The following is a 57,671-nucleotide window of genomic DNA, read 5'->3' as shown; positions in this document are numbered from 1 at the left end:
TTCGGCGATCCTCCGCGGTGAACACACCATACGCGTGAACTTCTTCGACGGCACCGAGCAGGACGCGTTCGTGCTCGGTGTACGGCTCAACGTCGGCCATGGGCTGCCGCTCACCCTGGCGGAGCGCCGGAGCGCCGCCGCGCGCATCGTGGTCTCCCACCCGCAGTGGTCGGACCGTGCGATCGCCTCCGCCACCGGGCTCTCCCCCAAGACCGTCGGCGAGGTGCGCAAGCGCACGGTGGACGCGGCGCACCAGCCGCTCGTCCGGGTCGGCAGGGACGGCCGCGCCAGGCCGCTCAACAGCGAACGCGGCCGCCGGCTGGCCGCCGAATATCTGAGCGCCAATCCGGAGGGCTCCCTCCGCGAGGTGGCCAAGTTCGCCGGGATCTCACCCGAGACCGTCCGCGACGTACGGGAGAAACTGAGACGCGGCCAGGACCCCGTTCTCGTACGGCACAAATTCCCCGCCGCCGGGAAATCCGCGCCGCGGGAGACGCGCCAGGAGGCCGGGGAGGCGACCGGCAGGAAGGTCAGGAAAACCAGGAACGGCCCGCCCGGCACCCTGCATCACCTGCCTCCCAAAGCGGGCCGGCAGGCATTGGCCATTCTGCGCAAGGACCCCTCCCTCCGCTTCACCGAAGCGGGCCGGTTCATGCTGCGTCTGCTCGACGCCCAGTCCCTCTACGCGAATCGGCACGAGCAGTTGATCGACACGCTTCCGGAACACGCGCTGACCGCTCTGTCCGAGGCCGCTCGTGAATGTGCCGCCACCTGGAGCGAACTGGCGGGAAGACTTGAGGAGAGATCCCGGCGCGTCTCCCCGGCCCCCAGGTGAGCGAAGAAATCCGCATCAGTTGACAAGGAGTCACCGTGTCGCGAGTGGTCAACCCGGTTCTGGATCTTCCGTTCGACGCGCAGCCCGACCCCGACGAGTTCATCCGTGCCGCGATGGAATGGCATTTCAGCCCGGACACGGGGTCGCCGTACTGGCTGGAGCGCGCCACAACCCTGGAGTTCGATCCCCGGAGCGACATCAAGAGCCACGACGATCTCAAGCTCTTCCCGAACATCGTCAACGAGTTGCGTGAGGTACGGGCCCAGGATCTCGTCCCGCGCGGCTACGGCGACGACCCCGGGATCGTGGGCGTCTTCGAGAGCGGCGGCACCACCGGCGCACCCAAACGCGTCGTGTGCCTGCGCGACTGGCTGGACCGGATGGTCGCCTGGAGCAACGCCAACCTCGACGCGCACGGATTCCCCCGGGGCGCGCACTGGCTCGGGATCACCCCCACCGGACCGCATATCGTCGGCCGGCTGGTCGCCCGCTCGGCGGCCACGCACGGATCCATGGCCCACACCGTCGATCTCGACCCACGCTGGGTGAAGCGGCTCATCGCCGAGGGCAGACCGGAGCAGGCGGACGCGTACGCCGAACACATCGTCGACCAGGCGGCGTTCGTGCTGCGGACGCAGGACATCGGGGTCATGGCGATCACGCCCCCGCTGCTGGAGCGGCTGGCGCGCCGGGACGAACTCGTCGATCTGGTCAACCGGAAGGTACGGGCGATCAGATGGGGCGGCACCCAGATGGACGCCGACACCCGCCACCTCTACCGCACCGAGGTCTTCCCCGACATCACCCTCTACGGTCACTACGGGAGCACCACGATCCTCGGCATAGCCGGCCAGCGGCTCGGGCTGACCGACGACGACCCGTGCGTCTTCGACACGTTCTCCCCGTACGTCACCTTCTCGGTCGTCAACCCGGAGACCAAGCGGGTCGTCCGGTACGGCGAGCGCGGCCAGGTCGTGATGAACCATGTCAGCAAGGCGCTGCTGCTGCCCAACAACCTGGAGCGCGATCTCGCCACCCGCGTCGCCCCGCTGCCGGGCTCCATCGGTGACGCGGTCGCCGACATCGCCCCCGTCACGCACTTCGAGGACGAGGCCGTCATCGAGGGGGTCTACTGATGACCGGACCGCGTACCGACACGGCCGTCGATCCGGTACGGCTGGACGCGCTGGGCCCGGCCGGCGTCTACCGCTCCCGCAAGCACCAGGACATCAAGGACGTGGCCGGCCGGCCCATCGCCGAACTCGGCCTGGTCCCCACGCTGTTCGTCACCCGGACCATGAACGCGCTGCACAGGGCGGTGCCCCTGGCCCCGGACGCCCGGATCGCCGCGATCGCCCGGGCCGGCGCCCTGTTCGCGACGGCCACCCTCGACGGCCTGTCCGTGACGGAGTACGAGTACCGGGTGAGCCGGGTCTCCGGGCTGCCGATCTCGGTGATCCGGGCCGCCACCCGCAACGCCGCGCACCGGGCCGCGCACGTGTACGACAGCGTGCAGTACGCCCGGCCCGCCGGGGCGGTCGGCGGCTGGCGCGATCCGCTCACCCGCACCGGCCGGGCCGTGTGGGCGCGGCGCGGCGATGTCCTCGCCGTCCATGTCTCCGGGGTCCATCCGGGTGCGCACAGCCTGTGGCTGGAAGCGCTCGCGCTGGGCTTCCGGGTCGCCGTGCGCCCCTCGCGCCGGGAACCCTTCACCCCGCACCGGCTCATCACGGCGCTGCGGGAGGCCGGGTTCGGTCCTGACCAGGTCGTCCTGCTCCCCACCGAGCAGGAGGCCGGCGAGGCCGTGCTGCGCGGCGCCGATCTCGCGTACGGGGGCGACGACATCGTCCGCAGGTTCGACGACGACCCCACGATCCTGCGCCAGCAGCCGGGCCGCTCGAAGATCCTGCTGACCGCCGAGGCCGACTGGCGCCGGCACCTGGACATGATCGTCGACTCGGTGAGCCACCACGGCGGCACGGGGTGCGTGAACGCCACGGCGGTGCTGGTGGAGGGGGACCCCGCGCCCGTGGCCGAGGCTCTGGCGGAACGGCTCGCCACCCTCCCCAGCCTGCCGCCGGAGGACGACAAGGCCGTTCTCCCCGTCCAGGCGGTCGCCCCCGCCCGCGCCCTGGAGCGGTACGTGCTCTCCAACGCGTCGGGGACCCGGGCCTGGCTGGGGGGCTCCGGTTTCGTGGACGAGCTGGGCGACGGCGGTGCGGTGCTCCGCCCCACCGTCCATCAGGTCGACCGGTCCGACGCGCCGCAGGTCGCCATCGAACTCCCCTACCCGTGCGTGTGGGTGGCGCCCTGGACGCGCGCGGAGGGCATCGCCCCGCTGGCCGACACGCTGGTCCTCACCGCGGTCACCGAGGACGAACAGCTCATCGACGAGCTGGTGGACGAGCCGACGGTCGGCAATCTCTACCTCGGCGGCCACCCGACCCACTGGACGGACATCGGGATGCCCCACGACGGATACCTCTCCGACTTCCTCATGCGGACGAAGACCGTCATCCGGGACTGACGCCGACGCGGCCCCGGAACAAGGAAGGGGCGCCCGGCCACCTGGTGGCCGGGCGCCCCTTCCTTGTTCAGCCGTTCCGTCGGTCGTGGCCGGTACGGTGCCTCACGGCTGGAGCCGGGAGGTCTCCCAGCCGTCGGCGACGCGCAGATAGAGCAGCCGCCCGTGCAGACGGTCCCCGCTGCCCTGCCAGAACTCCACCTGGTCCGGCGCGAGATGGTATCCGGCGAACGTCCCGGGCCGGGGCAGCGGCCCGCCGAGGCCGGCCAGCCGGCCGACCTCCGCGCGCAGGTCCCCGACATCGCCCAGCGGCTCGCTCTGGCGCGAGGCGGAGGTCATCACCTGTGCCTCGACCGGGCGGGCGCTCCACAGCGCGTCGGACTCGGCGTCGGGCAGCCGGGTGACCGGCCCGCTGAGCACGATCTGCTGGTTCAGCTCGCGCCAGTACAGCACGGCCGATCCCCAGCCGGTCGCCGCCAGTTCGCGCCCCTTCCGGCTGCCGGTGTGCGTGGTGAACACGAAGCCGTCGGAGGTCACCCGCCCCAGTTGGACGATCCGGTTCGAGGCGCGGCCCCGGGCGTCGGCCGTGGCCAGCGCCAGCGCGCCCGGCTCCCGTACACCGCTGTCGGCAGCGGCCGACAGCCAGGCGCGGAAGAGCGGGATCGGGTCGGCCGGCGGCGCCTCGAACTCCGGCGGCAGCGGATCGGTGGTCTGCGGAAGGGTCTCCTGCTGGGTGCCGCTCATACGCCTCTCCAGGTGCCGTTCGCTTCGGTTCTCACGTCAGTTCTCCAGGGCCAGGCCCAGCCCGGCCAGGGCGGGCAGGGAGTGAACGCCCTCGACCACGGCCTCGATGTCGAACCAGGTCCGGTGGGTGGGGGGATAGCCGATCAGCTCGGCGGCGCTGCGGGGGTGGGGCGGGGCCGCGGCCTCCGCCGACTCCCACAGGAGCACCGCTCCCCAGCGGTCGTTCTCCCGGTCCGCGATCCACAGCTTGAGCGGCAGCCCGTGCACTCCGGCCCAGGCCTCAACGGCCTCGTCACGGAGGAAATCCCGCATCGAATCGATGGTCTGGTCGGACTGTTTGAGATCCCACCAGGCGATCATGGCTTTCACAGCGCGCAAACCTCCTTCAGGAACCGCGACGACGGACCGCGGAACAACGGAACGGCGGAGCAACGGAGAAACGGACGGCGGAGCGAGGGGCCGGCGGGACGCCCTCAGGTGGGGATCCCTTCCCGCTTGATCTCCGGTACGGGAATGCCCAGCGCCCGCAACTGCTCGAACGGGTTCATGAACTCGCGGTTCTGCTTGATCTTCCCGTTCTCCAGCACGAACGAGTGGAGGAAGTGGTTCTTGTAGTGCCCATCGGGATAGCCGGGGAAAAGGATCTTTCCCTCCCCGTCGCACTCGACCCAGAACCGGTTCGGGTCCTGGGTCTCGAAGATCTCGATGTTGAACCACACCCAGTCGGGAAAGCACTTCAGCGACCACACCGCGTGTTCACCCAGCCGGTCCCGGCCCCTGATGACGATGGGCTCCCCGGTGTCGGTGGTCCACAGGCCGCCGCTGCCGTCCTCGGTGAAGAGCAGGTGCCTGCGCAGGCGGTCCTCTCCCGTGGTGTGCATGTACGTCTCGACCGTTTTCCGGTTGAGCCGTCGAAGTTCGCCATCGCGGTCGAATCCCTGGTCGTTCCTGACGTCAGCCATGGATCAATTCCCTTCGGATAGCCACCGCCCGCCATCATGGCGTCGTCGGCTATACCCGCCGGGGCCCGGCCCATATTTTCTCTATATTCCAGGCCGGTGACCGCACCGCCGGCCGATGGCCGGGCGTCGTGCCCCGGGCACGACGAAGGCCCCACCGCCGGGGCGGTGGGGCCTTCGTCTCACATGGGAATTGTGGAGATGGCGGGAATCGAACCCGCGTCCAACGGTGCGGAACCAGGGCTTCTCCGAGTGCAGTCCGCTGTGCTTTTCTCGGCCCCGGAGATCACACGGACAAGTCTCCGACGGGCTCAGTCACTGTTTGATTTCCTTCTCGACCCCGTGACCGGGCCGAGAAGTTTAGTCCCCTAGCTGATGCCAGGATCCGGGTCGGGAACAGCCCCGGGCTGACACTCCGCAGAGTCTTCGCTAGCTGCTAATTAGGCAGCAAGGGCGAAGGCGGAGGAATCGCGCTTAGAAGTGGCGATTATTGTTTGCGACATATGGTTTACGAGATCATTGCCGCTTCCTCGACTCGCTTCCCCTGCTTCGACATCCGCTGTCGAAACCGATCATCCCCATGTTTATTTTTCAAACGTGCGCCCTCTGTGGGGTGCACGGCCCATCGTACGTGACCAACGCGGCCGGGGGCCAGTCCATTCCCCGGCGAGGCACCGCCCGCCGGGCCCCGCGCGCCTGCCGCCCGGTCAGGCGCGCTCGCGCCGCTTGACCGCCGAGATCGCCCGGTCCGTCTCGCGCCGGTCCTGCTTCTCGCGGAGCGTCTGACGCTTGTCGTACTCCTTCTTGCCCTTCGCCAGCGCGATCTCGATCTTGGCCCGGCCGTCCTTGAAGTACAGGGCGAGCGGCACGATCGTGTGCCCCGTCTCCTGCGACTTCGACTCCAGCTTGTCGATCTCGGCCCGGTGCATCAGCAGCTTCCGCTTGCGCCGGGCGCTGTGATTGGTCCAGGTCCCCTGGGTGTACTCGGGGACGTGCACATGGTGCAGCCAGGCCTCGTGCCCGTCGATCTGCACAAAGCCGTCCACCAGGGAGGCACGCCCCTGGCGCAGGGACTTCACCTCGGTGCCGGTGAGCACGAGACCGCACTCATAGGTGTCGAGAATGAGGTAGTCGTGCCGCGCCTTCTTGTTCTGCGCAATGATTTTGCGCCCTTTTTCCTTAGCCATGGTCTCCCCATTTTCGCACCCCCGCGCAACTCCTTTACGCGGCGGAGACTCCGTGGCCGACGAAGCCCCTGGACGACGGAGCCGTGGACGACGGGCCCGAGGGCGGCGGAGCCCCCGCTCCCGGGTCGCGCGGCTCCTACTCCGTACCGCCGAGTCCGCTCAGCACCGTCCTGGCCCGGTCCTGGGCGCCCTCGCTGACCTGGAGGTCGGGGGTGACGCCGTGGCCGTCCACGCCGTGGCCGGCCGGGGTGCGGTAGTGGCCCACGGTCAGCTCGGCCACGGAGCCGTCGGGGAGCTTGCTCGGCATCTGGACGGAGCCCTTGCCGAAGGTCCTGGTGCCGACCGTGACGGACCGGCCTCGGTCCTGAAGGGCGCCGGTGACCAGCTCGGCCGCGCTCATCGTGCCGCCGTCGACCATCACGACCACGGGCCGCTCGGTGTCGCCGCCGGGCTCCGCGTACAGCGCGCGCTGCTCGCCCCGTATGTCGTACGTGGCGACCAGGCCGCCGTCGAGGAAGGCGGAGGTGGCCAGGACGGCCTCGCTGACCAGCCCGCCCGCGTTGCCCCGGAGGTCGAGGAGGACACCGGCGCCCTTCGGCGCGTCCAGGACCGCGTCCCGTACCCGCTCGCCCGTGCCCTTCGTGAACGCGCCGACCTTGATCCGCAGCGCGCCGCCCTCGATCGTGTCGACCGTGACGGATTCGGTGGTGAGCCGGGCGCGCCGCAGGTGCTCGGTCCAGCGGCGCCCGTCACGGTCCAGGCCGAGCGCCACCGGAGTGCCCACGGCGCTCTCGCCGAAGGCGCCGGCCTCGCCCGTCCGGTCACCGCGGAGCAGCGCCATGACCTCCGTGACCGGGCGTTTCGCGACACCGCGGCCGTCGATCTCCCGGATGATGTCACCGGCGCCGATCCCGGCGGTCCCGGCGGGTCCGCCGGGCTGGACACGGGTGACCTCGACCAGGCCGCCCGCCGTCCTTCGCGCCCAGAGCCCCACACCCGTGTACGTACCGTCGAGGGACTGCCGGAACTCCTCGTACTCCCGCTTGTCGTAGACGGCGCCCCAGCGGTCGCCGCTGCGGCTGACGACCTCCTCGGCGGCCTCGGTGGCCGAGGTGCCGTTGGCCATGGCGTCGGCGGCGGCCCGTGCGACCTCGTCCCGGTCGGCCGTCGAGGAGACGGGCCGGGCCCGGTCGGTCGGGGCCTCAGCGCCGGTGCCCGGCAGGGAGTTCGTGGCGGCGGCCGTGGCGAGCACGGTCGCGAAAACCAATGTCAGGGCCGCCCCGCGGCGTAAACCGCGGGCGCTCTGAGGCGACTCGGAACCCGACATGGCGTTGAGTCTAGGACAACGCGACCCGGCCGGACGGTGCTTGTCGCCACCACGCCAAGGGCGCTTGTCACACCCTGAGGTACTTGCGCAGCGCGATGAAAGCGGCCACGGCGGGCATCAGCAGACCGATCGCGACGACCAGCGGAAGCTTGGCGAGCACCGCGTCCCAGCCGATGAAGTTGACCAACTGCATCTTGTCGGCGAGGGCGAGACCGTGGTCGATCAGGAAGTACCGGCCGAGGAGCAGCATCACGCAGGCGACCCCGCCACCGATCAGCCCGGCGAACGCGGCCTCCATGATGAACGGCATCTGGATGTAGAAACTGGAGGCGCCGACGAGCCGCATGATCCCGGTCTCCCGGCGCCGGCTGAACGCCGATACACGCACGGTGTTGACGATCAGCATCAACGCGATGACCAGCATCAACGCCATCACACAGAGCGCGGCGATATTCATGCCGTTCATCAGGTCGAAGAGATTCTGCAGGATGTTCCGCTGGTCCTGGACGGACTCCACCCCGTCCCGCCCGGCGAACGCGGTCGCGACCACCTGGTACTTCTCCGGGTCCTTCAGCTTCACCCGGAAGGATTCCGGCATCTGGTCCGGTGTGATCGTCGCGGCGATGGGGGTGTCGCCGTACCGCTCCTTGTAGTGCTTGTACGCCTCGTCCGACGTCTCGTAGTGGACGGTCTCGACGATGTTGTCCATCTTGGCCAGGTCGGCCTTGATCTGGTCCTTCTGCTGACCCGTGGCCGCGCCCTTGGCGCACTTGGGCGCGGTCGCCGCGTCGTTCTTGTTGCAGAGGAAGATGGAGACGTTGACCTTGTCGTACCAGTAGTCCTTCATCACGCTGACCTGCTCGCGCATGAGCAGCGCGCCGCCGAACAGGGCGAGCGAGAGGGCTACGGAGACGATGACCGCGAAGGTCATCGTGAGATTGCGACGGAGACCGACGCCGATCTCCGACAGGACGAACTGGGCGCGCATGGCGTCCTTTCAGCTTTCGGTACTCAATGCTCGGTGAGGCGGTGACTCAGGGCTCGACGGCGGGCTCGACGGCTCGGTTCCCGCGAGTGAGCGGAACGCCGGTGGTCAGTGCTGGTATCCGTAGACGCCACGTGCCTGGTCACGCACGAGACGGCCCTTCTCCAGCTCGATCACGCGCTTGCGCATCTGGTCGACGATGTTCTGGTCGTGGGTCGCCATCACGACCGTCGTGCCGGTGCGGTTGATACGGTCCAGCAGCTTCATGATGCCGACGGACGTCTGCGGGTCGAGGTTGCCGGTGGGCTCGTCCGCGATCAGCAGCATGGGGCGGTTGACGAAGGCCCGCGCGATCGCCACGCGCTGCTGCTCACCACCGGACAGCTCGCCGGGCATCCGGTCCTCCTTGCCGCCGAGACCGACGAGGTCGAGGACCTGGGGGACGGCCTTGCGGATCTCACCGCGCGGCTTGCCGATGACCTCCTGCGCGAACGCCACGTTCTGGGCGACGGTCTTGTTCGGCAGCAGCCGGAAGTCCTGGAAGACCGTGCCGAGTTGACGGCGCATCTGCGGCACTTTCCAGTTGGAGAGGCGCGCGAGGTCCTTGCCGAGGACATGCACCATGCCGTGGCTGGTGCGCTCCTCGCGCAGGAGCAGTCGGAGAAAGGTCGACTTTCCGGAGCCGGAGGAGCCGACGAGGAAGACGAACTCGCCCTTCTCGATTTCGAGGGAGACATCGCGAAGGGCAGGGCGGTTCTGCTTCGGATAGGTCTTGGAGACGTTGTCGAATCGGATCACGGGTGCACACCACGGTCGGCCGGGAGTAGGTGAGCGAGACCTTACGCGAACCCGACTGGCACGCGCAGTCCGCATCCGAACTCGGACCGCTCCCGGGGTCCGCGCTCGGCCGGTCCGGGGGGCCGGCAGGGACCGGCTTGGGCGATTTATCACGGATACGGGACCACCGCCACCGGTAAGGGCCCGACCGGAAACCGTCCGGCCGCGCCGAACCGGCCGGAAACTGGCACAGTGGGGGTGGGGAACGGTCGTGTTCCCCCGAGCGTTGAGCGGACAGACGCTGTATGCGGCTCCGCCGCGCGGTGAGGAGGAATGCGCATGACCTACGACCGATTGGTGTGCGCCAACTGCGCGGGACCGGTCACCGAGGGCAGATGCCGGGTGTGCCGTGCACACCGGGAGCGCCTGGAGCAGCAGGGCCCCCTGGGGGGACTCAGCCCCGTGGCGCTGCTGACACTGGTGGTGCTGCTGCTCGCGGCGATGGCGTTCGTCGTGACGTATCAGCCGGCGTGACATCGCGCACACGCGTACGGGACGAGCGGAACAAGCGAGACCAGTAGGACGAGCAGGACGAAGGGCCCGGGCATCGCGCCCGGGCCCTTCTGCCGTGATCCGCGCTCCGGTCTCCGCCGTGGCGGGACGCTCACGCCGTCAGGCGGTCACGCTCCGCCACGGCCGTACGACCGTGGAGTGATCAGACGGCGGTGCGGCCACCGCCGACCAGACGCGGCAGCATCCGGAAGCCGATGCCGCCCGCGATCATGGTCGCGGCGCCGATCAGCAGGAACGAGGTCTCGGCGGCGCCGGTCTCCGCCAGCTCCTCCTTGGCCTCACCCTGCTGCACCGGCTTGGAGCCGGCGTTGTCGGTGTCGGTGTTGTCGGTGCACGCGGCGCCGTCGAGGTCGACGGTGCAGGTGCCGGCGCCGTTGTCGCCGCCGGTGGCTGAGCCGCCCGTGGCGGTCGAACCGCCGGTGGTGGAGCCGCCCGTGGTGCCCTCGGTCGAACCGCCCGTGGTGGAACCGGTGGTGGAGCCGCCGTCCGTCGAACCACCATCGGTGGTGCCGCCGTCGGTCGTGCCACCGTCCGTGGTGCCACCATCGGTGGTGCCACCGTCCGTCGTACCACCATCGGTGGTCCCGCCGTCCGTGGTGCCACCATCGGTGGTCCCGCCATCGGTGGTGCCACCGTCCGTCGTACCACCGTCCGTGGTCCCGCCGTCCGTGGTGCCACCATCGGTGGTGCCGCCGTCCGTCGTACCACCGTCCGTGGTCCCGCCGTCCGTGGTGCCACCATCAGTGGTCCCGCCGTCCGTCGTACCACCGTCCGTCGTACCACCATCGGTGGTCCCGCCGTCCGTGGTCCCGCCGTCCGTCGTGCCACCGTCCGTGGTGCCACCGTCCGTGGTGCCGCCACTGTCGACGCCACCCGGGTCGCCGCCACCGTCGGTCGTGCCGGCCGATGTGTCGTTGATGCCGAGGCCGACATCGACCACGCCCGTCTCGACGGACACGCCGATACCGGCGGCCTGAGCGGCGCCCGCGATGGTCAGCGAGGCGCCCGCGGCGATTACCGCGCCGGCCGCCACACGCGCCACGCGGATCCGCGTCTTTTTGGTCATCTGCTTGCTACCCCCAGTAGCTCATTCGTCAGTGGTGCAGCGTCCGGGGCCGCGGCCGCTGGGGGTCCGTGATCGCCGCCCCCGGTCTCACGCGCCCCGGATATACGCGTGCCACGCGTCAGAGTTCCCGTTTTTCATATACGCGTCAAGGTCGTTGCGCGTGCGATGCCCGAAATCACGGGAGTTGTCCGGCGTGCGGGGATGCAACTGTGACGTAAAAGGGAACTGCCGCCCATCGGACGGCAGTTCCCTTGTCGACAAAGCGTGAATTTACTTGTCCTGCTGCTTGCGCCAGCGAATTCCCGCCTCCAGGAATCCGTCGATCTCCCCGTCCAGCACACCCTGCGGATTACCGACCTCGAACTCCGTCCGCAGGTCCTTGACCATCTGGTACGGGTGAAGGACGTACGAACGCATCTGGTTGCCCCAGGAGTTGCCGCCGTCGCCCTTGAGCGCGTCCATCCTCGCCTGCTCCTCCTGGCGGCGGCGTTCGAGCAGCTTCGCCTGGAGGACATTCATCGCACTCGCCTTGTTCTGGATCTGCGAGCGCTCGTTCTGGCAGGAGACCACGATGCCGGTCGGGAGGTGCGTGATACGGACCGCGGAGTCCGTGGTGTTGACGCCCTGGCCACCCGGGCCCGAAGCGCGGTACACGTCCACGCGCAGCTCGGACTCGTCGATCTCGACATGGTCGCTGGACTCCACGACCGGCAGCACCTCGACGCCCGCGAAGGACGTCTGGCGGCGGCCCTGGTTGTCGAACGGCGAGATACGGACCAGCCGGTGCGTGCCCTGCTCCACGGAGAGCGTCCCGTACGCGTACGGCGTCTTCACGACAAAGGTGGTCGACTTGATGCCGGCCTCCTCCGCGTACGACGTCTCGTAGACCTCGGTGCCGTAGCCGTGCCGCTCGGCCCAGCGCAGATACATGCGCTGCAACTGCTCGGCGAAGTCGGCGGCGTCCACGCCACCCGCCTCGGCGCGGATGTTGACCAGCGCCTCGCGCTCGTCGTACTCGCCGGACAGGAGCGTACGGACCTCCATCTCGTCCAGCGCCTTGCGCACCGACTCCAGCTCGGCCTCGGCCTCGGCGCGCGCCTCCGCGTCGTCCTCGGACTCGGCCAGCTCGAACATCACTTCCAGGTCGTCGATGCGCCCGCGCAGCGCCTCCGCCTTACGGACCTCGGCCTGGAGGTGCGACAGCTTGCTGGTGATCTTCTGCGCGGCCTCGGGGTCGTCCCAGAGGGACGGGACCGCGGCCTGCTCCTCAAGCACGGCGATGTCGGCCCTCAGCCTGTCCAGGTCCAGGACGGCCTCGATCGACCCCATGGTCGAGGAGAGGGACTTCAGCTCTTCGGATACATCGACGACTGCCACGGCACCAGCCTAACGCCTATTTTTTCGGGGCTCGGTTCGCCTCCGGGGCGCCGGCCGTACCCGTCAGCGGCCGCCGGTCGCGGGCGGCGCCGGCAGTGGACCGTACGGGGAGCGGGTGGGTCAGATCACTCCGTACCCCGTCGCGTCAGGGCGTGGAGGTCGTCTGTTTCGAGTCCTGCGGGGTGCCGTCCGCGCCGTCGCCGCTGATCGCGAGCCAGCCGCCGATGCCCAGCGCGGCGACCAGCAGGACCGCCGCCGCGCCCAGCGTGATGCGGCGCTTGCGGACCGCCTCCGCCTTGTGCCGGGCGCTTCCCGGGCGGCGCTGGCCCGGGGAGCGGGGTGCGCGGGCCGTGCCGCGGGCGCCGCCCGCCAGCTCGTCGGGCGCCGGGACGCGCATGCTCGTATGGGTGTCCCGGTTGGAGTCCGGGGCCGCGCCCGGCACCAGCGGGACCGCGCCCCTGCGGCGCGGCTCCTCGGCGGCGGTGCCCGGTTCCTCGTACGGCTGCTCCGTGGGCTCCGCGTCCGGTTCGTCCACGTCCAGCGGCGGGATGCCCGCGAGGAGCGGAAGCTGCTCGCGCAGCCGCGCGGCCAGTTCCGAGGCGCGCAGCCGGGACGCCGGGGCCTTCGCCAGGCACTGGACCAGGAGCTGCCACAGCTCCTCGGGGATGCCGGGCAGGGGGACGACGCTCTCGGTGACATGGCGGCGCAGTACGGCGCCGGGGTGGCCGCCGCCGAACGGGGTGAACCCGGCGAGCAGCTCGTACAGGACCGTGGCCAAGGCGTAGATGTCGACGGCCGCGCGGGGCGGCAGGCCCTCGACGATCTCGGGCGCCAGATAGTCGGGCGTACCGATGATCTTGCTGGCCTTGGTGCGCCGGGGGGTGTCGATCAGTTTGGCGACGCCGAAGTCGGTGAGCAGCGCGGGGTGCGCGCCGCCCGGACCGAGCGGGCCCTCCATGTCGAGCAGGATGTTCTCCGGCTTGACGTCACGGTGGACCACGCCGGCGGCGTGCGCGGCGGCGAGTCCGTCCGCCACGTCCGCGACGATCGCGACCGCCGCCTCCGGTGCGAGCCTGCGCTCGCGGTCGAGGCGGGTGCGCAGATCCGTACCCCGGATCAGATCCATCACGAGCGCCAGGTCGTTGCCGTCCACGACGAGATCGTGCACGCCGACCACCCGGGGATGGTCGAGCCCGAGCAGGGCGGTGCGCTCCTGGACGAAGCGTCCGACCAGCTCCTGGTCCGACGCGAGGTCCTCGCGCAGCAGCTTGATGGCGACCGGGCCGTCGGGCCCCTCGCCGAGCCACACCGTGCCGGCGCTGCCCCGCCCCAGGATCTGATGGGCGGTGTACCGGCTGCCGATATTCCGTGCCAAGACTGCTCCCTCAGCGGCTGGCGTTGCCCATCAAAGTACGCGGAAGTCGGGTCGTTCCGTGCGTCGGTCGGCATCAACTCCCGCGCCAAGGGGGGAAATGCGGCGATCCGAGGGGATACGTCCCCTCGGATTCACCCTCCTCCGGTGCCGGGCGGGGCACGGGTGTCCCTCCCGGCACTAACCGCTGAACTGGGAGAACCAGTCCGTCACCGTGGAGATCCCGTCACCGATCGCCGTCCAGTAGCTCTTGCCCTCGGCGATCCAGCTCTGGAGCGGGGTCAGCTCCCAGACGAGCCAGCCGGCGATGACGAACAGGATGATCGTGAAGAGGCAGCCCTTGAGGCAGCCGAGGCCGGGGATGCGCATGGGGTTCGCGCTGCGCTGCCGGGGCGGGCGCGGCTCGCGTGGCTGACGTGGCTCGGGCCGCCGGGGCTCCTGCTGGGGCGGCGGCTGCGGAGGTGCGTACCGCTGCTGGGGCTGGTGCTGCTGCGGAGGCGGGGGCGGGGGCGGGGCGTACCGCTGCTGCTGGTGCTGCGGCTGCGGCGGGCGCTGCTGTTGGGACGGCGGGGGCTGCTGCTGCCGGGGGCCCTGCGGGCGCTGGGGGCGGCGGCGCAGCGGGTCCTGACTGGGGTCGAGGTACTGGACCTGGGTCTGCTCGTTGCGGTCGCGCGCGGCCTGCAACTGGCCCTGCCAGGGGTGCGGGCCCTCGGGCTCCTGCGGTACAGGCGGCATCATCGCGGTCGGGTCCGCGCCGCCGGGTCCGTGCCCCGCGCCGGGGCCGCCGGACGGCATGACACTGGTGGCCGCGTTCGGGTCGAACCCGGGGCCGCCGGGGCCGCCGGGGCCGGTGGACGGCAGGACGCTGGTGGGCGCCGCCGGGTCGTACGAGGCGGCGTTGTTCGGCAGGACCTGGGTCGGGTCCGCGGCGCCGCCCGGCGCTCCGGGGACGGCCGCGGGCGACGGGTCGGGCGCGAGGAGCGCGGCGACCCCCAGCGCGGCGTCGACCTGGGCGGGCGTGGAGTGCACGCCGACCCCGGCGGCGACGGTCCGCAGCGCGCGGGCCAGGTTCTGGGCGCTGGGCCGCTGGTCGGGGTCCTTGCGCAGGCAGCGCTCGATGACCGTCCACAGCGGCTCGGGCACGGTGCTGGGGCGGCGGGGCTCCTCGCTGAGATGGCGGTGGAGCACTTCGAGTGCGGTCGCGCCGGCGAACGGCGGCTGCCCCGTGACCAGCTCGTACAGCAGGATGCCCGCGCCGTAGATGTCCACGGCGGAGGTCTGCGGGCGGCCCTCGGCGGACTCCGGCGCGACATAGGCGGGCGTGCCGACGAACTCGTGGGTGCGGGTCAGTCCCGGGGAGTCCGCGAGGCGCGCGATGCCGAAGTCGGTGAGCATCGGGTGCAGCCGCTCGCCGTCGTTCCTCAGCAGGACGTTGGCGGGCTTGAGGTCGCGGTGGACGACGCCGTCGGCGTGGCTGGCGGCGAGCGCGTCCGCGATCTGGGCGGTCAGCAGCGCGGCGGCGACCGGGCTGAACGGGCCGTTCTCGCGCAGGTAACGGTGCAGGTCGGGGCCGTCGATCAGGTCCATGACGAGGGCGAGGAGATCGCCTTCGACCACCAGGTCGCGGGTGCGCACGATATTGGGGTGGGTCAGGCGGAGCAGGACGGAGCGCTCGCGCAGGAAGCGCATCACCACGTCCGCGTCGTTCGCCAGCTCCTCCTTGAGGACCTTGATCGCGACGGTCTCGCCCGGCTGGCCCGCGACGGACGCCTCGGCTCCCGCGGTCTCGCGCTGACGGGCTCGCCAGACGGTGCCCGTGGCGCCGCGTCCGATCGGCTCATCGAGCAGGTACTTGCTGCCTACGGGCCGCACGTCATGCGCTCCCTGCTGATCGTGGTCGTCTCGCTGGTCGTGATCATCATCGCGCGGCGGGGCCGTGCTTCCGACCCACCTTAAACCGGCCGGTGGGATCGCAGGCCGGGCTGTGGACAACCGTCCACCGGCGCGGGCCTCCGCCCCGGTTTCCGCTTCTGATCGGTTGGCGATCGGGTCGGTTCGTGTTCGATAGGAAGACGCAGGCATCGTACGGCTGGTTGCCGGGCGGTGCGGCCGAGGACATCACACCCGGTCCCAACCCGTTGCGAAGAAGCGCCCAAGCAGGCACTTTTGCGCCAACAGCCGACTATTCAAGATCACTTGTTGCCGGTACCCGGGCGTGTTGTCAGCGGCAGGTGCGAAGATGCCCTCAAGCACGTGACGTGTGGAGTGGGGGAATCACGCCGCCCCGTGCCGACCTGTACCGGACGACGCGTCCGTGCGTGGTGTGGGGGGAGATCACCGGGCTTCCCCCCGTGCCGGGCACCCCGCGCAGAAGGGACCGCTGACGGCGATGCAGATCCGGCTGACCGTCCTCGCGCCGCGTGGCGGCCATGCCGCCGGGCGCTCCTGTGACGTTCTCGTCACGGCTCCGGCGGGCACGGCGCTGGCCGCCGTCGCCTCCGGCCTCGCCACGGCCGTCTCGGGCCCCGACGCGCCCGCCACCGTCACCCTGTACTCCGGCCGCGAACGGCTCGACGCGCAGCGCTGCGCCCTGGGCGAGCCGCCGCTGATCGACGGGGCGGTGCTCTCGCTCCAGGTCCCGGGCGAGAGCGACGTCCCCACGGAGGACGCGCCCGCCCAGCTCCATGTGGTCGCGGGCCCGGACGCGGGCGGGGTGCATCTGCTGCACGGCGGACAGATCAGGATCGGCCGCTCGGCCGGCGCCGATGTGCCGCTGGACGACCCGGACGTCTCGCGGCTGCACTGCGCGGTGACGGTCGCGGAGGACGGCGGGGTCACGGTCGCGGACCTGAACTCCACGAACGGGACGACGCTGGAGGGCGCCCGGGTGGGCGACCGCCCGGTCCGGCTGGCCCCCGGCGCGCTGCTGCGGATCGGTGAGTCGGCGCTGCGCCTCACGGGCGGGGAGCGTACGGCCGCGCTGGCGACGGCGTCGGACGGTGAGGGCCATCTGCGGATCACCCGCCCGGACAAGGACCGCACGGAGAGCACCGAGAGCGCGGAGGGCACCGCCGGGGCCGGCCAGGCCGCGCCGAGGGCCGGCGGCGCGGGCTCCGTCCCGGGAGCGCTCCCGTACGGCGGCGACCCGGGCGACCGCGGCGGTACGGCGCCGGGCGCCGCGCCCGAGGACTCCGGCGGGCGCTCCTCCGGGGCCCACGCGTACGACCCGGGCGCGGCCGGCGCGTCGACCCGGATCCCCGGCCCGCAGTACGACCGGGCGGCGTACGACGCGGGGACGTACGACACCCACAGCGGCTCCCGGCCCGAGTACGGCGGTTCCCAGTACGGCAACCCGCCGGGCGCCCCGCGCGTGCCCGACCCGCGCAGCGCCGAGACGCACTACGGCACCCGGACCCCGTACGCCCCCCAGGACAGCGGCCACAGCAGACCGGCGGCCTCCGTCCGGGACGCGGACCCGGCGGCGTACGAGGAACCCCAGGCGCACAGCAGGGCCCCGGGCTCGCGCCGCCAGGAGACCCCGCCGCGCGGTACGGAACCGCCGGACCTGACCACCACCCGCCGGCGCGGCGGGATAGGCGCCTGGGCGCGGCGGCTCGCGGGCAGCCGCGGCGAGGAGCTGCCGGAGACCGAGCCGGGCACCGGCGGTCCCGCCACGGCCACCGGACGCGGCCCCTCCCCCGAGACCTGGCCCGATCCGGCCACGGTGCTGCTGACCGCGCTCGGCCCCGGCCCCCGGCTGTGGGAGCGGGGCGGCCGCCACGCCGAGGCGCTCGCCGTCCGGTTGGGCACGGCGGACCGCCCGTCCTCCGACGGCACCCGGCAGTTGCCGCTCGTCCCGGTCACGGTCGGGCTGCGCGAGGCCGGGTCGCTCGGGCTGGCGGGCCCCAGGGAGCGGCTGACGGGGCTGGCCCGCTGGACGGTGGCCCAGCTCGCCGCGCTGCACGCGCCCGCCGATCTGGAGATCGTGCTGATCAGCGCGGACCGGGCGCGGAGCCTGGCGGAGCGCAGACGGGACTGGAGCTGGCTCGGCTGGCTGCCGCACGTCCGGCCGGCCCACGGCCAGGACTGCCGGCTGCTCCTCGCCTACGACGGGGAGCAGGCGACCGCGAGGACGGCCGAGCTGACGCGCCGGCTCGACGACGGCCCGCTGGGGCCCGGCTGGGCCTCGGCCGACCCCTGGACGGTCACGGAGGCCGCCGCGCGCCACGACGGTCCGTACACGCTGGTGATCGTGGACGGCGACCCCGGTTCCGCCGCGCTGCGCGAGACGACGGCGCGGCTCGCGGGCGGCGGAGCCGCCGCCGGGATCCATCTGCTCTGTCTCGCCGAGACGGAGTCGGCCTCGCCGCTGTCGCCGATCGCCGCGACCTACGAGACGGCGTGCGCGGCCTCGCTGCCCTTCCGCGACTGCGGGGCCGTCGCCCTGCTCAGCGGCGACGTGGCCACCACGCTGCGGCTGCTGCGTACGGCGGTGGGGCAGCCCGCGGGGCACGGCACGCTCGCCGTGGTGGACGCGGTCTCGCCCGCCTGGGCCGAGCGGTTCGGCCGGGCGCTGGCACCGCTGCGCGCCGCCGGGAGCGGCCGGAGCAGGCCCGCCGCCGCGCTGCCGCGCTCGGCCAGGCTGCTGGACGAGCTGGGGCTCGCCCGGGCCACCCCGGCGTCCCTGATGGCCCGTTGGGCTTCGGCCGCCGACGGCACCCGGCAGTGCACGGCGGTCCTGGGCGCGGGGCCGCGCGGTCCGGTGAGCGTCGATCTGACGGAGGAGGGCCCGCATCTGCTGATCGAGGGCCCGGCGGGCAGCGGCCGTACGGAGCTGCTGCGCTCCATCGCGGCGTCCCTGGCCGCCGCGGACCGCCCCGACCGGCTGGGGCTGCTGCTGGTCGACGGCGCCGGGGGCGAGCGCGGCGAAGGGCTCTCGGTCTGTACGGAGCTGCCGCATGTGACCGAGCATCTGGTGGCGTCGGACCCGGTCAGGATGCGGCAGTTCGCGCAGGCCCTGGGCGGTGAGCTGAAGCGCCGGGCGGAGCTGCTGGGGCGGCTGGACTTCACGGAGTGGCACAACGGCGCCCGGGACGACGAGCCCCGGGAGCGCCGGGACGCCCAGGACCCCCGGGATCCGCGAGAACCACGGGACGTCCGGGATGTCCGGGACCCACGGGACATACGTGATGCCCGGGAGGCCCAGCAGGTCACCGAGCGGCTGATCAGCCGGCGCGCCCCGAGCGCGGCCGAGCAGCGTACGGGCGAGCAGCGGGCCGGCGAGACCCTGGGCGGCGGCACGCTCAGGCTCCGCCACCAGACCGCCGCCTCCGCCCGCACCGGCCAGGCGCAGAGCCCGGCCCACGGCCAGGCCCTGGGCCGGGAGCAGACCAGGGAACAGTCGCGGGAACAGCCACGTGAGCAGTCCCGGGGCCAGGGCCGGCCCCACGCCCGTACCCAGGACGCGCGGTCCGCGCCCCTCCCCCGCCTCGTCGTGCTGGTCGATGACTACGACGCGCTGGTCGCGCCCTCGCTGGGCAGCCCCGGCCGGCCCTCCGCCGGTTCCGTCGTACGGGCCCTGGAGGCCGTCGCACGGGACGGCGAGCGCCTCGGTGTCCATCTCGTGGCGGCCTCGGCCTGCCCCGAGCGCACGGTCGACACGGAGCTGGCCCAGGGCGCGCGGCTGCGCGTCGTGCTCGACACGCCCCCGGCCGCGCCCGCGCCCGACGACCCCGCGCCCGGCCGGGGCAGGCTCGGCCATCCGGACGGCCGGGTCACCCCGTTCCAGGGCGGCCGGGTCACCGGCCGTATCCCGCGCACGGCGACGCTGCGGCCGACGGTCACGGTGGTGGAGTGGGAGCGGATGGGCGATCCGCCGGCCCGCCGGCCCGTCCGTGAGCTGGGCAACGGGCCGACGGATCTGGCGCTGCTCGCGAGCGCGCTGGAGCGGGCTGCCCGCTCCGTCGACGCCGTACCGCTGGCACCTCTGACCCCTGCTCACCCCTGAATCGCACGGACACGGCCGAAAGATCATCAGAGCGCCCGCTTTCGCCCTCCGGACCACGTCACGAGCCCATCACGATTGGAACGTTCACACCCGGCCCGGTATTGCGGCCCTCCGTCACGCGGCGTAGGACTGTGCCCACGGGACGAGAGCAGCGCCGCCACGTCATGCCGCGATGCCGGTCCCACGCGCGTAGATCCGTACGCATACGGGAGAGAAACGGGGCAGTGATGCGCACAACTCGCAGAGCATCCAAGGCGCTTGGCCAGGGCATGGGCACCAGTGGCGACGGCAGGACGGTCCACGGGACCCGCCGGGCCGCCGTGGCCCTCGCAGCCGTCGGTGCCCTGGCCCTCAGCGGCTGCGGTGGCGACTCCGACGACAACGGCAAGGGCTCGGGCTCGGGCTCGGGCGACAGCACCGGCAAGCCCGCCGCGGTGACGGTCGAACTCCCCAAGCTGGACGGCGAGAAGATCCAGGTGGCCGCCGTATGGACCGGCGCCGAGCAGGCCAACTTCACCAAGGTCCTCACCGAGTTCGAGAAGCGGACCGGGGCGACGGTCACCTTCGTCCCCGCCCAGGACCCGATCGTCAACTTCCTCGGCACGAAGATCGCGGGCGGCAGCCCGCCGGATGTGGCGATGCTCCCGCAGGTCGGCGCCATCCAGCAGGCCGTGGAGAAGAAGTGGGCCAAGCCCGCGGGACCGGAGGCCAAGGCGCAGCTCGCCAAGAACTACGGCAAGGGCTGGCAGGACCTCGGCGCGGTGGACGGCGAGCAGTACGCCGTGTACTTCAAGGCCGCCAACAAGTCGCTGGTCTGGTACAACAACGCCGCCTTCGAGAACGCGGGCGCCTCCGTCCCCAAGACCTGGAAGGAGTTCCTCTCCACGGCCGAGACGGTCTCCGCGTCCGGTGTCACGCCCGTCTCGGTCGGCGGCGCGGACGGCTGGACCCTCACCGACTGGTTCGAGAACATCTATCTCTCCCAGGCGGGCCCGGAGAAGTACGACCAGCTCGCGAAGCACGAGATCAAGTGGACCGACCCGTCCGTGAAGGACGCGCTCACCACGCTCGGCGAGCTGTTCGGCAAGCCGAACCTGATCGCGGGCGGTACGGACGGCGCGCTCCAGACGGAGTTCCCCGCCTCGGTCACGCAGACGTTCACCGGCGGTGACCAGCCCAAGGGCGCGATGGTCTTCGAAGGGGACTTCGTCGGCGTCAACATCGGGGAGACGGACGCGAAGATCGGTACGGACGCGAAGGTCTTCCCGTTCCCGGCGGTCGGCGCCGACTCGCCGGTGGTGACGGGCGGCGACGCTGCCGTGGCGCTGAAGGACACCAAGGGCGCGCAGGCGCTGCTGACCTTCCTGGCCTCCACGGACGCCGCGAAGATCTGGGCGGAGGCGGGCGGCTTCGTCTCGCCGAACAAGTCGCTGGACCTCGCCGCGTACCCGAACGACGTGCAGCGCGGCATCGCCGAGGCGCTGATCGCGGCGGGCGACGACTTCCGCTTCGACATGTCGGACCAGATGCCGCAGTCGTTCGGCGGTACGCCCGGCAAGGGCGAGTGGAAGTCCCTCCAGGACTTCCTGAAGAACCCGAAGGACGTGGCCGGGGTCCAGCAGGAGCTGGAAGCCGCCGCGGCCAAGGCGTACAAGAGCTGACGCGGTGACGACGGCGACCCCGGAGGGCGGCGCCACGCCGCCGCCCCTCCCCGCGTCCGCCCCGGCGGACCCGTCCTCCACGTCCCCCAAGGGGCGCGGCCCCAGAAGCGTCACCGGTACGCGCAAGCTCGTCGCGGCGGGCTTCCTGCTGCCCGCTCTGGTGCTGCTGGGCGCGCTCGTGGTGTATCCGATCTGTTTCTCGGTCTACCGGTCGTTCTTCGACAAGTCCGGCGCGAACTTCGCCGGATTCGACAACTATGTGGAGCTGTTCACCGACGACTCCATCCTGACCGCCGTCAAGAACAACGCGATCTGGGTGGTGGTCGCCCCGACCGTCGCCACCGCGCTGGGCCTGATCTTCGCCGTACTCACCGAACGGGTGCGCTGGGGAACGGCGTTCAAGCTGATCGTCTTCATGCCGATGGCGATCTCGATGCTCGCGGCGGGCATCATCTTCCGGCTGGTGTACGAGCAGGACCCGGCCCGCGGGGTCGCCAACGCGGTCTGGGTCGGGGTCCACGACACGTTCAGCGAGTCGGCGGGGTATCCGAAGGCCCATCCGCTGCCGGTACATCCGCTGAGGGCGGGCGGTGGCGGCTCGTTCGTCACCAAGGAACCCGTCGCGGCGGGTACGGAGGTGCTGCTCCCGCTGGTCGGCGTCGCCCCGGCGAAGATGCCCTCCGACGCGCGGCCCGCGAAGGCGGCGCAGCCAGAGAACGGCCGGGTCACCGGCACGGCCTGGCTGGACTTCACCCCGGGCGGCGGCGGGAAGCCGAACGTCATCGACCCGAAGGAGCTGGGACTCAGGAGCCTGAAGGTGGAGGCGGTCAAGGACGGCAAGGTCGTGGCCTCCGCGACCGCGGGCGCCGACGGGACGTTCAGCCTGCCGGCCGCGGCCGACGGGGCCCAGCTCCGGCTCCCCGCGGCCAACTTCAAGGAGCCGTACAACGGGGTGGAATGGCTCGGGCCCACCCTGGTCACCCCGGCGATCATCGGCAGCTATCTGTGGATGTGGGCCGGGTTCGCGATGGTGCTGATCGCGGCAGGGCTGGCGAGCGTGCCCCGTGAACTCATGGAAGCGGCCCGGGTGGACGGCGCGACCGAGTGGCAGGTCTTCCGCCGGATCACCGTGCCACTGCTGGCCCCGGTCCTCGCGGTCGTCATGGTGACGCTGATGATCAATGTGCTGAAGATCTTCGACCTGGTCTTCATCATCCCGCCGGGCTCGTCCCAGGCCGACGCGAACGTGCTGGCGCTCCAGCTCTACCGCTCGTCGTTCGGCACGGACGCGGATCTCGGGGTCGGCAGCGCCATCGCCGTACTGCTGCTCCTGCTGGTGATCCCGGTGATGCTCTTCAACGTACGGCGCATGCGAAGGGAGACGCGACGATGACCACGACGACGGCGTTGGACGCGGACCCCGGTCCCGAACCCGGCCCGGGCTCCGGCCCGGCGAAGGCGAAGGCGGACGCGACGGCGCGGACGGGCCCGGCGAAGGCGTCCCTGGGCGGCCGGATCGCGGCGCACGCGGGCGGCGGGGCGGCCCGGGTCTTCCTGGTCCTGGTCGGCCTGTTCTGGCTGATGCCGACGATCGGCCTGTTCATCTCGTCGCTGCGCGACCCGGCGGACATCAACGCGAGCGGCTGGTGGAAGGTGTTCACCGCGCCCGCGCAGCTCACCACCGAGAACTACACGCGGCTCCTCGACAACGACATCATCACCAACTCGCTCTTCTCCACCATCATGATCACGGTCCCCTCGACGCTCCTGGTCGTGGTGATCGGCTCGTTCGCCGGATACGCCTTCGCCTGGATGGACTTCCCCGGCCGCGACTGGTGGTTCCTGGCGGTCGTGGGGCTGCTGGTGGTCCCGGTGCAGGTGGCGCTCGTACCGGTCGCCAAGCTGTTCGGCGCCATCGGCATCTTCGAGACGACCTTCGGCGTGATCCTCTTCCATGTCGCCTTCGGTCTGCCTTTCGCGATCTTCCTGCTGCGCAACTTCTTCGCGGAGATCCCGAGGGAGCTGCTGGAGGCGGCACGGCTCGACGGGGCGGGCGAGATACGGCTGTTCACGCGGGTCGTGATGCCGCTCGGCGGGCCGGCGATCGCCTCGCTCGGCATCTTCCAGTTCCTCTGGGTCTGGAACGACATGCTGGTGGCGCTGATCTTCGCGGACTCGAAGAACCCGCCGATCACCGTCGCGCTCCAGCAGCAGGTACGGCAGTTCGGGAACAACATCGATGTCCTGGCGCCCGGCGCGTTCGTCTCGATGGTGATCCCGCTGGCCGTGTTCTTCGCGTTCCAGCGGCAGTTCGTCCAGGGCGTGATGGCGGGAGCCGTCAAGTAGCGGCGTCCTGAGCGCGGTTGATACGGAGAGGGCCGGCCGGTGTCTGTGCGGACACCGGCCGGCCCTCTCCCGTTCCCGCGCCGGTGACGGCCGGCGCAGCAGGTCAGCTTCGGTCGAGCGCGGCGACCGCCGAGGCGGCCAGATCGTCCAGGTACCCCTGGGGCAGCGCGCCCCGGACGACGACCAGCCGCCAGTAGAGCGGTCCGACGATCAGGTCCAGCGCCCGGTCGGCGTCCGCGCCCTCGGGCAGTTCGCCGCGTGCGACGGCCTCCCGGACGATCACGGCGGCGATACCCCGCTGGCCGTCCAGCAGCGCCGTCTTGATCGCGTCGGAGATCTCGGGGTGGCGGGCCGCCTCCACCAGCAGATCGGGGATGACCTGCGAGGCGACCGGGTGGCGCAGGGCGTGCGAGGCCACTTCGAGCAGGGCGCGCACGTCCCCGTACAGCGAACCGGTCGAGGGGGCGGGCAACCCCTGTGCGGCGAAGGCCGAGACCAGGTCGAGGACCAGCTCCAGCTTGGACTTCCAGCGGCGGTAGACGGCGGTCTTGCCGACGCCCGCGCGCCGCGCGATGCCCTCGATGGACATCCGGGCGAACCCGACCGCGGCCAGTTCCTCGAAGACGGCGGCGCGGATGGCGTCGGTCACGTCCTCCCGGAGCACGGCGGCGCCGGCGGGCACCCGGCGGGTGGCGCGGGGGTCCGCGGCGGTGCCGGGGCGTGGACGGGGGTCGGTAGTCATCAGCACCGAGCATAGCGGCGCCCCGGCGCTCCGGCCACGTGACGACGACACGGTTGCGTTGCGACGTTCTCCGGGCCTACCGTGGCGTTGCGACGATACGGCAGCGTCCCGTCGTCGGGAGCGGAGACGACCGCCCCCGCCACCGTCGAAAGCGACATCTGTGAGCCAGAGCCGGACGATCACAGCGACACCACCGGACACCCCTGCGGCGCCCGCGCCCTCCGCGCCCGCGGCCGCCCCGCCCGCGAACTCCGCGCCCGCGACCCCCCTGCCGCCCGCGACCGACCTCGGCGCCCTCGCCCGCCGGCACGGCCTGACCGTGAGCGGCGCCCGCCCCTCGCTCCCCGACTACCTGCGGCAGCTCTGGTCGCGGCGCCACTTCGTCACCGCGTTCGCGACGGCGCGGCTGACCGCCCAGTACAGCCAGGCCAAGCTCGGCCAGGTCTGGCAGATCATGACCCCGCTGCTCAACGCGACCGTCTACTACTTCATCTTCGGGGTGCTGCTCGACACCAAGCGCGACATCCCCGACTTCATCCCGTTCCTGGTGACGGGCGTCTTCATCTGGACCTTCACCTCGAACTCGATCATGGCGGGCACCCGCGCGATCTCCGGCAACCTCGGTCTCGTACGGGCCCTGCACTTCCCGCGCGCCGCGCTGCCGATCGCGCTCGCCCTCCAGCAGCTCCAGCAACTGCTGTTCTCGCTGGGCGCGCTGGTGGTGATCCTGGCCTGCTTCGGCGAGTACCCGGACGCCGGCTGGCTGCTGGCGCTGCCCGCCCTCGCGCTCCAGGCGGTGTTCAACACCGGTGTCTCGATGGCGCTGGCGCGGCTGGCCGCCAGGACCCCGGACATCTCCCAGCTCATGCCGTTCCTGCTGCGTACCTGGATGTACGTATCCGGCGTGATGTGGAGCGTGGACCGGGTGACGAAGGGCGAGAACGTGCCGCACATCGTCACCGTGGCGCTCCAGTGCAACCCGGCCGCCGTCTACATCGATCTGATGCGCTTCGCGCTCGTCGACAGCTTCACCGCCGCCCAACTGCCCCCGCACGTCTGGGCCGTCGCCCTCGGCTGGGCGCTGGTCGCCGGTGTCGGAGGGTTCCTGTTCTTCTGGAAGGCCGAGGAGGAGTACGGACGTGGCTGATACGTTCACCGATCGCACCCCGGAGCCGGGCACGGCCCGGGGACCGGGCGCGGACCCGGAGCCGGGCGCCGCACCCGGGCGGGACGCGGCCCCCGAGCCGGTCCCCACCGTCGTCGTCGACGGCGTGCACATCACCTACACCGTCCATGGCACCAAGGGCGGCCGGGGCAGCGCCACCTCCGCCCTGAGCCGGATCCTCTCCCGGCGCTCCACCCCCGGCGCGCGCGAGGTGCACGCGGTCAAGGGCGTCAGCTTCGCCGCGTACAAGGGCGAGGCGATCGGCCTCATCGGCTCCAACGGCTCCGGGAAGTCGACGCTGCTCAAGGCCGTCGCGGGGCTGCTGCCGCCCAGCCGGGGCCGGGTCTTCACCCGGGGCCAGCCCTCGCTGCTCGGCGTCAACGCGGCGCTGATGAACGATCTGACCGGCGAGCGCAACGTCATCCTCGGCGGGCTGGCCATGGGCATGACGCGCGAGCAGGTGCGGGAGCGCTACGAGGACATCGTGGAGTTCTCCGGGATCAACGAGAAGGGCGACTTCATCTCACTGCCGATGCGGACATACTCCTCGGGCATGGGAGCCCGGCTGCGCTTCTCGATCGCCGCGGCCAAGAGCCATGACGTCCTGCTGATCGACGAGGCGCTCTCCACCGGCGACGCGCGGTTCCAGCGCCGCAGCCAGGAGCGTATCGCCGCGCTGCGCGAGGAGGCCGGCACGGTCTTTCTCGTCAGCCACAGCAACAAGTCCATCCTGGAGACCTGCGACCGGGCGCTGTGGCTGGAGTCGGGCACGCTGCGGATGGACGGCACGGCGCGGGAGGTCGTCGCGGCGTACGAGGAGTTCACGAGCGCCGGCCGGCACCGGAAGAAGTAGGGGCCCGCCCGGAGCGCGGCCCGGCGGCGGGCCGGTGGCGAACCGGTGGCGGCGCCGCGAGGCTTGGCCGCCGGGCACCCGCTCTGCCATGATAGGCAAACGGAACTTTGTTCCGGAAGTACGGAAGTACGGAAGTACGGAACTACCGGTACGGACCATGTTCCGGCAGGCCGGCTGTTCCGGCAGACGGCCCGGCAGCGGAAGGAGCGGCGCGGTGAACGACAGCGACCGGAGCGCGGGGCCCGCGGCCCCGTCCAAGCGGGCGGACGCCCGGCGCAACAAGGAGACACTGCTCGACGCCGCCGCCGCGGTCTTCGTCACCTCGGGCGTGGAGGCGCCGGTACGGGACATCGCGGCCGAGGCCGGCGTGGGCGTGGGCACGATCTACCGCCACTTCCCGACCCGCGCCGACCTGATCATCGCCGTCTACCGCCACCAGGTCGAGGCGTGCGCCGAGGCAGGACCGGTCCTGCTGGCGGCCGGCCCGACCCCGCACGCCGCGCTGGGGCGGTGGATCAACCTCTTCGTCGATTTCCTGGTCACCAAACACGGGCTCGCCGGCGTGCTCCACTCCGAGGGGGCCGGCTTCGACACGCTGCACGCCTACTTCCTCGACCGCCTCGTGCCCGTGTGCACCCAACTGCTCGACGCCTCGGCCGCCTCCGGCGAGATCCGGTCCGACCTGACGGCGCTTGAGCTGATGCGCGGCGTCGGGAACCTCTGCATCGGCGCGGACAGCGATCCCCGCTACGACGCCCGCCGCCTGGTCGGACTCCTCATCGCGGGGCTACGCCAACCCCTCTGACCAGGGGACGTGCCGACCGGGGCGCCCGGCCGGAGGCCGCCGCCGGCGCCGCGACCGGCGGGCCCGGTCGCGTACTCATCCGGTGGGGGCGCCGAACCACCGGGACAGGTGGCCGAGCAGATCCGCCTGGTCGTCACCGACCCACGCGACATGGCCGTCCGGCCGCAGCAGCACCCCGTCCACGTCCAACTCCTCGCTCCCGTCGACGACATGGTCGACCCGGTCCGCCCAGCCCGCCACCGAGAGCCCGCCGGACCGGTCGAGCAGCAGCCCCCGGCCTCCGTGCATCAGCCCGTAGAGGCGCCCGCGCTTCAGCTCCACGTCCCGCAGCCGCCGGCCGAGGAGTTCATGCCCCTCACCGAAGTCGTAACGGACCCCGATCGCGGTGATCTTCTCGATCAGGTACTCGTTCACCTTCTCGAACTCCATCAGCTCCGCCACCAGCCGGCGCACCGCCCGCGGACCCGGCTCGTGGGACAGCAGCAGCATCTGCGCGCGCGTGTTGTCCAGTACGGCGGCGGCCACCGGGTGCCGTTCGGTGTGATAGCTGTCCAGCAGCCCCTCCGGCGCCCAGCCGTTGACCTCGGCGGCCAGCTTCCAGCCGAGGTTGTACGCGTCCTGGATCCCGAGGTTGAGCCCCTGCCCGCCGGTCGGCGGGTGGATGTGCGCCGCGTCACCGGCCAGCAGCACCCGGCCCGTCCGGTAGCGCTCGGCCAGCCGGGTGGCGTCGCCGAACCGGGAGAGCCGGCGCGGCGTGTGCACACCGAAATCCGTACCGGCGACCTCCCGCAGCCGCCGCCTGAACTCCTCGAAGGTCGGCGCGACCGCGCGGTCCTCCGCCACGCCCTCGGCGGGCACGATGACGCGGAACGTCCCGCCCTCCAGGGGCATGGTGCCGAACCGGAAGTGGGTCTTGCGGACCTCCGCCACCACGGCGGCCACCTTCTCCGGATCCTCCCCCACCTCCATCTCGCCCAGCAGCGTCTCGACCCTGCTGGGTTCACCGGGGAAGCCGACCCCGAGCAGCTTGCGCACCGTACTGCGGCCACCGTCGCAGCCGACCAGGTAGCGGGCCCGTATCCGCGTACCGTCGGCCAGTTCGGCCGTCACCCCCCGCTCGTCCTGGCTCAGCCCGGCCACCTCGCTGCCGCGCCGGATCTCGGCGCCGAGTCCGGTGGCGTGCTCGGCCAGCAGGCGCTCGGTGGTGGTCTGCGGGATGGCGAGGACGTAGCTGTGCGCGGTGTCCAGCCGCTCGGGCCACCTGCTGCCCATACCGGCGAAGAAACCGCCGACCGCGAACGTCTCACCGAGCGGGAGGAACCGTTCCAGCAGACCGCGCTGGTCCATCATCTCGATGCTGCGCACATGAATCCCCAGGGCACGGGACTGCCGGGTCGGCTCCGCCTCCTTCTCCAGCACGAGTACGCGTACACCGTGCAGCCGCAGTTCACCGGCCAGCATCAGTCCGGTCGGACCACCGCCGGCGATGATCACGTCAATCATGAAATACCCCCCATTACTTCCCCACGCTGGTGCGTCGGCTGGTGATTCTGCGCCATGACGGGGGTCTTGCCGCAAGCCCCCCGGTGCGCTATACGTTGAGAGTGGAAAGGAGTCCGTCGCCGACGTTTACGCCGGTGTGACGCCGACTCGTTCCGCGCCTCGTACACACAGCGCCTCGTACACGGACAGCGCCAGGGGCGCCCGGCTCGTTGGTGAGCCGGGCGCCCCTGGCGCTGTGTGCTGGTCCTGCGGCCGCCTGTCCTGTGGCCGTCGACCCCTGTGGCCGCCGACCCCGCCGTCAGCGGTGCGTGCGCAGCAGCGTCCGCATGGTCCGCATCGCGACCGAGAGATTCGCCAGGTCGAACGCGTCCGAGTTCTGGATCTCGTCGAGCGTGGCGCGCGACCGGGTCAGGATCGCGGCGTTCTTCTCCTCCCAGGCCGTGAACCGCTCCTCGGGCGTCGAGCTGCCGTTGCCCACCGTCAGAACGTCCGAGGTCAGCCCGGCGTGCGCCGCGTACAGGTCCTCGCGAATCGAGGCGCGGGCCATGGACTGCCAGCGGTCGGCCCGCGGCAGGTCCACGATCCGGTCCATGAGCCGGCTGATCCGCAGCCGGTCCCCGAGGTCGTAGTACACCTCGGCGACGGCCAGCGGGTCCTGCTCCGTACGGTCCGCGATGGCGACGATGTCGAGCGCCGGGAAGACGGACGAGAACCCGGCGACCCGCAGGGCCAGTTCCTCGGGCACCCCGGAGTCGGTCAGCTCGGTCAGGATGGCCTGGTACCACTCCAACTCCGGGCCGCGCAGCATCGTCGGGAGCTGGGCCCAGACCCGCTCGACGCCCGCCGCGAAGAACTCGATCGTCCCCGCGATCTCCAGCGGCTGCGGCCGGTTGCCGAGCAGCCAGCGCGTGCCGCGCTCGACCAGCCGGCGCGAGTGCAGCCTGATCCGGGTCTGGACGTCGGCCGGGACCTGGTTGTCCAGCGCCTCGACGGCGTCCCACACCGCGTTCAGCCCGAAGATCTCCCGGGCCGCGGCCTGCGCCCGTACGATCTCCTCGATCGACGCGCCGGTCTCCTCTCGCAGCCGGTGCAGGAAGGTCGAACCACCGGTGTTGACAGTGTCGTTGACCAGGACCGTGGTGATGATCTCGCGGCGCAGCGCGTGTGCGTCGATCTGCTCGGCGAACTGTTCGCGGAGCTGCTGCGGGAAGTACGCGTGCAGCAGGGCGCGCAGATGCGGGTCGTCCGGCAGCTCGGTGTGGATCAGCTCCTCCGCCACCGTGATCTTGGTGTAGGCGAGCAGTACGGCGAGTTCGGGCTGCGAGAGGCCCCTGCCGGAGTTGAGCAGTTCCCGGATCTGGCGGTCGGCGGGGAGGAACTCCAGCGCCCGGTCGAGATGTCCGTCGCGCACCAGCCGGCGCATGAAGCGCTGGTGGGCGTGGAGGAGGGAGGGCGCCTGCGCCTGGGCGTTGCCGAGCGCGGTGTTCTGCGCGTAGTTGTTGCGCAGGACGAGCGCGCCGACCTCGTCGGTCATCGCGGCGAGCAGCTTGTTGCGCTGCTTGACCGTCATGTCCCCGTCGGTGACCAGACCGTTGAGCAGGATCTTGATGTTCACCTCGTGGTCGGAGGTGTCCACGCCCGCGCTGTTGTCGATGGCGTCGGTGTTGACCTTGCCGCCCTCGCCGCCGGCGCCGCGCCGGGCGAACTCGATCCGGCCGAGCTGGGTCAGTCCCAGGTTGCCGCCCTCGCCGACGACCTTGGCCCGCAGGTCCTCGCCATTGACGCGGATGGCGTCGTTGGCCTTGTCGCCGACGTCCGCGTCCGTCTCGGTGGACGCCTTCGCATACGTACCGATCCCGCCGTTCCAGAGCAGGTCGACCGGGGACTGGAGGATCGCCTTCATCAGCTCGGCGGGCGTCAGCTTGGTGATGCCCGGCTCGATGCCGAGGGCGTCGCGGACATGCGCGTTGACGGGGATCGACTTGGCCGTACGGGGGTGGATGCCGCCGCCCGGCGACAGCAGCCCCTTGTCGTAGTCGGCCCAGGAGGAGCGCGGCAGTTCGAAGAGCCGGCGGCGCTCGGCGTACGAGGTGGCCGCGTCGGGGTGCGGGTCGATGAAGATGTGCCGGTGGTCGAAGGCCGCGACCAGCCGGATGTGCTCGGAGAGCAGCATGCCGTTGCCGAAGACGTCACCGGACATGTCGCCGACGCCGACGACGGTGAAGTCCTCGCTCTGGGTGTCGTGGCCGAGTTCGCGGAAGTGCCGCTTCACGGACTCCCAGGCGCCGCGGGCCGTGATGCCCATGCCCTTGTGGTCGTAGCCCGCGCTGCCGCCGGAGGCGAAGGCGTCCCCGAGCCAGAAGTCGTAGGAGACCGCGACCTCGTTGGCGATGTCGGAGAAGCTGGCGGTGCCCTTGTCGGCGGCGACCACGAGATACGTGTCGTCCCCGTCGTGGCGCACGACGTCGGCGGGCGGCACGACCTCGCCGGCGACCATGTTGTCCGTGATGTCGAGCAGCGCCGAGATGAAGATCTTGTACGAGGCGATGCCCTCGGCGAGCCAGGCGTCCCGGTCGGCGGCCGGGTCGGGCAACTGCTTGGCGACGAAGCCGCCCTTGGCGCCGACCGGCACGATCACGGTGTTCTTGACCATCTGCGCCTTGACCAGGCCGAGGATCTCCGTACGGAAGTCCTCCCGCCGGTCCGACCAGCGCAGCCCGCCACGCGCGACCTTGCCGAAGCGCAGGTGGACGCCCTCGACGCGCGGGGAGTAGACCCAGATCTCGTAGGCGGGGCGGGGAGCGGGAAGGTCGGGAATGGCCTGCGGGTCGAACTTCATCGACACATAGCTGTGGTGCCCGCCCTGCCCTCCCTTTCCGCTTCCCTTTACCTCGCTGACGCTCTGGCCCCTCCCTCCGCTTCCCTCGCTGGCGCTCTGGCCCCTCCCTCCGCTTCCCTCGCTGGCGCTCTGGCCCCTCCCTCCGCTTCCCTCGCTGGCGCTCTGGAAGAAGTTCGTACGCAGCGTGGCCTTGATGAGGGTGAGGAAGGAGCGCAGGATCCGGTCCTCGTCCAGGCTCGCGACCTGGTCGAGGGCGCCGTCCAGCTCCTCCAGCATGGCCTCCGTCAGCTCCGTGCCGGCGCGCTGGCGGCCGGGCGACATGCGGGCCTCGAAGAGCGAGATCAGCAGCCGGGTGGTGTGCACGTTGGAGCGGAGGGTGTCCTCCATGTAGTCCTGGCTGAACGTCGAGCCCGACTGGCGCAGGTACTTGGCGTAGGCGCGCAGCACCATCGCCTGACGCCAGTCCAGACCGGCGCGCAGGACCAGGGAGTTGAAGCCGTCGTTCTCCGCGGCTCCGGTCCATACGGCGGCGAAGGCGTTCTGGAAGCGCTCGCGGTCGTCCTCGGTGAGGTAGTCGCCGCCGCCCGAGCCCCCTTGGGGCAGCCGCAGCCCGAAGTCGTAGATCCAGACGTGCGTACGGTCCGTGCAGCGCAGCTCGTACGGCCGCTCGTCGACGACCTCGACGCCGAGCCGCTGGAGCACCGGGAGGACGGCGGAGAGGGAGACCTGCTCGCCGGAGCGGTAGATCTTGAAACGCCGTTCGCCGGGGCCCGCGCCGACCGGTTCGTACAGGGAGAGCGAGAAGTCCGCCTCGGCCTTGTCGAGCGCTTCCAGGTGGACCAGGTCGGCGACCGCGGCCCGCGGAGAGTGGTCGGCCTTGTAGCCCTCGGGGAAGGCGGTCCCGTACTTGCGGAGCAGTTCGGCGGCGCGCTCCTCGCCGCACTCGGCGTTCAGCGCCTCGCCGAACGCGTCGGCCCAGGAGCGGGCCGCTGCCACCAGGCGGGCCTCGATCCGGTCCGCGTCGGCGTCGGTGAGCTTGGCCAGCTCCGTGCCACGGGGGACGCGGACCACGAAGTGGAGCCTGGAAAGGATCGATTCCGTGTTCCACGCGGTGAAGTCGACGCTGGTGCCGCCCAGCTCCTCCTTGAGGATGTCGACCAGCCGCAGCCGCACGCCGGTGGTGTAGCGGTCACGCGGCAGGTAGACGAGCGCGGAGTAGTAGCGCCCGTACTCGTCCTGGCGGAGGTAGAGCCGCAGCCTGCGGCGCTCCTGGAGGTAGAGCACGCTGGTGACGATGGAGCGCAGTTCGTCGACGGGCGTCTGGAACAGCTCGTCGCGCGGGTAGGTCTCCAGGATCTGGAGCAGGTCGCGGCCGTCGTGGCTGTTGGGCGAGAAGCCGGCGCCCTCCAGGACCTCGGCGACCTTGCGGCGGATCACCGGGACACGGCGTACGGACTCGGTGTACGCGGCCGAGGAGAACAGCCCGAGGAAGCGGCGCTCGCCGACGACATTGCCCTTGTCGTCGAACTTCTTCACCCCGACGTAGTCGAGATAGCCGGGCCGGTGGACGGTGGCGCGGCTGTTGGCCTTGGTGAGGATCAGCAGCTTGTGCTCGCGCGCCTTGGCGCGGGCGTCGGCCGGCAGTCGGCTGAAGGACGGGCTGACCGGGTGGTCGTCGTCCTCGCTGTGGTGCGGGTCGGAGCGCAGCACACCGAGCCCGGTGCCGGGGACGGCCGTCAGGGCGTCGCTGTCCGTCAGCTCGTACTCGCGGTAGCCGAGAAAGGTGAAGTGGTCGGCGGCGAGCCAGCGCAGCAGCTCACGGGCCTCTTCTACCTCCTGGTCGCGCAGGTCGTCGGCGGTCGGCTCGCTGGGCAGCTCGTCGGCGATGCGCAGCGCGGCGCCGCGCATCTTCTCCCAGTCCTCGACGGTTTCGCGGACGTCGGACAGGACGCGCAACAGGTCGGCGGTCATCTGCTGGAGATCGGCGCGGTCGCTCTCGCGGTCCACCTCGACATGGATCCAGGACTCCGTGAGCGCGTCGTGGGGGCGCTCGGCGGAGGCGGCCACCCCTTCGGGAAGCACCTCGATCAGCTTGCCGGTGACATCACGGCGCACGACGATCTGCGGGTGGATCACGGCGTGGATGCCGCGGCCCTGCCGGGAGAGTTCGTTGGTGACGGAGTCCACGAGGAAGGGCATGTCGTCGGTGACGACCTCCACCACGGAGTGGCTGCACGTCCAGCCGTTCTCCTCGACCGTCGGGGTGTGGACCCGTACGCTCGCCGTCCCCTGGGGGCGGTTCCCGGCCAGCCGGTAGTGCGAGAGCGCGGCGCCGAGGACATCGGTGGAGTCACGGCCCGCGAGGTCCTCCGGGGCCGTGTGCAGGTAGTAGCGCTGGAGGTACGCGAGGACCGCGGCACGGTCGGCGCCGTCACCGTCCCCGGTGCCGCCAGGACCGGTGCCGCCCGGCCCCGTGCCACCTGGGCCCGTGCCGTCGGACCCGGCGGTGGCCCCGTCCTTCCGGAGGCCGCCCCCCAGCCCCCCGGCACCCCCCAGCGGGCTGTTCTCAGCGGCCCGGGCCGCCTGTTCGAGCAGCTCGGCCTTGGCTTCGTCCAGCTTGGTCTGCATGTCCTCTGGCTCCTGTCGCGCGCCGTTGCGTGACGTAGGTGAAGGAAGCGACACAACGCCACGACGCGGGGTTTCCGGTCTGGGTCGACGTTATGCCGCGATGAGAGATGTCCGGGGCCTTATTGACCAATTTTGGCAGTCGCCCTGCCTCCGGTGCCGCGACCGGCAGGCGATCCTGACGTGGGCATCGACCCGGGTGAGCGGCGGTCGCCCGGGCGCGTTGGCGCTCCGGGCGCAGGCCGGGGGCTTCGCTGCCCCCACGGCGTATCGCGCTGATCACGCGCACCAGGCTATCGCTCTCCACCCAGCCTCCGTCATGGGCCGCTTGTGTACAAATGCAAGGCGCCGAATTGGCCACTTCGGACAGACCCACGGGGCGGTACGGGGTGACACGGGACGCTCTCTCCCCTGGACGCGAGGACGGCGGCGGTACGGGTCGGCAGACTGGTCGGCAGATGGACAGACCGCCCCATTCCTCCCGGGAGCAGCCATGGCAGCCAAGGTCCTGATCGTCACCGGCGACGCCGCCGAGTCCCTTGAAGTCCTCTATCCGTACCAGCGCCTGCGCGAGGAGGGGTACGAGGTCCATATCGCCGCTCCTTCCCGGAAGAAGCTCCGGTTCGTGGTCCATGACTTCGAGCCCGGCTTCGACACCTACACCGAGAAGCCTGGTTACACCTTCCCCGCCGACCTGGCGTTCGCCGAGGTCGACCCGACTGAGTACGCGGCCGTGGTCGTCCCGGGCGGCCGGGCCCCCGAATATCTGCGCGGCGACCCGGAACTGCGCAAAATCCTCAAGTCCTTCTTCGACGCGGACAAGCCGGTGGCGCAGATCTGCCACGGCCCGCTCCTGACGGCGGCGATCGGCGAACTCGCCGGCCGCCGGGTCACCGCCTATCCGGCCCTGGAGATCGATATGCAGTCGGCGGGAGCGACGTTCCAGGACGCCGAGGCGGTGGTGGACGGCACCCTGGTCTCCTCCCGCGCCTGGCCCGACCACCCGGCCTGGATGCGCGCGTTCCTGACTGTGCTGCGCGCGAAGGCCCCGGTGTCCCAGGGCGCTTCGGGGCAGAACGACTAGGGCATCCCGGGGGCCAGGCCGGGGGTCACGCCAGGCCCGGGAGTTACCCCAGGCCGGGAGTTACGCCAGGTCCCGGGCGAGCGCCACGGCTTCCTCCAGGGTGTCCACGACCGGGACGCCCACCGCCTCCAGGGTGGTCCGGCTGTTGGTGCCGCCGGTGTAGAGCACGGCGCGGGCCCCCACGTGCGCCGCCGCCACCGCGTCGTCGACCGCGTCGCCGATCACCACCGTACGGACGGCGGATATCTCCCCGCCCGCCCCGGCCAGCTCGGTCAGATGGCGCTCCAGGTGGAGCGCCTTGCTGCCGCCCGACGGGCCTGTGCGGCCGTCGATACGGAGGAAGTGTCGCTCGATGCCGTATCCCCGCACCGTCGGGACCAGGTGTTCGTGACCGTACATGCTCAGCAGCGACTGGCTGCCGCCCGCGAGCGCCCACCCCGCGAGCAGTTCCTCGACGCCGCGGGTCAGCCCGCAGCCCGCACGCCGTTCCGTGTAGTGGCGGTGGAACGTCTCGTCCATGACGACCCACTCGGCGTCGCTCGGCAGGCGCCCCATGAGCCGCTCGTAGAAGCGCGGGATGGGGACGCAGTACAGCTCCCGGTAGCGGTCGAGCGTGATCGGCGCCAGCCCTATCTCCGCGAAGGCCGCGTTGGTCGCCCCGATGACCGCGCGCATGTCGTCGAGGATCGTGCCGTTCCAGTCCCACACCAGATGCGTGTTCTGATTCCCCATGGACAAAACCGTACCGGCCGGGTCCGACAACGCCCCGGGGAGCGGGTCCCGGGGCGGTCAGGCGATCAGGTTCGGGATCTCCTGGATCCCGTACCAGAGCAGTTCGTGGTCCTCGGCGCCGTCCACCGTGAACCGCGCGTCGTCGTCCCCGTGGTCCGCCGCCCCGAGCGCCGCCGCCGCTGCCGTCACATCGGCGTCCGCGTCGTCGGAGTCCACGTGCACCGCCGCGGCCTTGCGCAGGGCGATCGCCGCCGCGATCCGCACCTCGCCGAGCGAGGAGGCGTCCAGCCGCAGGTCGGGGTCCGACACGGCCTCCCGGTCCGGTACGTCGGCCGCGACGACCACCCGGCGGCGGGCGGCGGCCGGGTCCGCGGCGATCAGCCGGAGCGAGGCGGCCGCGGCGCGGTTGAGGGCGGCGTACTCCAGCTCCTCGATGTCGTCCGAGACGTACCACTCCCGCAGCCCCGGCGTCACCGCATACGCCGTCAGCGGCCCCGGTCCCAGCTCACCGGCCTTGTGCGCCTCTGCGAGACCGGGAAGCGTCAGGGGGACGTACACACGCATGGCATGGCCGCTTTCGTCGTCGGGAGAACACCTAAGGATACGTGGGCAGTCCCTCTTCGGGGTGACACGTATGGGGCTCGCAGACGTCCACCGGGAACCGCGCGCGCCCGCCCCACCAGGCCCCATACGGCCCGCCGCTCACCCGGATAGGTGATTTCACCGCGCCGCGCACCGCCGGTCGCCCCTCCTTGCGGGGCTCCCCCAAGGGCACGTAAAAGATCCCCCAACAGAAGTTACCGACCGGTATCCGACCGGACGGGCAGAACGGGGGCGATCTGCGTGAACAGGACCACTTCCTCCACTCCCACCACCGCCTACACCGCCGGGGCCAGGCCGCCCGGCCGCCGCGATCCGCGCAGGCCCGGCGCCGTACGCCCGCAGCGCAGGCGCCACGTCCCGCCGCACGAACTGTTCGCGGAACGGCTGCTCGCCGTCCTCAGCGGCCACCGGCCCGTGCACTGGATGCTCGGCCAGACCGTCGGCGAGGCGTACGAACAGCTCGTCCGGCTCGCCCCGGGCGCCCCGTTCCGGGCCAGGGGCGTCCGCCCGGTCATCCGCACCTGCCGGTTCTCCCAGCCCCGGCCCGGCGTGGTCGAGGCGTCCGCCAGCGTCGCCGCGGGCGAACAGGTCCGCGCCCTCGCCTTCCGGCTGGAGCAGAGCACCGATCTGCGCTGGCGCTGCGCGGCGGTCGAGGTCGGCGGCGAGCGCGTCACCACCGGCGCGTGAGCACCCGCGACAGCGTCGTGGGCACCCGTCACAGCAGCGGGCCGGGGCGCACACCACGAGAGTGCGCGCCCCGGCCCGTACGATCGCCCGTCCGGTCCGCCGGCCGGGCATCGGCGCTACTTCTTGCGGCGGCGTCCGCTGGGGGCGCTCTTCTGCGCCTTGCGGCGCTCGGCCCGCGTCATGCCGTCCGACGTGGAGCGCGTCGGTCCCTCCGCGCTCTGGAAGTCGCCCTCGACGATGCCGCCCTCGCCGTCCACCGTGGGAGCGGAGAAGTGGAGCCGGTCGGGCCGCTGCGGCGCGTCGAGGCCCTTCGCCCGGATCTCCGGACGCCCGGTGCCCGCGGGCACCGCGTCCTCCTTCTTGGCCAGCGACGTACGCTCGGCGGAGTCCTCCACCGGGACCTCCTCGACCTGCTGCTCGACCTGGACCTCCAGGTTGAACAGGTAGCCGACGGACTCCTCCTTGATGCCCTCCATCATGGCGTTGAACATGTCGAAGCCCTCGCGCTGGTACTCGACCAGGGGGTCCTTCTGGGCCATCGCCCGCAGGCCGATGCCCTCCTGGAGGTAGTCCATCTCGTAGAGGTGCTCGCGCCACTTGCGGTCGAGGACGGAGAGCACCACACGCCGCTCCAGCTCACGCATGATGTCCGAGCCGAGCTGGTTCTCCCGCTCCTCGTACTGGGCGTAGATGTCGTCCTTGATGGACTCCGAGATGAACTCGGCGGTGATCCCGGCACGGTCGCCGGCCGCGTCCTCCAGCTCCTCGACCGTGACCTTCGTCGGGTAGAGCTGCTTGAAGGCGCCCCACAGCCGGTCCAGGTCCCACTCCTCGGCGAAGCCCTCGACGGTCTCCGCCTGGATGTACGCGTCGATCGTGTCGTCCATGAAGTGGCGCACCTGCTCCTGCAGGTCCTCGCCCTCCAGGACACGGCGGCGCTCGCCGTAGATGACCTCGCGCTGCCGGTTCAGGACCTCGTCGTACTTCAGAACGTTCTTACGAGTCTCGAAGTTCTGCTGCTCCACCTGGGACTGCGCGGAGGCGATGGCACGCGTCACCATCTTGTTCTCGATCGGGACGTCGTCCGGCACATTCGCCATGGACATCACGCGCTCGACCATCTGCGCCTTGAACAGGCGCATCAGGTCGTCGCCGAGCGACAGGTAGAAGCGGGACTCGCCCGGGTCGCCCTGACGGCCGGAACGGCCGCGGAGCTGGTTGTCGATACGGCGCGACTCGTGGCGCTCGGTGCCCAGGACGTAGAGCCCGCCCAGCTCCTTGACCTCCTCGAATTCCGCCTTGACGGCCTGCTCGGCCTTCTCCAGCGCGGTCGGCAGGGCCGCCGCCCACTCCTCGACGTGCTCGACGGGGTCCAGGCCGCGCTGGCGCAGCTCCGCCTCCGCGAGGTCGTCGGGGTTGCCGCCGAGCTTGATGTCCGTACCGCGGCCGGCCATGTTCGTCGCGACGGTGACGGCACCCTTGCGGCCCGCCTGGGCGACGATCGTGGCCTCACGGTCGTTCTGCTTGGCGTTCAGCACCTCGTGCTGCACCCCGCGCTTGCTGAGCTGCTGCGAGAGGTACTCGGACTTCTCGACGGAGGTCGTACCGACCAGGACCGGCTGGCCCTTGTCGTGCTTCTCCGCGATGTCGTCCACGACCGCCGCGAACTTGGCGACCTCGGTGCGGTAGATCAGGTCCGACTGGTCCATGCGGACCATCGGCCGGTTCGTCGGGATCGGCACGACGCCCAGCTTGTAGATCTGGTGGAACTCGGCGGCCTCGGTCATGGCCGTACCGGTCATACCGGAGAGCTTGCCGTAGAGGCGGAAGAAGTTCTGCAGGGTGATGGTGGCGAGGGTCTGGTTCTCGTCCTTGATGTCCACCCCTTCCTTCGCCTCGATCGCCTGGTGCATGCCCTCGTTGTAGCGGCGGCCGGCGAGAATACGGCCGGTATGCTCGTCGACGATCATGACTTCGCCGTCCATGACGACGTAGTCCTTGTCGTTCTTGAACAGCTCCTTGGCCTTGATCGCGTTGTTCAGATAACCGACGAGGGGGGTGTTCACCGACTCGTACAGGTTGTCGATACCGAGCCAGTCCTCGACCTTGGCGACACCGGGCTCGTGGATCGCGACCGTGCGCTTCTTCTCGTCGACCTCGTAGTCGCCGGTCTCCTCGATGCCCTTGAGCGGGTTGCCCGCCTCACCCTTGGTGAGCCGCGTGACCAGCTTGGCGAAGTCGCCGTACCACTTCGTGGCCTGGTCGGCGGGGCCGGAGATGATCAGCGGCGTACGGGCCTCGTCGACCAGGATGGAGTCGACCTCGTCGACGACGGCGAAGTTGTGGCCGCGCTGGACCAGCTCCTCCTGGGACCACGCCATGTTGTCGCGCAGGTAGTCGAAGCCGAACTCGTTGTTCGTGCCGTACGTGATGTCGCACGCATACTGCTCACGGCGCTGCGCCGGCGACATGTTCGCCATGATGCAGCCGACCTTGAGGCCCAGGAAGTTGTGGACGCGCCCCATCATCTCGGAGTCGCGCTCGGCCAGGTAGTCGTTCACCGTGATCAGGTGGACACCCTTGCCGGACAGCGCGTTCAGATACGCGGGCAGCGTGCCGACGAGGGTCTTGCCCTCACCGGTCTTCATCTCGGCGACATAGCCGAGGTGCAGCGCGGCGCCACCCATGAGCTGTACGTCGTAGTGGCGCTGTCCCAGGACGCGCTTGGCCGCCTCGCGGACGGTCGCGAACGCCTCGGGGAGCAGGTCGTCCAGGCTCTCGCCATCGGCGAACCGCTCTTTGTACTCGGCGGTGAGCGCCCGCAACTCGGCGTCGGAGAGGCCGACGAAGTCCTCTTCGATAGAGTTGACCTGGTCCGCGATGCGGTGCAGTTTGCGCAGGATCTTGCCTTCGCCTGCACGCATGAGCTTGTTGAAGACGGACACTGAGGCTGGTCTCCTTGCCGGTCGGGCCTGGCACGTGGGTCGGAATCGGACACGGGCGCGGGCACGGCAGGCGGGCCCCACCGCAACGGCCATCGTAAGCGAGGACTCGGCCGCGCCGGGAGGGCCGCCGTCACGCGGGTCTGCCGCCACCCTCATATATGAACGCGCGGAACCCGTGGAAGGTGCCGGTACGGCCCGAAAAGCATTCGTCCCGCATCGCCCCGCTCAGCAGAATCCGTCCATGGAACCCGTCACCCTCACCACCGAGCGCCTGCTGCTGCGCGCCCTCACGCCCGACGACGCCGACGCCGTGCACGCGATCTGCCAGGACCCCGGCATACAGCGCTGGATCGCCGTCCCCACGCCGTACGAACGCGGACACGCCGAGCACTTCGTCGAGCGGCTGGTCGCGGACGGCTGGCGCTCCGGGATCAACTGCACCTTCGGTGTCCTGCCCCTCGGCGGCGGCCCCCTCCTGGGCGCCGTCAACGTGCATCGCCAGACGGGCACGTGGGAGATCGGCTACTGGACGGCGAAGGAGCACCGCGGGCGCGGCCACACGGCGGAAGCGGTGGGGGCCGTGGCCCGCTGGGCCTTCACGGCGCTGGGCGCGGAGCGGCTGGAGTGGCGCGCCGAGGTCGGCAACGACGGGTCGCGAGCCGTCGCGGAGAAGGCCGGTTTCGTGGTGGAGGGCGTGCTCCGCGCCGCCCTGCTCCACCGGGACACCCTGCGGGACACCTGGATCGGCTCACTCCTCCCCTCGGACCTGGGGCTGCCCGGCACCCACCCGTATCCGCCCGCGCGGAGCTGACCCTCCGGCCGCCCTGCCCGGTTGTCAGTGCGGCCGTCTATCGTGCGGACCATGACGACTGCGCCGCCCGCCACCGCCGAGCTGTCCGCCGACGAAGCCCGCCGTATCGCGCTGCGCGCCCAGGGGTTCCTCGGCGCCCCGGACCGGCGCGGCGGGGTGCGGGGCGTGCTGCGCCATCTCGGCGCCGTCCAGCTCGACACGATCTCGGTGCTCGCCCGGTCGCACGAGCTGATCCCGTACGCGCGGCTGGGCGCGGTGGGCCGCAGGACGGTCGAGGACGCCTACTGGACGCCACCGGCCGACGGCGCGTCGCCGCCCGAGCCGCACGCCTTCGAGTACTGGTCCCACGCGGCGTGCGTGCTGCCCGTCGAGGAGTGGCCGCACTTCGCCTTCCGCCGCCGCGCCTACCGCGCCCGCCCGCACTGGTACCACGAGCTGGCGGACGGGGCGTACGACGCGGTGATCAAGCAGTTGTGCGTGGAAGGCCCGCTGACCGCCACGGAGCTCGGCGGCGCCAAGAACGGCGGGCCGTGGTGGGACTGGTCCGAGGCGAAGGTGGCCGTCGAGCGCGCGCTGATGTACGGCGAGGTCGTGTGCACCGGGCGGCGGAGCTGGAAGCGGGTGTACGACCTCGCGGAGCGCGCCGTCCCCGGCGCTCTCCTCCACGACGAGCTGGACGACACGGAGTGCCTGCGCCGCCTGGTGGCGCTCGCAGGCCGGTCGCTCGGGGTGGGGACGCGCGCCGACATCGCGGACTACCACCGGCTCAAGGCCGAGCAGGTCGACGCGGTGATCGCGGACTCGGGGCTGGTGCCGGTGAGCGTCGAGGGCTGGGCGAAGCCCGCGTGGGCGGACCCGGCGGCGCTGGCGACCGCCCCGCGGGGCCGGCACCGTACGACGCTGCTGTCTCCGTTCGACTCCCTCATCTGGGAGCGCGCCCGCACCGAGCGGATCTTCGGCTTCACCCACCGGCTTGAGGCGTACGTCCCCAAGCAGAAGCGGGTGTACGGCTACTTCGCGATGCCGCTGCTCTCCGGCGGCCGGCTGCTGGGCCGGGTCGACCCGGCGCGCGAGGGGAAGACGCTGGTGGCCAAGCATGTGTCCCTGGACACGCCGAAGGCCGTGTCCCCGATGGCGTCGGCGCTGCGGGAGGCCGCGGAGTGGGTCGGCTGCTCGGACGTACGGGTGGAGCGCGTCGACCCGCCGGAGCTGCGCGCTCCGCTGGCCGGGGCGCTCACCGCGGCGGGGTGAGGCGGAAGCGCGGGCGGCAGACGGCGCGGCGGGCGCGTGCCCGCGCGCGGGCACGGTCCGGATGACGGAGCCGGGCCCGGGGGCGGAGCCCGGTCCGGGGGCGGAGCCCGGTCCGGGGGCGGCCCTGGGTCAGCGGATTTCGAGGATCTTCTCGCGCATCGCGTAGACCACGGCCTCCATCCGGGAGTGGAGCTGGAGCTTCTCCAGGATGTTGCGGACATGGTTCTTCACGGTGTTCTCGGAGATGAACAGTTCCTTGGCGATGTCCCGGTTGTTCATACCCGTGGCCACCAGCTTCAGGACCTCCAGCTCGCGCTCGGTCAGCCGCGGCGCGGGCACGAGCCTGCGCTCGTCGGTGCGCTGGATCATCGACTTGAACTCGGTGAGCAGCTTGGACGCCATGGACGGGCTGATCTGCGACTGGCCGTCGGCCACGGCGCGGATCGCCGTGGCGACCTCGTCGGTGGAGATCTCCTTGAGGAGATAGCCGGTGGCGCCCGCCTTGATCGCGTCGTAGAGGTCGGCCTCCTCGTCGCTGATCGTCAGCATGATGATCTTGGCGCTGGGTGCCACTTCCTTGATGGAGGTGCACGCCTCGATACCGCCCCGCTTGGGCATCCTGACATCCATCAGCACGATGTCCGGCAGCAGGTCCGCGGCCTTGTCGACGGCCTCGGCCCCGTCGCCCGCCTCCCCGACGACCTGGATGTCCTCCTCCTGCGCGAGCACGATCTCCAGCCCGCGGCGGAAGAGCGCGTGGTCGTCCACGACGAGGACCCGGATCGGCTCCGGGCGCGAGCCGCCCCGCTCCGCCTCCGTGTCGGACCCGGCCCCGGCGCCGCCGACCGCGCCCCCCGCCCCACCGGCGTGATGCACCGGTCCGAAGCTGTCCGCCATCGTTCCTCCCCCTGAAGGCCGGGGCCCGCATTCATGGAGCCGGCCAACCGCAGTTCGCAGACCACTTGTTGGCTTGCGACTCCATGATTTCATGCCCGGGCGGCCGGGGGGTCGTCCTCAGGACGCACCGTGGTGCCCCCAGGGGCTCTACGAGCGCTCGGGGACACCGACGGGCGTGGGATTCCGGCCTCTTTTCCGGCTGGATTCCGGCGGTCCGGCCGGTGTGTCAGCCGTTCCGGCCGCTCTCAGCCGCCGAGAGCGCCGCCCGCGCCGTCCGGCTCCGAACCGGCCAGCGGGTCCGTCCTGAGATGGATGACGCCGTAGTCGTAGGCGTGGCGCCGGTAGACGACGCTGGGCTCCTTGGTGTCGGAATCGACAAAGAGATAGAAGTCGTGACCGACCAGCTCCATCTCGTAGAGCGCCTGGTCGAGCGTCATCGGTGCGGCGACATGGGTCTTCTCCCGGACCACCAGAGGGCCTTCGCCCTGCACCTCAAGTGTGCCGATCATGGTGGTGGGTACGCCCTCGCGGGCCTCCTGCGCCGCGGTCTCGCCGTTCGCGTTCAACTGGGCCACGCCAGGGACGACATCGACGACCTCGGCCGCGGACAACCTGCCGTTGCCCCGCCGGTTGTGGCGCTTGTCGTGCTCCTTGCGCAGCCGCGCCTCCAGCTTGCCGGTGGCCAGGTCGAGCGCCGCGTACGGATCGGCGGCAGCCGCCTCGGCCCGGATCACGGGGCCCCTCGAGTGAAGGGTGATCTCCACCCGGTCACTGCGGTCGGCCTGTCGCGGATTGGGCTCCTTGGACACCTCGACATCGAGGCTGATCACCTTGGTGTCGAGCTTCTGGATCTTCTCCAGCTTCAGCTTCTCCGCCACGTGCTTGCGGAACCGCTCGGGCACCTCTGTCTTGCGGCCCTTGACGACGATGTCCACGCAGAACTCCGTTCCCGGATCACTCCGCCTCGCTGCGGAGTCACTCCTTGTTGCACCAGGCCCCGATAGTCACCGGAGCCTCGGACTTGGTGACTTTCACCTCCTCCTCCCCCAGCGACGAGATCCCCACTCCCCAAATTTTCCGGGGATCTGAAAAGCGCCGGAGCACACCAGTGCATTCAATGAGTCGCGGCTCGCACCATTCCTCATAACCGAACATAGACCCCCCGGACAGGTGTCGGCACCCGCTACCGGCACGTACCTCTGTTCAGCTCTTTTCCTGCCCTGTTCACCTGCAACGATGCACGGTGCCGATCAGTTCCGATTTATTTCGAAAGACAGCGGCGGAGCGGCGACGACGGCAGCACTCACCTGTACTGATCCGGGAATGCCGGACCCCATGGCGGCACGCAGTGCCCTCGCTCCTTCGGCGAGCGACGCACCGGTCGTCATGAGATCGTCCACCAGCACCACCCGGCCGCCTTCCAGCAGCCGGGTACCCCCGATCGCGACCTCCAATGCCCCCGAGAGATTCAGCTGTCTCTGCCGGGCACCGAGTGCGGCCTGATCGGCCACCGGGCGGCGCTGCCGCAGCAGCGGCAGGACCCGGCACTCGCGCCCCGTGCGCCGCAGCTCCCCGGCGGCGGCCAGCGCCAGCCTGCGGCCCGCGTCGTGCCCCCGCGCCCCGACCGCGCGCAGCGTGGACGGCACCGGCACGAGCAGCAGCGGCCCCACCCCCGTACCGGGCGGCGCGGCGGCCCGTACAGCACCCGCCAGAGCGCGTCCCAGCGGCGCGGCGAGGCCCAGGGCCCCACGCTCCTTGTGCGCCAGCAGAACGGCCCGTACGGCGTCCTCGTACGGCGCCGCCGCATGGACGGACGGCAGCCCCGGCGGCTCCGGCACCGGCCGCACCCGGCACGGCCATGTCCCGTACAGCGCCCGGCCGCACGCCTCACACAAAGGTGTCCTGGGGCTCCCGCATCCGCCACAGGCGACCGGCAGCACCAGGCCGGTGATCTCCCGCCACCACGCCCGCATGGGACACACTGTGCCAACCTCGGAGGCACCCGGCCACCCCTGTGGACAACTCGGTCGGGCAAAGCCCGTAACCAGCCGTTTCCCCCCACCGGCAGCCGGTGGCGACCGGCCATTTCCAGCCCCGCGTACGGAACCGCACAGCGGACGCCGACGGCCGGAAGTGCGGCCGTCCGGCGTCAGCCCGGGTAGACGGGCGACGAGCCCACTTCGACCATCGTCTGCCAGTTCGCGCCCGTCGGCAGCCGTACGATGCCGGCGTCCTCGGAGTCCGCCACCACGGGCTGCTGGTCGTCGTCAGCCGCGGCGATCGCCGTCACCTGGTTCAGCCCCGGCAGCACGCTCGACGCCGAGGTCGACCCGTCGGTCTGCATGTAGCGGACCTGCTGCACGCCGCCCTGCTCCTTGCCGACCACCACGAGCCTGCTCGGACCGGCCCAGGAGACCGCCGTGACGGTCTCCAGTTGCGGAGCCGCCGACTGGAGTTCCACCACAGCCACCACCTGATCGGCCCCGGAACCCTGCCGCTCCACCCGCCCGATCTGGAGCGTGGTCCTGCCGTCCTTCGCCAGCAGCAGCGCGATCCGCACCCCGTCCGCCGACACCCGCAGCCCCTCGACGCTCGCGCCGTCCAGCCCGTCGACCGTGACCGTGCGCGGCTCGCCCGCACCGTCCGCGAACCGCAGCAGACGCGGATGCGCCGGGTCCCGGTCGGCGACCCACAGATCGCCGCGCCCGTCCCAACTCGGCGCCGACAGCCGTCTCTTCTCGTCCGGCCCCTTGCTGGTCACCAGCGGCTCACCCGGCTCGCTGTCCGCGACGATCGACGACACGTACAGCGACTTGGCGTCCTTCGTGACACCCGCCGCGTGCTTCTCGTCGCGCGCCACCCCGACCCAGCCCAGCTTCAGATCGCCCTTGCCCAGCGGCCCGATGACCTGCGAACGCTCGACGTTCTCCCCGCCGCCGGCCTGGAGCAGCGAGAGCCGCCCCCGATCGTCCACGTAGTACGGGTTGTCGGGCCGGCCGGTGGTGCGGTCCGGTGCGAACTCCTCGGCCTGGTCGCCGCTGAGCACACAGAGCGAGGATCCGTCGGCCAGCAGCTCGACCTGCCCCACGGGGGTCGCGGTGAGGTCCCGCAGGGTGAACAGCAGCTGCGCGGCCATCTTCCGGCACTGCGTGCGCCCCGCCTTGGCGGCCTTCTCGTTGAGCGGCACCTTCAGCGCGTTCCGGTCGTCGAACTCCAGCGATGTGGTGCCCTTCTCCAGCGCGGTGCCGCGCGGGAACGGGGAGTCGACCACCGGTTTCAGCCAGTTCGTCGGCCCGTCGAGCAGCACCCGGACGGCCTGCGTGACCGGATCCATCCGGGTCGTGGGGTCTATGCGCTGCCGGATGTAGACCGGGTCGGCCACCAGCCAGTTCTCCCCGGAGGCGAAGTAGTACTTGTTCACGGACCGGTAGTTGCGCTGGAAGTCCGACTCGCCCAGCACCAGCCCCTGCGGCAGATCGTCGATCCGCCACTCCTTGGCTCCCCCGACGTTCTGCCGCACCAGATGGATGCTGCCGTTGTACGCCGTGGGACCGAGCGGCTGATAGGCGTGCGAGGAGTCCACGTCGGCGATCCGGTCGCCGTACAGCGGATACGTCAACCCACCGCCGTCCGAACCCGACGCCTCCTTGGGGACCGCGGGGTCCGGCGCGGCGCGCAGCACCGTCGTACCGGCGCCCGGCTGCCAGTAGCGCGACGCTTCCGGCGTCAGATACTTCCTGGCCATCGCGAAGTCGGGATCGTCGCTGGTCATGGCCTCAAGGAAGCCGTCGACGATCTCGGCGGGGCCCGCCTTCTCGCGCGGCGGTACGGCGTACACCCGCACCTGGGACTCACCGGCCGGGGACGCCTTGACCGGCTCCACGTCCCCGCTGTCCGGGATCGACGCGCACCCGGCCAGCAGCAGGGCGAGCACCCCCAGTACGACCGGCGTCCTCACCGCCCTTCCGAACCAACGGCGGTCAGCGCCCACGTATCGTGTCCTCCCGCTTCGGGTCCGACGGTGCGGAGTCCTGGATATCCCTCTCGGGGGCCCGGCCCTCGGCGGGCCGGGACACCACCCGGGCGCCACTGCCCGGCAGCGCCGCGGGATCCACCGCGGCGGCGGCCGCACGGGGCAGCGCGGGCGGCCCCGCTGCCGCCTGGAGCGGGGAACGGTCCACGCGCGGCTGCTCCGGCACGCTCGCCAGCCGGTGCGCGCTCTCCTTCAGAACCTCGGCCCCGGCGCTCTCCCGGTTACGCCGGGAGTCCTCCGGCTCCAGCGGTATGGGGGAGCCGCGCAGCGCCTCGTCGGCCGTACGCGGCAGCGTCAGCCGGAACTGGGAGCCCCCGCCGGGCTCCCCCCACGCCTGGAGCCAGCCGCCGTGCAGCCGCGCGTCCTCGACGGCGATCGACAGCCCGAGCCCGGTGCCGCCGGTCGTCCGGGCGCGGGCCGGGTCGGCCCGCCAGAAACGGTTGAACACCCGGGTCGCCTCGCCCGGCTTCAGCCCCACCCCGTAGTCCCGTACGGCGACGGCGACGGCCCCGCCCGCCACACCGAGCCGTACGACGACGTCCCGGCCCTCGCCGTGCTCGACGGCGTTGACGACCAGATTGCGCAGCACCCGCTCCACGCGCCGGGCGTCGGCCTCGGCGACCACGGGCTGCTCGTCACCGAGCACCCGGATCCGGCTGCCCTTGCGCTCGGCCAGCGGTTCGGCGCCGCCGATCACCCGGCGCACGACCTCGCGCAGATCTATCGGCTCGGCCTCCAGGGCCGCCGCGCCCGCGTCGAAGCGGCTGATCTCCAGCAGGTCCGAGAGCAGCGACTCGAAACGGTCGAGCTGGTCGCCGAGCAGTTCGGCGGAGCGCGCCGTCACCGGATCGAAGTCGGCGCGCGCCTCATGGATGACGTCGGCGGCCATCCGTACGGTCGTCAGCGGGGTCCGCAGCTCGTGCGAGACGTCCGAGACGAAGCGCCGCTGCATCCGGGAGAGTTCCTCCAGCTGCTGGATCTTGAGCTGGAGGTTCTGCGCCATCTTGTTGAAGGCTTCACCGAGCCGGGCGATGTCGTCCTCGCCGGTGACCTTCATACGTTCCTGGAGACGGCCGGTGGACAGCCGCTCCGCGATCCCCGCCGCCATCCGTACGGGCGTCACGACCTGCCGCACCACCAGCCAGGCGATCGCCCCCAGCAGGACGACCACGAAGAGCCCGGCCGTGGCGAGCGTGCCCTTGACCAGGTTGAGCGACTGCCCCTCCTGCGTCAGCGGAAAGAGGTAGTACAGCTCGTACGCGTTGCCGTTGGCGTCGTTCAGCCGCTTGCCGACGATCAGGCCCGGCTCCGGATCCCGGTCCTCGGTGGCCCGGGTGTACCGGATCTCCGCATAGCGCTGGTACGCCCCGCTGCCCTGCGCGACCGAGGTCCGCAGATCGACGGGGACACTGGAGAAGTCGACCCCGCCCGAGACGCGCGGCGCCCGGCTGGTGGACGCCGCGTCCTGCCCGTCGGGGCTCAGCGCGACCACGTTGAAGGCCCCGGGGCCACCGCTGGCGAGCTGTTCGACCAGGTCGGACCGCCAGTTGACGGAGTTCCTCCCCGACCGTCCGCTCGCCCCGTCGCCGTCCCGGCCGCCGAGCGCCGCCGGGGAGTCGGCCTTCTCCTTGGCCACGGTGAAACCGCCGGCCGCCTGGCTCTGCGCGGCCTTCTCCTTGGCTTCGAGCAGCCCGTTGCGCACCTGCCCGATGACCACGAACCCGAGCAGCAGCACCACGCCCAGGGACATCAGCAGCGTCGCCGCGACGACCCGGAGTTGGATGTTGCGCCGCCACAGCCGCACGGCGGGCAGCAGCGGACGCCGCACCCACCGCACCAGCAGCCGCAGCACAGGACCGCCCGGTGAACCGTCCTGGAGAAGCCGGCCGCTCTGGAACAGCCGGCTCACCCCCGAGAAGGCACGCCCGGGCCCGGCAGCCCGCCCCGCACGGACTCCCGGCTCACCGGGCTTCGGAGCAGCACTGCCGCCGGACATGTCAGCTCGGTCCTGCCTTGTAACCGACACCACGGACGGTCACCACGATCTCCGGGCGTTCGGGGTCCTGCTCGACCTTGGAACGCAGCCGCTGGACATGCACATTGACCAGCCGGGTGTCTGCGGCGTGCCGGTAGCCCCACACCTGCTCAAGAAGCACCTCCCGGGTGAACACCTGCCACGGCTTACGGGCCAGCGCGACCAGCAGATCGAACTCCAGCGGCGTCAGGGCGATCGACTGCCCGTCCCGCTTCACGGAGTGACCGGCCACATCGATGACCAGGTCACCTATGGTCAACTGCTCCGGCGCCGGCTCCTCCGACCTGCGCAGCCGCGCCCTGATCCGGGCCACCAGCTCCTTGGGCTTGAACGGCTTGACGATGTAGTCGTCGGCCCCCGACTCCAGCCCCACCACCACATCGACCGTGTCGCTCTTGGCCGTGAGCATGACGATGGGCACCCCGGACTCGGCCCTGATCAGACGGCACACCTCGATGCCGTCCCGTCCGGGCAGCATGAGGTCCAGCAGCACCAGATCCGGCTTGGCCTCCCGGAAGGCCGCGAGTGCCTTGTCACCGTCCGCTACGAACGACGGCTCGAAACCTTCACCACGCAGCACAATCCCGAGCATCTCGGCCAGTGCGGTGTCGTCATCGACGACAAGGACGCGTCCCTTCATATCGACATCATCCCATTTTCATTTCCGTTGCGTAGACACGCGTGATCTGTCTCACTGACCGGCGACGACGTGCGCCGATGGCCGTGTGTGACCGTCGCTGTCCGTCGACGTTGATGTCAAGCACTGATGTCAAACCCGCTGCGGTGGATCCGAGCCCTGGCCGACCGCCACGGCATCTCCACCCGCATCCCGCCTCCCGTCGCCCCACACCGTAGTGGAGCGGACGGCGGTCCCGGACGGCCCGACCGGACCGACAGGACCGCGAACACCTGCGGGAAGGCCGCCGGTTCAGCCCCTCCCCGCCCGGCGCGCCCCGGCACACAGCTCCGCCACACCGCCCCCGGTCACTGGGGAGACCACACCGCGTTCGGTGACGATCGCCGTCACCAGTTCCGGAGGGGTTACATCGAAAGCAGGGTTGTACGCCTGCGTCCCCAGGGGCGCCACCGGCATCCCGCCTCCGGGCGCCGCCACCGCGACCTGCGGCGCTGTGAGCTCCGTCACCTCCTGACCCGGTCGTTGCTCCACCTCTATCGACGCCCCGTCCGGGGTGTCGAGGTCGATCGTCGTGGTGGGGGCGACCACGACGAACGGCACATGGTGGTACTTGGCAAGCACGGCGAGCGGATAGCTCCCCACCTTGTTCGCCACCGACCCGTCGGCAGCGATCCGGTCCGCCCCGATCAGGACGGCGTCCACCTCCCCCGCCGCGAAGAGCGAACCCGCCGCGTTGTCCGTCAGCAGCGTGTACGCCATACCGCTGCGCGCCGCCTCGTACGCCGTCAGCCGGGCACCCTGGAGCAGCGGACGGGTCTCGTCCACCCACAGGCGCCGCAACCGCCCGGCGCGGTGTGCCGCCCTGACCACCGCGAACGCGGTTCCCTCCCCGCCCGAGACGAGCGCCCCGGTGTTGCAGTGGGTCAGGATCCGGTGACCGCCCCCGGACACCAGCTCATCGAGGAACGCGAGGCCGAACGCCGCCATCTCCGCGCTGGCCCGGGCATCTTCCCGGTGCAGCCGCTTCGCCTCGGTGAGCGCGGCAGCCGCCGCGTCCTTCGGATCCGCCCCCTGCCCGGCCGCCGCCCGGTACGCGTCCCGGGCCCGGCGCACTCCGTATCCCAGGTTCACGGCGGTGGGCCGCGCCTCCGCCAACTGCTCCGCCGCGTCCTCGACGTCATAGCCCCGCGCCGCGGCCAGCGCCACCCCGTAGGCGCCCGCGATCCCCAGCAACGGCGCACCCCGGACCGCCAGCGTCCTGATCGCCACCACCAGCGCGGGCACATCCGTACAGACCAGCTCCGCCTCCTCGGCCGGAAGTCGCGTCTGGTCGAGGAGGACCAGTACGGGCCCTTCGGGCGGCTCGTCCCAACGGAGGGAGGGGAGCATCGGCGGCTCCGCGCCGACCGAGGTGTGTGCGTACTGATCAGCCATCCCTTCAGTCTGCCCGCTGCGACACGGACAATGAAGGCGAGAACAGAGGCGATAAGGAGATACAGCCCCCGGCCCACCCCGGCGCGACGCGTGGCACGATGGCTGCCAGGTCGTGTCCAGCGGATCTTCACAGGCCCGCGACGCCCCGCACCGCATCCCGCAGGGGTGACGGTGTCGTCCCTGTACCTCCGGTCCATCGACGACACCGGCCCGCCCCCTCGCGGCGCACGCCACCGGCGGCGGCTCCCGTCACCGGTGCGGCGGACGGAGTCCGGGCCGCGAAGCTCCACCGGACGCGACCTGGCCCGCCGCCCCGCTCCGCGGACGGGCACCGTCGAAGCGTCGGCTCGCCGAGCCGGCCTCTCAACCAATCCACGAGGTGGACGACCGTGAACGACACTCCGGGCTGGGCCTCGCCCGGATCCGCCCCGTCCGACGGCCAGGACACCACTGTGCCCCGGCCCGCAGAGCCCGCCGACGACAAGACCGGCTCCTCCTCGAAGTGGTCCACGGCCCAGCCACCCGCCGGGCAGTGGTCCCCGCCGAGCGCGCCCGGCGCCGGCCCCACCGCTCCCAGACCCGCGCAGGGCTGGGGCGGCCCGCCCCCGGGCGGCGGATCCGGCTGGGGCAGGCCGCCGGCCGCCAAGCCGGGCGTCATCCCGCTCCGCCCGCTGAGCGTCGGCGAGATCCTGGACGGCGCCGTGTCGACGCTGCGCCGCCACTGGCGCACGGTGCTGAGTGTCAGCCTCGCCGTCTCCGTGGTCTCCCAGATCGGCGACATGCTCCTGCGACGTTATCTGCTGCCCGAGCCCGTCGTGCTCGACCCGAACACGCCCCCCTCCGAACTCCTCAACCAGGCCACCGAGTCGGCGCAGTCGCAACTCGTCGCGGACGCCCCTTCGCTCGCCATCCTGGTGATCTGCACGCTCTTCACCACCGCGATACTCACCGTCGTGATCAGCCGTTCGGTGCTGGGCCGCCCCGTCACCCTCGCGGACGCCTGGGGCGAGGCCCGGCCCCGTCTTCTCAAGCTGCTCGGTTTCACCCTGCTGCTGCCGTTGATGAGCGCCGCCGTACTGACCGTGGGCATGCTGCCCGGCCTGCTGATCGGCTCCACGGCCGGAGTCGCTCTCTCCCTGCTCGGCGCGGTGGCGGCCTTCGTCGTCGTCATCTGGCTGATGGTCCGCTTCAGCCTCACCTCCCCCGCGCTCATGCTGGAACGCCAGGGAGTCATCGCCTCGATGCGCCGCTCCGCCAAGCTCGTGTCCGGCGCTTGGTGGCGCACCTTCGGCATCCTGGCGCTCACCCTGCTGCTGTCCATGGTGCTCTCGCTGCTCATCGCCATCCCGTTCGCGGTCATCGCCACGGCGGTGGGCGGCGAGGGCCTCACCGGCTGGCCCTTCCTCATCGTCACCGGCATCGGTGCCGTGATCGCCTCCACGATCACGTACCCGATCTCCGCCGGGGTCACCGTCCTGCTCTACGTGGACCAGCGCATCCGGCGCGAGGCCCTCGACCTCGAACTCGCGCGCGCCGCCGGCGTACCGGGCTACGGCACCGAACAGCCGGGCCGCGACCCCTCCGGGGGTTGATGCGGTGTCCATCGCGGGGGGAACGACGACACGGCTGCTGATACGCGCGAGCGACGACCCGCCGTTGGACACCCCCCGCCTCCCCGCCCGTGAGGCGGCGGAGCGGGAACTGTCCAAGCCGATGTACCACGAGAACGATCCCAACCTCCTGGAACGCGCCCTCGCACGGATCGGGGAATGGATCGGCCGGCTCTTCGATGCCGCGTCCGGCGCCGCCCCCGGCGGCCCACTCGGACTCGTCGTGGTCATCCTGATCGTCGCGGCGCTCTGCGCCGCCCTGTGGTGGCGGCTGGGCACCCCCGGCCGCCAGCCCGCCGCCACGGGCACCCTCTTCGACGACGGCCCCCGCAGCGCAGCACAGCACCGCACCACGGCGGAGGCACACGCCGCGGCCCACCGCTGGACGGAGGCGGTCCAGGAGCGGATGCGCGCCATCGTCCGCTCCCTGGAGGAACGGGCCCTGCTCGACCCCCGGCCCGGCCGCACCGCCGACGAAGCGGCGTCCGAAGCGGGGCGCACGCTCCCCGGCCACGCCGACCGACTGCGCACGGCCGCCCGGGAGTTCGACGACGTCACGTACGGGGGCCGCTCAGCCGACGAGCGGACGTATCTGCGGCTGCGTGAACTCGACACGGACCTCGAACGAGCCAAGCCGCACCTGAACACCGTGGCCGGAGGAACAGCCGAGTGACTTCCCCCGCCAGCCCCACCTCGCTCGCCCCGACCGCCCGTCAGGTCTGGACACGAGGCCGCGGAATCCTCCTCGCCCTTCTCGTCCTGCTGACGGCCGGGATCGCGCTGGCCGCCCTGCGCTCCGGTGAGCAGTACGGCCGTCTCGACCCGCGCTCCGCCGACCGGTTCGGCAGCCGCGCAGCCGCCGAACTGCTCAGGGCCCAGGGCGTCTCCGTCACCGTCCGCACCACGCTGGGCGAGGCCGCCGCCGAAGCCGGGCCCGGCACCACCCTGCTGGTCACCGACCCCGACCTGCTGACACCCACGCAGCAGCACACCCTGCGCGCCCGGACAGCCCCCGTAGGCGGCCGCACCGTCCTCCTCGGCGCGGGCCCGGCGTCCCTCGACACCTTGGCGCCCGGTGTCCGTGCGCTCACCCCCGCACCGGTCTCGGCCCACGCGCCCCGGTGCCCACTGCCCGCGGCCGTCCGCGCGGGCAGCGTCGACATCGGCGGCGCGCGGTACGAGACGGACCAGTCCGACGCCCACTCCTGCTACCCGAGCGACGGCGCACCGACCCTCCTCAGGATCCCGGACGCGCGGACCGGCTCCGCGGATAGACCCACCACCACCACCGCCACCGCATCCGGCGACACGATCCTGCTCGGCTCCGCCGACATCCTCTACAACGACCGCCTCGACCAGCAGGGCAACGCGTCGCTGGCTCTTCAACTCCTCGGCTCCCGGCCTCATCTCGTCTGGTACCTCCCTTCACTCAGTGACGACTCCGCCTCCGGTGCCGGCGGTGGCGAGGACACCGCCGGCAGTACATTCCTCGAACTCATTCCTTCCGGCTGGCTCTGGGGCGCCTTCCAGCTCTTCCTGGCCGCACTGCTCGCGGCCGTCTGGCGCGCCCGCAGGCTGGGCCCGCTCGTGACCGAACGGCTCCCCGTCGCCATCCGCGCCTCGGAGTCGACCGAAGGACGCGCCGGCCTCTACCGCAAGGCGAACGCACGGGACCACGCCGCCTCGGCCCTGCGCACGGCCACCCGTGACCGCCTCGCCCCGCTGCTCGGCGTCCCTCCCACCAAAGCGCACAGCCTCGATTCGCTGATCCCCGCGGTCTCCGCCCGCCTCCCGGACACGGACCACGACCCCGTCGCCCTTCTCTTCGGCCCGGCCCCGACCGGCGACGCCGCTCTCATCCGCCTGGCGGACCAACTCGACGCCCTCGAAAGAGAGGTACGCACCTCATGAGTTCCCCGACCGCACCGAACGCCGGGCCCCCTGGCCCCGCCGGGAACACGGACAGCGCCCGCGCGGCCCTGGAATCCCTGCGCGCCGAGATAGCGAAGGCGGTGGTCGGCCAGGACCCGGCCGTCACCGGGCTGGTCGTAGCCCTGCTCTGCCGCGGCCACGTCCTCCTCGAAGGAGTCCCCGGGGTCGCCAAGACCCTGCTCGTACGGGCACTCGCCGCCTCCCTCGAACTCGACACGAAGCGCGTCCAGTTCACCCCCGACCTGATGCCGAGCGACATCACCGGCTCACTCGTCTACGACTCCCGCACCTCGGAGTTCTCCTTCCAGCCCGGTCCCGTCTTCACCCATCTGCTGCTGGCCGACGAGATCAACCGCACCCCGCCCAAAACCCAGTCGTCCCTCCTGGAGGCCATGGAGGAACGCCAGGTCACCGTCGACGGCGTCGCACGCCCACTGCCCGATCCGTTCCTGGTCGCCGCGACCCAGAACCCGGTGGAGTACGAGGGGACCTACCCCCTCCCCGAGGCCCAGCTCGACCGCTTCCTGCTCAAACTGACAGTGCCGCTGCCGTCCCGTGACGACGAGATCAATGTGCTGACCCGTCACGCGGAGGGGTTCGATCCGCGCGATCTCCAGGCCGCGGGGGTAAGGCCCGTCGCCGGACCTGCCGACCTGCAAGCTGCGCGCGAAGCGGTCGCCAAGACCTCTGTCTCACCCGAGATCGCGGGCTATGTCGTCGATATCTGCCGTACCACGCGTGAATCCCCCTCGCTGTCCCTGGGCGTCTCCCCGCGAGGAGCCACCGCACTGCTCTCCACGGCCCGTGCCTGGGCCTGGCTGACCGGCCGCGACTACGTCATCCCCGACGACGTGAAAGCCCTGGCCCTTCCCACCCTGCGCCATCGCGTCCAACTCCGGCCCGAAGCAGAGATGGAGGGAGTCACTGCCGACTCCGTCATTACCGCGATCCTCGCCCATGTCCCCGTACCCCGATGAGGCGGTGAAACCGTGGCCCTCACCGGACGGAGCGCTCTCCTCGCGGCTCTCGGCTCGCTCCCCGTCGGAGTCTTCGCCCCCAGTTGGGCGGGGATCCTCGCCGTCAATGCGCCGCTCTCACTCGCCATTCTGTGCGACTACGCCCTGGCGACACCAGTGCGAACGCTCCAATTCACCCGAAACGGTGATACCTCAGTTCGACTCGGCGAGAGCGCGGCAGTCCACCTGACCGTCGCCAACCCTTCGGGCCGCCGGCTGCGCGCCCAGCTTCGCGATGCCTGGCCGCCGAGTAGCTGGCTCGCAGGAACTGACCAGTCGAGTTCCCGGCACACGGTGACCGTCCCTCCGGGCGAGCGGCGCCGGCTCACCACCGTGCTCCTCCCCACCCGCCGCGGCGACCGGCACGCGGAACGAGTGACCGTGCGCTCGTTCGGGCCGCTGGGACTGGCCTCCCGCCAGGGCAGCCACGACGTTCCCTGGACCGTGCGGGTGCTTCCGCCGTTCACGAGCCGCAAGCACCTGCCGTCCCGGCTTGCCCGTCTGCGGGAACTCGACGGCCGCACCAGCGTGCTGACCCGAGGCGAGGGCACCGAGTTCGACAGCCTCAGGGAGTACGTCACCGGCGACGACACCCGGTCCATCGACTGGCGGGCAACCGCACGCCAGTCGACTGTCACCGTACGGACCTGGCGTCCCGAGCGGGACCGGCACCTTCTCATCGTCCTGGACACCGGGCGCACGTCGGCGGGTCGCGTGGGTGACGTCCCGCGTCTGGACGCCGCCCTGGACGCCACGCTCCTGTTGACCGCCCTCGCCTCGCGCGCCGGCGACCGGGTCGATCTCCTCGCCTACGACCGGCGCACACGCGCCCAGGTCCAGGGCCGCTCGGCAGGTGATGTCCTGTCGACCATGGTGAACGCACTGGCCCCGTTGGAGCCGGAGCTGGTGGAAACGGACGCCCGCGGCCTCAGCGCGGCAACGCTGAAGAGCGCCCCGCGCCGATCGCTCATCGTGCTGCTCACGAGCCTCGACGCAGCGCCCGTGGAGGAGGGGCTTCTCCCCGTTCTGCCGCAGCTCACCCGACGCCACACCATCATCGTGGCTTCGGTGGCCGATCCTCATATCGAGAAGATGAGCAAGGCACGGGGCACAGTGGACGCGGTGTACGAAGCCGCCGCCGGCGCCCAGGCGCAGGCTCAGCGACGACGTACGGCAGAACTGCTGCGGAGCAAGGGCGTCACGGTCGTGGACGCCGCCCCGGAGAAGCTCGCGCCCGCTCTGACGGACGCGTATCTCGCGCTCAAAGCGGCGGGACGTCTCTAGGAGGACAGGATGTCCCGTGTGGCCGGGGGAAGCAGCCGGCGCCGTCCACACGGGAAGGCTCTGCTGGGAATGTGTAATGGCCCTGGAACGCAGAAATGCCCCGCACCAAAAGGTGCGGGGCATTCCCACAATAATTGTTCGGCGGCGTCCTACTCTCCCACAGGGTCCCCCCTGCAGTACCATCGGCGCTGTAAGGCTTAGCTTCCGGGTTCGGAATGTAACCGGGCGTTTCCCTCACGCAATGACCACCGAAACACTATGAAGATATCCAACAAACCGGAAGACAACACGGCCGTTCGTTACTTCAGAACTAACACAGTGGACGCGAGCAACTGAGGACAAGCCCTCGGCCTATTAGTACCAGTCAGCTCCAACCGTTACCGGTCTTCCACATCTGGCCTATCAACC

Annotated in this window: 44 protein-coding genes, 2 rRNA genes and 1 other RNA gene (1 of these 47 running past the window's edge); 20 read left to right on the top strand and 27 right to left on the bottom strand. The window is 71.2% G+C overall.

Annotated elements, in window-relative coordinates:
- The 3 genes in view from ACIQ7D_RS08550 to ACIQ7D_RS08540 are tightly spaced (at most 35 nt apart) and all read left to right on the top strand, a layout consistent with a single transcriptional unit that may run on beyond the window.
- Positions 1–835: the 3' portion of a ParB N-terminal domain-containing protein gene (locus tag ACIQ7D_RS08550; RefSeq protein WP_403936050.1), read on the top strand. Its footprint begins 158 nt before the window's first position; the window shows 835 of its 993 coding nt (coding positions 159–993); its start codon lies beyond the left edge, outside the window; its stop codon occupies positions 833–835.
- A gap of 35 nt (positions 836–870) precedes the next feature.
- Positions 871–1,971 (top strand): phenazine antibiotic biosynthesis protein, encoded by a 1,101-nt coding sequence (locus tag ACIQ7D_RS08545; protein WP_403935217.1) that lies wholly within the window; start codon positions 871–873, stop codon positions 1,969–1,971.
- A complete protein-coding gene (locus ACIQ7D_RS08540) occupies positions 1,971–3,362 on the top strand; it encodes an aldehyde dehydrogenase family protein (RefSeq protein WP_403935215.1) in 1,392 nt (463 codons plus the stop codon). Before ACIQ7D_RS08545 ends, ACIQ7D_RS08540 begins: the two co-directional genes overlap by 1 nt.
- A 102-nt stretch (positions 3,363–3,464) precedes the next feature.
- Here the strand turns inward: ACIQ7D_RS08540 and phzG are convergent, their stop codons facing one another.
- The 8 genes from phzG to ftsE form a co-directional block, all read right to left on the bottom strand.
- Complete coding sequence (gene phzG, locus ACIQ7D_RS08535; protein WP_403935213.1) at positions 3,465–4,103, bottom strand: phenazine biosynthesis FMN-dependent oxidase PhzG; 639 nt, start codon at positions 4,101–4,103, stop codon at positions 3,465–3,467.
- A gap of 36 nt (positions 4,104–4,139) precedes the next feature.
- Positions 4,140–4,463 carry a hypothetical protein gene (locus tag ACIQ7D_RS08530; protein ID WP_403936048.1) on the bottom strand — a complete coding sequence of 108 codons (324 nt, stop codon included), beginning with the start codon at positions 4,461–4,463 and terminating at the stop codon, positions 4,140–4,142.
- A 113-nt stretch (positions 4,464–4,576) separates the two neighbouring features.
- Entirely contained in the window at positions 4,577–5,065 is a 489-nt protein-coding gene (locus tag ACIQ7D_RS08525) for a PhzA/PhzB family protein (protein ID WP_403935212.1), read from the bottom strand.
- Positions 5,066–5,255: 190 nt separating this feature from the next.
- Positions 5,256–5,642, bottom strand: a transfer-messenger RNA (tmRNA) gene (gene ssrA / locus ACIQ7D_RS08520).
- A gap of 127 nt (positions 5,643–5,769) precedes the next feature.
- On the bottom strand, positions 5,770–6,249 hold the full coding sequence (smpB, locus tag ACIQ7D_RS08515) for an SsrA-binding protein SmpB (RefSeq protein ID WP_385006781.1): 480 nt from the start codon (positions 6,247–6,249) through the stop codon (positions 5,770–5,772).
- A gap of 136 nt (positions 6,250–6,385) precedes the next feature.
- On the bottom strand, positions 6,386–7,576 hold the full coding sequence (locus tag ACIQ7D_RS08510; protein WP_403935210.1) for a S41 family peptidase: 1,191 nt from the start codon (positions 7,574–7,576) through the stop codon (positions 6,386–6,388).
- A 67-nt stretch (positions 7,577–7,643) separates the two neighbouring features.
- Positions 7,644–8,564, bottom strand: coding sequence for a permease-like cell division protein FtsX (gene ftsX / locus ACIQ7D_RS08505; RefSeq protein ID WP_403935208.1), 921 nt, complete (start codon positions 8,562–8,564; stop codon positions 7,644–7,646).
- Between the two features lie 105 nt (positions 8,565–8,669).
- Complete coding sequence (gene ftsE, locus ACIQ7D_RS08500; RefSeq protein WP_329826805.1) at positions 8,670–9,359, bottom strand: cell division ATP-binding protein FtsE; 690 nt, start codon at positions 9,357–9,359, stop codon at positions 8,670–8,672.
- 318 nt (positions 9,360–9,677) lie between these two features.
- Between ftsE and ACIQ7D_RS08495 the strand changes: the two genes are divergently transcribed.
- Positions 9,678–9,872 carry a hypothetical protein gene (locus tag ACIQ7D_RS08495; protein WP_403935206.1) on the top strand — a complete coding sequence of 65 codons (195 nt, stop codon included), beginning with the start codon at positions 9,678–9,680 and terminating at the stop codon, positions 9,870–9,872.
- Between the two features lie 181 nt (positions 9,873–10,053).
- Here the strand turns inward: ACIQ7D_RS08495 and ACIQ7D_RS08490 are convergent, their stop codons facing one another.
- The 4 genes from ACIQ7D_RS08490 to ACIQ7D_RS08475 form a co-directional block, all read right to left on the bottom strand.
- Positions 10,054–10,977, bottom strand: a complete 924-nt coding sequence (locus ACIQ7D_RS08490; RefSeq protein WP_403935204.1) for a hypothetical protein — start codon at positions 10,975–10,977, stop codon at positions 10,054–10,056.
- A gap of 270 nt (positions 10,978–11,247) precedes the next feature.
- On the bottom strand, positions 11,248–12,354 hold the full coding sequence (prfB, locus tag ACIQ7D_RS08485; protein WP_403935202.1) for a peptide chain release factor 2: 1,107 nt from the start codon (positions 12,352–12,354) through the stop codon (positions 11,248–11,250).
- 145 nt (positions 12,355–12,499) lie between these two features.
- Positions 12,500–13,729 (bottom strand): serine/threonine-protein kinase, encoded by a 1,230-nt coding sequence (locus ACIQ7D_RS08480; RefSeq protein WP_403935200.1) that lies wholly within the window; start codon positions 13,727–13,729, stop codon positions 12,500–12,502.
- A gap of 177 nt (positions 13,730–13,906) precedes the next feature.
- Positions 13,907–15,598 carry a protein kinase gene (locus tag ACIQ7D_RS08475; protein ID WP_403935198.1) on the bottom strand — a complete coding sequence of 564 codons (1,692 nt, stop codon included), beginning with the start codon at positions 15,596–15,598 and terminating at the stop codon, positions 13,907–13,909.
- A 517-nt stretch (positions 15,599–16,115) separates the two neighbouring features.
- Between ACIQ7D_RS08475 and ACIQ7D_RS08470 the strand changes: the two genes are divergently transcribed.
- From ACIQ7D_RS08470 to ACIQ7D_RS08455, 4 genes are all read left to right on the top strand, one after another.
- On the top strand, positions 16,116–19,733 hold the full coding sequence (locus ACIQ7D_RS08470; protein WP_403935196.1) for an FtsK/SpoIIIE domain-containing protein: 3,618 nt from the start codon (positions 16,116–16,118) through the stop codon (positions 19,731–19,733).
- A 269-nt stretch (positions 19,734–20,002) separates the two neighbouring features.
- Positions 20,003–21,394, top strand: a complete 1,392-nt coding sequence (locus ACIQ7D_RS08465) for an ABC transporter substrate-binding protein (protein ID WP_403935194.1) — start codon at positions 20,003–20,005, stop codon at positions 21,392–21,394.
- A 4-nt stretch (positions 21,395–21,398) separates the two neighbouring features.
- On the top strand, positions 21,399–22,787 hold the full coding sequence (locus ACIQ7D_RS08460; RefSeq protein WP_403935191.1) for a carbohydrate ABC transporter permease: 1,389 nt from the start codon (positions 21,399–21,401) through the stop codon (positions 22,785–22,787).
- A complete protein-coding gene (locus ACIQ7D_RS08455; RefSeq protein ID WP_403935188.1) occupies positions 22,784–23,740 on the top strand; it encodes a carbohydrate ABC transporter permease in 957 nt (318 codons plus the stop codon). The genes ACIQ7D_RS08460 and ACIQ7D_RS08455 overlap by 4 nt, the downstream gene beginning before the upstream one ends.
- A gap of 103 nt (positions 23,741–23,843) precedes the next feature.
- Here ACIQ7D_RS08455 and ACIQ7D_RS08450 read toward each other — a convergent pair whose 3' ends face one another.
- A complete protein-coding gene (locus tag ACIQ7D_RS08450) occupies positions 23,844–24,482 on the bottom strand; it encodes a TetR/AcrR family transcriptional regulator (RefSeq protein ID WP_403935185.1) in 639 nt (212 codons plus the stop codon).
- 178 nt (positions 24,483–24,660) lie between these two features.
- On the opposite strand from ACIQ7D_RS08450, the gene ACIQ7D_RS08445 reads away from it, so the two are divergent.
- The 3 genes from ACIQ7D_RS08445 (at position 24,661) to ACIQ7D_RS08435 (ending at position 27,305) form a co-directional block, all read left to right on the top strand.
- The gene (locus tag ACIQ7D_RS08445) at positions 24,661–25,629 is read left to right on the top strand and encodes an ABC transporter permease (RefSeq protein WP_403936046.1); all 969 of its coding nucleotides are present in this window, start codon (positions 24,661–24,663) and stop codon (positions 25,627–25,629) included.
- Positions 25,630–25,753: 124 nt separating this feature from the next.
- Positions 25,754–26,500, top strand: a complete 747-nt coding sequence (locus ACIQ7D_RS08440) for an ABC transporter ATP-binding protein (RefSeq protein WP_403936044.1) — start codon at positions 25,754–25,756, stop codon at positions 26,498–26,500.
- Positions 26,501–26,714: 214 nt separating this feature from the next.
- Positions 26,715–27,305: a TetR/AcrR family transcriptional regulator gene (locus ACIQ7D_RS08435; RefSeq protein WP_403935182.1), complete on the top strand. Its 591-nt coding sequence runs from the start codon at positions 26,715–26,717 to the stop codon at positions 27,303–27,305.
- Positions 27,306–27,380: 75 nt separating this feature from the next.
- Here the strand turns inward: ACIQ7D_RS08435 and rox are convergent, their stop codons facing one another.
- Positions 27,381–28,808 carry a rifampin monooxygenase gene (rox, locus tag ACIQ7D_RS08430; RefSeq protein ID WP_403935181.1) on the bottom strand — a complete coding sequence of 476 codons (1,428 nt, stop codon included), beginning with the start codon at positions 28,806–28,808 and terminating at the stop codon, positions 27,381–27,383.
- Between the two features lie 298 nt (positions 28,809–29,106).
- Positions 29,107–34,275, bottom strand: coding sequence for an NAD-glutamate dehydrogenase (locus ACIQ7D_RS08425; RefSeq protein WP_403935178.1), 5,169 nt, complete (start codon positions 34,273–34,275; stop codon positions 29,107–29,109).
- A gap of 490 nt (positions 34,276–34,765) precedes the next feature.
- Here ACIQ7D_RS08425 and ACIQ7D_RS08420 point away from each other — a divergent pair, with 490 nt between their 5' ends.
- Entirely contained in the window at positions 34,766–35,356 is a 591-nt protein-coding gene (locus ACIQ7D_RS08420) for a DJ-1/PfpI family protein (protein WP_403935175.1), read from the top strand.
- A 60-nt stretch (positions 35,357–35,416) separates the two neighbouring features.
- Here the strand turns inward: ACIQ7D_RS08420 and ACIQ7D_RS08415 are convergent, their stop codons facing one another.
- Positions 35,417–36,088, bottom strand: coding sequence for an HAD family hydrolase (locus ACIQ7D_RS08415; RefSeq protein WP_403935172.1), 672 nt, complete (start codon positions 36,086–36,088; stop codon positions 35,417–35,419).
- A gap of 57 nt (positions 36,089–36,145) precedes the next feature.
- Positions 36,146–36,652, bottom strand: a complete 507-nt coding sequence (locus ACIQ7D_RS08410; RefSeq protein ID WP_403935169.1) for a DUF6912 family protein — start codon at positions 36,650–36,652, stop codon at positions 36,146–36,148.
- A 279-nt stretch (positions 36,653–36,931) separates the two neighbouring features.
- On the opposite strand from ACIQ7D_RS08410, the gene ACIQ7D_RS08405 reads away from it, so the two are divergent.
- Positions 36,932–37,378 (top strand): Rv3235 family protein, encoded by a 447-nt coding sequence (locus ACIQ7D_RS08405; protein WP_403935166.1) that lies wholly within the window; start codon positions 36,932–36,934, stop codon positions 37,376–37,378.
- Between the two features lie 116 nt (positions 37,379–37,494).
- Here the strand turns inward: ACIQ7D_RS08405 and secA are convergent, their stop codons facing one another.
- Entirely contained in the window at positions 37,495–40,323 is a 2,829-nt protein-coding gene (gene secA, locus ACIQ7D_RS08400) for a preprotein translocase subunit SecA (RefSeq protein WP_403935163.1), read from the bottom strand.
- Between the two features lie 241 nt (positions 40,324–40,564).
- On the opposite strand from secA, the gene ACIQ7D_RS08395 reads away from it, so the two are divergent.
- Both ACIQ7D_RS08395 and ACIQ7D_RS08390 read left to right on the top strand, forming a co-directional pair.
- Positions 40,565–41,134, top strand: coding sequence for a GNAT family N-acetyltransferase (locus tag ACIQ7D_RS08395; protein WP_403935160.1), 570 nt, complete (start codon positions 40,565–40,567; stop codon positions 41,132–41,134).
- A 51-nt stretch (positions 41,135–41,185) separates the two neighbouring features.
- Positions 41,186–42,385: a winged helix-turn-helix domain-containing protein gene (locus tag ACIQ7D_RS08390; RefSeq protein WP_403935158.1), complete on the top strand. Its 1,200-nt coding sequence runs from the start codon at positions 41,186–41,188 to the stop codon at positions 42,383–42,385.
- A 129-nt stretch (positions 42,386–42,514) separates the two neighbouring features.
- On the opposite strand, the gene ACIQ7D_RS08385 is transcribed toward ACIQ7D_RS08390, so the two are convergent.
- The 7 genes from ACIQ7D_RS08385 to mtnA form a co-directional block, all read right to left on the bottom strand.
- Positions 42,515–43,282 carry a response regulator gene (locus tag ACIQ7D_RS08385; protein ID WP_403935155.1) on the bottom strand — a complete coding sequence of 256 codons (768 nt, stop codon included), beginning with the start codon at positions 43,280–43,282 and terminating at the stop codon, positions 42,515–42,517.
- Positions 43,283–43,527: 245 nt separating this feature from the next.
- On the bottom strand, positions 43,528–44,217 hold the full coding sequence (hpf, locus tag ACIQ7D_RS08380) for a ribosome hibernation-promoting factor, HPF/YfiA family (protein ID WP_403935152.1): 690 nt from the start codon (positions 44,215–44,217) through the stop codon (positions 43,528–43,530).
- 315 nt (positions 44,218–44,532) lie between these two features.
- Positions 44,533–45,255: a ComF family protein gene (locus ACIQ7D_RS08375; RefSeq protein ID WP_403935149.1), complete on the bottom strand. Its 723-nt coding sequence runs from the start codon at positions 45,253–45,255 to the stop codon at positions 44,533–44,535.
- A 176-nt stretch (positions 45,256–45,431) separates the two neighbouring features.
- Positions 45,432–47,240 (bottom strand): LpqB family beta-propeller domain-containing protein, encoded by a 1,809-nt coding sequence (locus ACIQ7D_RS08370; protein WP_403935146.1) that lies wholly within the window; start codon positions 47,238–47,240, stop codon positions 45,432–45,434.
- A 22-nt stretch (positions 47,241–47,262) separates the two neighbouring features.
- A complete protein-coding gene (mtrB, locus tag ACIQ7D_RS08365) occupies positions 47,263–49,311 on the bottom strand; it encodes an MtrAB system histidine kinase MtrB (RefSeq protein WP_403935144.1) in 2,049 nt (682 codons plus the stop codon).
- Between the two features lies 1 nt (position 49,312).
- The gene (gene mtrA / locus ACIQ7D_RS08360) at positions 49,313–49,990 is read right to left on the bottom strand and encodes a two-component system response regulator MtrA (RefSeq protein WP_329826349.1); all 678 of its coding nucleotides are present in this window, start codon (positions 49,988–49,990) and stop codon (positions 49,313–49,315) included.
- Positions 49,991–50,278: 288 nt separating this feature from the next.
- Complete coding sequence (gene mtnA / locus ACIQ7D_RS08355) at positions 50,279–51,421, bottom strand: S-methyl-5-thioribose-1-phosphate isomerase (RefSeq protein WP_403935140.1); 1,143 nt, start codon at positions 51,419–51,421, stop codon at positions 50,279–50,281.
- 389 nt (positions 51,422–51,810) lie between these two features.
- Between mtnA and ACIQ7D_RS08350 the strand changes: the two genes are divergently transcribed.
- Genes ACIQ7D_RS08350 through ACIQ7D_RS08330 form a run of 5 tightly spaced genes read left to right on the top strand, consistent with a single transcriptional unit; the run spans position 51,811 to position 57,263 of the window.
- Complete coding sequence (locus ACIQ7D_RS08350; RefSeq protein WP_403935138.1) at positions 51,811–53,013, top strand: hypothetical protein; 1,203 nt, start codon at positions 51,811–51,813, stop codon at positions 53,011–53,013.
- 4 nt (positions 53,014–53,017) lie between these two features.
- On the top strand, positions 53,018–53,704 hold the full coding sequence (locus ACIQ7D_RS08345; RefSeq protein WP_403935136.1) for a DUF4129 domain-containing protein: 687 nt from the start codon (positions 53,018–53,020) through the stop codon (positions 53,702–53,704).
- Positions 53,701–54,942 carry a DUF4350 domain-containing protein gene (locus tag ACIQ7D_RS08340; protein ID WP_403935134.1) on the top strand — a complete coding sequence of 414 codons (1,242 nt, stop codon included), beginning with the start codon at positions 53,701–53,703 and terminating at the stop codon, positions 54,940–54,942. Before ACIQ7D_RS08345 ends, ACIQ7D_RS08340 begins: the two co-directional genes overlap by 4 nt.
- The gene (locus tag ACIQ7D_RS08335; RefSeq protein WP_403935131.1) at positions 54,939–55,940 is read left to right on the top strand and encodes an AAA family ATPase; all 1,002 of its coding nucleotides are present in this window, start codon (positions 54,939–54,941) and stop codon (positions 55,938–55,940) included. Before ACIQ7D_RS08340 ends, ACIQ7D_RS08335 begins: the two co-directional genes overlap by 4 nt.
- 12 nt (positions 55,941–55,952) lie before the next feature.
- On the top strand, positions 55,953–57,263 hold the full coding sequence (locus ACIQ7D_RS08330) for a DUF58 domain-containing protein (RefSeq protein ID WP_403935128.1): 1,311 nt from the start codon (positions 55,953–55,955) through the stop codon (positions 57,261–57,263).
- 136 nt (positions 57,264–57,399) lie between these two features.
- On the opposite strand, the gene rrf is transcribed toward ACIQ7D_RS08330, so the two are convergent.
- Together rrf and ACIQ7D_RS08320 are read right to left on the bottom strand one after the other, a co-directional pair.
- Positions 57,400–57,516, bottom strand: a 5S ribosomal RNA gene (gene rrf, locus ACIQ7D_RS08325).
- Between the two features lie 81 nt (positions 57,517–57,597).
- Positions 57,598–57,671: ribosomal RNA gene (locus ACIQ7D_RS08320) — 23S ribosomal RNA — on the bottom strand; the annotation flags it as partial.

Origin of the sequence: Streptomyces sp. NPDC096310, from assembly GCF_044763125.1 — a bacterium.
Taxonomy (GTDB): Bacteria; Actinomycetota; Actinomycetes; order Streptomycetales; family Streptomycetaceae; genus Streptomyces.
This window is presented reverse-complemented; position numbering and strand designations above follow the sequence as displayed.

Excerpts from the sequence above, each read along its gene's own strand:
- ACIQ7D_RS08540 (WP_403935215.1), top strand. The coding sequence starts at position 1,971 with ATGACCGGACCGCGTACCGACACGGCCGTCGATCCGGTACGGCTGGAC.
- phzG (WP_403935213.1), bottom strand. The coding sequence starts at position 4,103 with ATGAGCGGCACCCAGCAGGAGACCCTTCCGCAGACCACCGATCCGCTG.
- ACIQ7D_RS08530 (WP_403936048.1), bottom strand. The coding sequence starts at position 4,463 with ATGATCGCCTGGTGGGATCTCAAACAGTCCGACCAGACCATCGATTCG.
- ACIQ7D_RS08525 (WP_403935212.1), bottom strand. The coding sequence starts at position 5,065 with ATGGCTGACGTCAGGAACGACCAGGGATTCGACCGCGATGGCGAACTT.
- smpB (WP_385006781.1), bottom strand. The coding sequence starts at position 6,249 with ATGGCTAAGGAAAAAGGGCGCAAAATCATTGCGCAGAACAAGAAGGCG.
- ACIQ7D_RS08510 (WP_403935210.1), bottom strand. The coding sequence starts at position 7,576 with ATGTCGGGTTCCGAGTCGCCTCAGAGCGCCCGCGGTTTACGCCGCGGG.
- ftsX (WP_403935208.1), bottom strand. The coding sequence starts at position 8,564 with ATGCGCGCCCAGTTCGTCCTGTCGGAGATCGGCGTCGGTCTCCGTCGC.
- ACIQ7D_RS08495 (WP_403935206.1), top strand. The coding sequence starts at position 9,678 with ATGACCTACGACCGATTGGTGTGCGCCAACTGCGCGGGACCGGTCACC.
- ACIQ7D_RS08490 (WP_403935204.1), bottom strand. The coding sequence starts at position 10,977 with ATGACCAAAAAGACGCGGATCCGCGTGGCGCGTGTGGCGGCCGGCGCG.
- ACIQ7D_RS08470 (WP_403935196.1), top strand. The coding sequence starts at position 16,116 with ATGCAGATCCGGCTGACCGTCCTCGCGCCGCGTGGCGGCCATGCCGCC.
- ACIQ7D_RS08465 (WP_403935194.1), top strand. The coding sequence starts at position 20,003 with ATGGGCACCAGTGGCGACGGCAGGACGGTCCACGGGACCCGCCGGGCC.
- ACIQ7D_RS08455 (WP_403935188.1), top strand. The coding sequence starts at position 22,784 with ATGACCACGACGACGGCGTTGGACGCGGACCCCGGTCCCGAACCCGGC.
- ACIQ7D_RS08450 (WP_403935185.1), bottom strand. The coding sequence starts at position 24,482 with ATGACTACCGACCCCCGTCCACGCCCCGGCACCGCCGCGGACCCCCGC.
- rox (WP_403935181.1), bottom strand. The coding sequence starts at position 28,808 with ATGATTGACGTGATCATCGCCGGCGGTGGTCCGACCGGACTGATGCTG.
- ACIQ7D_RS08425 (WP_403935178.1), bottom strand. The coding sequence starts at position 34,275 with ATGCAGACCAAGCTGGACGAAGCCAAGGCCGAGCTGCTCGAACAGGCG.
- ACIQ7D_RS08420 (WP_403935175.1), top strand. The coding sequence starts at position 34,766 with ATGGCAGCCAAGGTCCTGATCGTCACCGGCGACGCCGCCGAGTCCCTT.
- ACIQ7D_RS08415 (WP_403935172.1), bottom strand. The coding sequence starts at position 36,088 with ATGGGGAATCAGAACACGCATCTGGTGTGGGACTGGAACGGCACGATC.
- ACIQ7D_RS08410 (WP_403935169.1), bottom strand. The coding sequence starts at position 36,652 with ATGCGTGTGTACGTCCCCCTGACGCTTCCCGGTCTCGCAGAGGCGCAC.
- ACIQ7D_RS08395 (WP_403935160.1), top strand. The coding sequence starts at position 40,565 with ATGGAACCCGTCACCCTCACCACCGAGCGCCTGCTGCTGCGCGCCCTC.
- ACIQ7D_RS08390 (WP_403935158.1), top strand. The coding sequence starts at position 41,186 with ATGACGACTGCGCCGCCCGCCACCGCCGAGCTGTCCGCCGACGAAGCC.
- ACIQ7D_RS08385 (WP_403935155.1), bottom strand. The coding sequence starts at position 43,282 with ATGGCGGACAGCTTCGGACCGGTGCATCACGCCGGTGGGGCGGGGGGC.
- ACIQ7D_RS08375 (WP_403935149.1), bottom strand. The coding sequence starts at position 45,255 with ATGCGGGCGTGGTGGCGGGAGATCACCGGCCTGGTGCTGCCGGTCGCC.
- mtrB (WP_403935144.1), bottom strand. The coding sequence starts at position 49,311 with ATGTCCGGCGGCAGTGCTGCTCCGAAGCCCGGTGAGCCGGGAGTCCGT.
- mtrA (WP_329826349.1), bottom strand. The coding sequence starts at position 49,990 with ATGAAGGGACGCGTCCTTGTCGTCGATGACGACACCGCACTGGCCGAG.
- mtnA (WP_403935140.1), bottom strand. The coding sequence starts at position 51,421 with ATGGCTGATCAGTACGCACACACCTCGGTCGGCGCGGAGCCGCCGATG.
- ACIQ7D_RS08335 (WP_403935131.1), top strand. The coding sequence starts at position 54,939 with ATGAGTTCCCCGACCGCACCGAACGCCGGGCCCCCTGGCCCCGCCGGG.